Origin of the sequence: Delftia tsuruhatensis NBRC 16741 (assembly GCF_001571325.1) — a bacterium.
Lineage (GTDB): Bacteria > Pseudomonadota > Gammaproteobacteria > Burkholderiales > Burkholderiaceae_C > Comamonas > Comamonas tsuruhatensis.
In genome coordinates, this window is sequence record NZ_BCTO01000004.1 from 1 (window position 1) to 56,667 (window position 56,667).

Sequence of the window (56,667 nt, forward strand, 5' to 3'; positions counted from 1 at the left end):
CCCCCTCCCTCGCGCAGCGAGTAGAGAGGGGGAAGCGGCAAAGCCGCTCAGGGGGTGCTACATCCTCTCGAAGATGCCGGCGGCGCCCTGGCCCATTCCGACGCACATCGTCACCATGCCGTAGCGCAATTGCTTGCGGCGCAACGCATGCACCACGGTAGCCGAGCGGATGGCGCCTGTGGCACCCAGCGGGTGGCCCAGGGCAATCGCGCCGCCCATGGGATTGACCTTGGCGGGGTCCAGGCCCAGCGTGTTGACCACGGCCAGCGACTGGGCGGCAAAGGCTTCGTTGAGTTCGAACCAGTCGATGTCGTCCTGCTTGAGGCCCGCATAGCGCAGCGCGGCCGGGATGGCCTCGATAGGACCGATGCCCATGATGGCTGGCGGCACGCCCTTGCTGGCATAGCTCACGAAGCGCGCCAGCGGCGTGAGGCCGAAGCGCTGCACGGCGGCGCCGCTGGCCAGGATCAGCGCGCCTGCGCCATCGCTGGTCTGCGAGCTGTTGCCGGCCGTCACCGAGCCGCGCGCCGCGAACACGGTGCGCAGCTTGCCCAGGCCTTCCAGGCTGGTGTCGGGGCGTGCGCCCTCGTCCAGCTCCACGGTGCGCGTGCGTACCACGGGCTCGCCCTTGGCCAGGTCCAGGCTCCGGTCAGTGACCTCGATGGGCGTGATCTCGTCCTTGAACTCGCCGGCCTGCTGCGCGGCCAGGGCACGGCGGTGCGACTCCAGCGCAAAGGCGTCCTGCGCATCGCGCGAGACCTTCCACTGCTGGGCCACCTTCTCGGCCGTCAGGCCCATGCCATAGGCAATGCCCACGTCACCATCGCGCTCGAAGATGGACGGCGACAGCGAGGGCGCGTTGCCCATCATGGGCACCATGCTCATGCTCTCGACGCCGGCCGCGATCATCACGTCGGCCTCGCCCACACGGATGCGGTCCGCCGCCATGGCCACGGCCGACAGGCCCGAGGCGCAGAAGCGGTTCACGGTGATGCCACCCACGCTGGTGGGCAGGCCCGCCAGCACGGCGCTGATGCGCGCCACGTTCAGGCCCTGCTGGGCCTCGGGGATGGCGCAGCCGCAGATGATGTCCTCGATGGCAGCCGGGTCCAGCCCCGGCACCTGGGCCAGCGCGGCCTTCAGCGTGGTCGCCAGCAGGTCGTCGGGACGGTAGTTGCGGAAAAAGCCCTTGTGCGACTTGCCGATGGGCGTGCGCGTGGCGGCGACGATGTAGGCGTCTTGGATTTGTTTCATGGAGATTGCTCCTCGATCTCAGTTATTCATCACCCCCGCAGCCCCCGAAAAGGGCGCGCCCCAGACAACTGGCGTGCTCCAGACCAGGGACAGCGAGCAAGGGCCGCCCCGCCGCGAGGCTGTCGTCCCCCTGGGGGGGAAGGCGCGAAGCGACTCAGGGGGGACATATCAATTCCGGACGGGCTTGCCGGTGTTCAGCATTCCGAGAATGCGTTCATGCGTCTTGGGATGGCCGATCAGGTGGCAGAACGCCTTGCGTTCGAGCTTCATCAGATAGGCCTCGTCCACCAGGGTGCCCGCATCCACGTCGCCGCCGCAGACCACGTTGGCGATCAGGCTGGCCACATGCTGGTCGAACTCGCTGATGAAGCCGCCGTCACGCATGTTGACCAGCGAGCCCTTGATGGTGGCCACGCCGCTGCGTCCCGCCACGGGGAAGCTGCGCGGCAGCGGCGCGCGCCAGCCGCCTGCGGCCATGGACTTGGCCTCGTTGATGGCGACGAAGAGCAGCTCGTCCTTGTGCGGCACGATGAGGTCGCTGTCCAGCAGGTAGCCCAGCTTGCGCGACTCGATGGCACTGGTGCCCATCTTGGCCATGGCCGCGGCCGTGAAGCCTTCGGTCAGGAAGGGCAGCAGGTCCTTGCCCGTGCTGGTGGCGGCGTTCTCTGCCGCGCGGCGCGCGATGTAGGTCAGGCCGCCCGCGCCGGGCACCAGGCCCACGCCGACTTCCACCAGGCCGATGTAGCTTTCCATGTGCGCCACGCGGCGTGCGCTGTAGACGGCCAGCTCGCAGCCGCCGCCCAGCGCCATGCCATGGATGGCCGCAACCACGGGCACCTGGGCGTAGCGGATGCGCAGCATCAGGTTTTGCAGCTCCTGCTCCACGCTTTCGATGGCGTCGGCGCCACCGATCACGAAGGCCGGCATGGTGGCTTCCAGGTCGGCGCCCACGCTGAACGGCGCATCGCCCGACCAGATGACCATGCCCTGGAAGTCGGTCTCGGCCACGTCCACGGCCTCCATCAGCGCTTCCATGACTTCGGGGCTGATGGCGTGCATCTTGTTCTTGATGCTGGCGATCAGGATCTGGCCGTCCAGCGTCCAGGTGCGCAGCGCCTTGGATTCGGCGATCGTGGTGCCGGCCGTCTTCCAGTCGGGCAGGCTGTCTTCGCCCAGCAGCTTCTCGGGGAAGATCTGGCGCTCGTAGACGGGCAGCACGCGGCGGGGCACGAACTGGCCCTTGGCAGGGCTCCACGAGCCCTGCGCCGTGTGCACGCCGCCGGCCTCGGCCACGGGGCCTTCGAAGACCCACTTGGGCAGAGGCGCCTTGCTCAATGCCTTGCCGGCATCGATGTCCTCCTGGACCATCTTCGCCACTTCCAGCCAGCCGGCTTCCTGCCACAGCTCGAACGGGCCCTGCTTCATGCCGAAGCCCCAGCGCATGGCCTGGTCCACGTCGCGGGCGGACTCCGCAATGCTCTCCAGGTGGATGGCCGCGTAGTGGAAGCTGTTGCGCAGGATGGCCCACAGGAAGCGGCCCTGCGCGCCCTCGGCATTGCGCAGCAGCTTCAGGCGCTCGGCAGCAGGCTTCTTGAGCATGCGGCCATAGACCTCGTCGGCCTTGCCGCCTGCGGGCACGTAGTCCTCGCTGTCCAGCTCGAACTGCAGGATGTCGCGGCCGACCTTCTTGTAGAAGCCCTTCTTCGCCTTCTGGCCCAGGTTGCCCAGCTCGATCAGCTTGGCCAGCACGGGCGGCGTGCCGAAGCTGGCGTAGAAGGGATCGGTCTCGGCGCTGAGGTTGTCCTGCAGCGTCTTGATCACATGGGCCATGGTGTCCAGGCCCACCACGTCGGCCGTGCGGAAGGTACCGCTGGATGCGCGGCCCAGCTTCTTGCCGGTGAGGTCATCGACCACGTCGAAGGTCAGTCCGAAGTTCTCGACCTCCTTCATGGTGGCCAGCATGCCGGCGATGCCGATGCGGTTGGCGATGAAGTTGGGCGTGTCCTTGGCGCGCACCACGCCCTTGCCCAGGCCGCTGGTGACGAAGGCTTCGAGCTGGTCCAGCACCACGGGCTGCGTGGTCGGCGTGGCGATCAGCTCCACCAGCGGCATGTAGCGCGGCGGGTTGAAGAAGTGGATGCCGCAAAAGCGCGGCTTGATCGCGTCGGGCAGCGCCTCGGACAGCTTGGTGATGGACAGGCCCGAGGTGTTGGACGCCACGATGGCGTGCTTGGCCACATGGGGCGCGATCTTGGTGTACAGATCGAGCTTCCAGTCCATGCGCTCGGCAATGGCCTCGATGATCAGGTCGCAGCCCTTGAGCAGCTTGAGGTGCTCCTCGTAGTTGGCGGGCTGGATCAGGTCCGCGTCCTCGGCCACGCCGATGGGCGAAGGCTTGAGCTTCTTGAGGTTGGCGATGGCGCGCTCGGCGATGCCGCTTTTCGGGCCTTCCTTGGCAGGCAGGTCGAACAGCACCACGGGCACCTTGACATTGACCAGATGGGCCGCGATCTGCGCACCCATCACGCCAGCGCCGAGCACGGCGACTTTCTTCACATTGAATCGGGACATGGATGTTCCACAAGTGGGAGGGAGGTGGCCGCTGCGGCCGCCTTCCGGAATGGTTTACTGCACGCGCACCCAGGTCTGGGTGCGGCCAAAGGGGCCGATGGAGCCGCGCACCTCGAGCTTGGCGCCGCCCTCGATGGGCGTCAGGCGCAGGGTGTAGGTCTTGCCGTTTTCGGGGTCGAGGATCTTGCCGCCTTCCCAGACGTCCTTGCCCTCGGCCTTCTTGGCGCCGCGGATGATCTCCAGCCCCTTGAGCGGCTGGCCCTTGCGGTCGTCAGAACACTCGGTGCAGGTGGCGGCCGGATCGGCGCCCTTGCGCAGGATCTGCTCGATGCGGCCCGTGACCACGCCGTCGTTCTCGGCCACGCGGATCTCGGACTTGGCTTCGCCGCTCTTGTCGTCCACGCTCTTCCACAGGCCCACGGGCGTCATCTGCGCCTGCGCCGCGACGGCCGTGAGGCCCAGCACCATTGCTGCCAGTGCTTGATATGCCTTCATTTCAAACCCCTTTCGCCTAGAAAGGCGCACAGACCACGCTGATGCGCACAGCCCGTGCTCCCATGTTGGAGTGAAGCCGTTCAGGCCAGCGCCGCGTCCGTGTCCATCAGGGACTTGCTGCCCGCGCGGGCCGTGCGCATCAGCGTCGCGGTCTCGGGGAACAGCTTGGCGAAGTAGAAACGCGCGGTCTGCAGCTTGGCCTGGTAGAACGGGTCGGTGTTGCCCTTGGCGATTTCACGCAGCGCCACCTGGGCCATGCGGGCGAAGAAGTAGCCGAACACCAGGTGGCCCGCCACACGCAGGTAGTCCACAGAGGCGGCGCCCACCTCGTCGGGGTTTTGCATGCCCTTGAAGCCGATCTCGGTGGTGAACTTGGTCATCTGGTCGCCCAGGTAGGCGATGGGATTGATGAACTCGGCCATCTTCTCGTTGACGCCCTCTTCCTCCACCAGTTGCGCCACCAGCTTGCCGAACTTCTTGAGCGATGCGCCCTGGTTGCCCAGCACCTTGCGGCCCAGCAGGTCCAGCGCCTGGATGCCGTTCGTGCCTTCATAGATCATGTTGATGCGCGCATCGCGCACGAACTGCTCCATGCCCCATTCGGTGATGAAGCCATGGCCGCCATAGACCTGCTGGCTCATGGTGGTGGCCGTCCAGCCGTTGTCGGTGATGAAGGCCTTGACGATGGGGGTCAGCAGCGCCACCAGCTCGGCGCTGTCCTTGCGCACCTTTTCGTCTGGGTGGTTGAACTCCTTGTCGATCAGGAAGGCGCAGTAGGTCACCAGCGCGCGGCCGCCTTCGGCATAGGCCTTGGCCGTCAGCAGCATGCGGCGCACGTCGGGGTGGACGATGATGGGGTCGGCCGGCTTGTCCTTGGCCTTGGTGCCCGACAGGCTGCGCATCTGCAGGCGGTCCTTGGCATAGGCCAGGGCGTTCTGGTAGGCCACCTCGGTCAGGCCCAGCGACTGGTTGCCCACGCCCAGGCGGGCGGCATTCATCATCACGAACATGGCCTGCAGACCCTTGTTCGGCTGGCCCACCAGGGTGCCGATGGCGCCGTCGATATTGATCTGAGCCGTGGCATTGCCATGGATGCCCATCTTGTGCTCCAGTGCGCCGCAGAAGATGGGGTTGCGCTCGCCCAGCGAGCCATCGGCCTTGACCACGAACTTGGGCACCACGAACAGGCTGATGCCCTTGGAGCCCGGGGGCGCATCGGGCAGGCGGGCCAGCACCAGATGGACGATGTTCTCTGTGAAATCGTGCTCGCCAGCGCTGATGAAGATCTTGTTGCCGGTGATTTTGTAGGTGCCCTCGGGCGCGCCGGCCACGGGCTCGGCCTTGGTGCGCAGCAGTCCCAGGTCGGTGCCGCAATGGGGCTCGGTCAGGCACATGGTGCCGGTCCACTCGCCGCTGGTCAGCTTGGGCAGGTACAGCTTCTTTTGCTCTTCCGTGCCATGCACATGCAGGGCCTCGTAGGCGCCGTGCGACAGCCCGGGGTACATGGTCCAGGCCTGGTTGGCGCTGTTGAGCATCTCGTACAGCGCCGAGTTCACCGCAAAGGGCAGGCCCTGGCCGCCATAGGCCGTGTCGCAGGACAGCGAAGGCCAGCCGCCTTCCACATACTTCTGGTAGGCCTCCTTGAAGCCCTTGGGCGTGGTGACCTCGTGGGTTTCCTTGTTCAGCACGCAGCCCTCGGCATCGCCGCTGATGTTCAGCGGAAACGTCACATTGGCCGCGAACTTGCCCGCCTCTTCCAGCACGGCGTTGATGGTGTCGGCATCGACCTCGGCATGCGCCGTCATCTGCCGGTAGTCATCCGTGACCTTGAACACCTCGTGCATGAGGAATTGCATGTCGCGCAGGGGCGGGTTGTAGCTGGGCATTTGTCTTCTCCTGTGTTGGCGGGGTTTGCAGTGGATGCGGTGAAAACGGTGAAACTGAAAAATCAGGTCGGGCTGGCGTAGCGCGCCAGGATGCTCTCGAAGCCGTCGATGGCGCGCTGCATGGAGCCTTCGTTGCGCAGGAAGCGCGCCTCGTAATGCAGGGCCAGGATCAGGCCGTGGATCTCGAACAGCAGCTGGTTCTCGTCCAGGTCGGCACGCAGGTCGCCGCATTCGCGGCACTGCACGATGGTGCGGCGCATGGCTGCGTGCCAGGTCTGGACCGAGGCCGTCAGCGCATCGCGCACCGGCCCCGTGCGGTCGTCGAACTCCACGGCGCCGCTGATATAGATGCAGCCCGAGTCCAGCTCGATCGACGTGCGCTTCATCCAGTTGTCGAACAGCGCGCGCAGACGCGCCACGCCGCGCGGCGCCTGAAGCGCCGGGAAGAACACTTCCTGCTCGAAACGGTCGTGGTATTCATGCACCACGGAAATCTGCAGCTCCTCGCGCGAGCCAAAATGCGCGAACACGCCCGACTTGCTCATGCCCGTCAGCTCGGCCAGAGCGCCGATAGACAGGCCCTCAAGGCCGATGTGCGTGGCCAGGTTGAGGGCAGCCTCCACAATGGTGGCCTTGGTCTGCTGCCCCTTGTGCAGCGCGCGGCGCGGCGCGGGCGCAGCGGCTTCGTGCACGGAAGAGCCGGCCTTGGGATCGGCATTGGAGTTGGCCTGAGAGCGGGCGGCGCGGCGTGGGGCGGAAACGCTGGACATGCGAAATTCTTGTTAAAACGAACGTTCGTGCTATTTTGCATGGAAAGCTTGTCGCGGCGAAGACATGCGGGGGAAAACACCTAGCTTGTGGGCTGGCGCAAAAAAGCCGGCAGGTGCCGGCTTGGTTTCATTGCTTGGGGCGGGTCAAGCCTCCACGACAAACATCTTGATACCCTTGAACCGCATGCGGCGTTCGGGTGGGAGGTCGGCGTTAATCATTGCTTCGGTCAGCTCCCATATGCGGCTGTCTTCAAACCGAATGGAGAACGTCATAGCCCCTTGAGCCAGCGTCATTCTCAAAACCCGCTCGCGGCCATCACGACTGCGGATAAGCGATCTAAAAGATTCATCACGCTTGAGCAACGAATCTTGACGATATAGCTCAGTATGGAACGTCACGGTTGCGCCGACGGGCACAGTGATATCTGTAAGATCCGACGATGCCACAAATCCATTTTGCACATCTGATGCAATGCCTGTGACAACAAGTCGAGGCCACTCCATTGCACCAGCCAATGCAGAAAAATCATTTCCGTCCCAGTATTTTCCAAGTTCATGCTCGTCGTATGTTGGTCGGGCAATCATGTATGGCAAATCAACAATTTCTGAAGATTGCAACAGTGATTTACCGATATTATCTGCATCAATCTGCATGTAATAAAACATCTTTGCATGCCCTTTCAATTGAATTCCACGACTTCCCAGGCGATAGCTGGCGCAAAGGTTGTTGTATTGGTAATAACATACGATTCGACCACAAGTGTTGTGGAGTTTAATATCCTCACACTGACCCTGGATTCATATTGAGGAAAGAAATGTGAAGTCAATATATTTACAAATGCCTTTGCAGGATTAACAGCAGAAATGGTGACATTAACTTGTGTGGAACCAGGAGATGTAGCACCACGCTGAACATTTTTAATCCCGCCACCACCCCCAAAAAGCTGAGAAAAATTCGGCATTTCTTACACCCATCCTTTCGCTGAGCCGGAATACACAAGCGAGCCGGCTGCCCGCAGAACATCGAGAGTCATCACGCCGCTCGCTCCGCGAATGAGAGCGCCGTTGGGATGGATGGCCACGGCCATCGAATCGGACAGATCCGTGATCTGGACCACATCGCTCAGTGCGGGCGCTGCCGGCAAAGTGAGCGTGAGTGCCGCTTCGATCACGTAATGCATGCGTGTCTGCGCCAGCGTATCGGAGCTGATGCGCTGGATGGGGGCCGACATGGGCGCCCCCATCACCCACCAGTTGAAGGTATCGGAGCTGGGGTCATTGCCGCCGCTGCCGGCAAGCTTGCGGCGGTAGTTGAGGCCATTGGCCGGACTCCAGACCACGGCGCCCTCCGCATAGGCTGTACCCGCAGTCCATTTCACGGCACCAGCGGCTGCCGCAGCAGCTATGGCGCTTTGCGCGGCGGCGGCCTCGGACTGCGAGGCACCGCGCGCGGCGCCCTCCGCAGATCCGGCGCGTTCCTCCACATGCAAGGCGTTGGTATAGGTCGCATCGTTCGTGGCGTTGATCTGCTGGCGATGCGATTCGAGCTGCCCCAGCAGGGCATCGGCATGCGCGTCGAAATCGGGATCTCCGACATAGGGAGCGACGGGAAGTTGTGCAATCAGAGGTGGTTTGACAATAGGCATTACATGGACTCCAAATCAATATGGCTGTACGAGTCTTTCGCGTTGTTGAGGTCGATGGGAAAGCGCCGGTAAGGGCCGAAGATCGACGCGGCTTCGGCATATCCATCGGTGGTGTCGTCATCCAGTGCAGCCCACAATGCCGGGGCCGCATCCAGTTCCCTGCGCAGGCGCAGTGCGGTATCGACGTTGTCCTTGGGGATGCGGACCTTGACCGAGAGCGTGGGAACGCTACGCACAGGCTGCAACTTGATGCCGCCGTACTTGTCGCGATCGACCACCGAGAAATTCAGCGCGTCATTGCGCGGCGCCCATTCCGCATCGCCAATCCAGCTCTTCATGCCTAGTGCCGCATGCTCCACACGCACCGGGCGGCCACCTGCACGCACCAGCGTGACCACGATTTCCGCTCCGGTGAATGGAGGCAGGTCCGATATCAGAACCGTGGGAATCAGCGGAAATTCGCCAAAGAAATAGCCTGACCAGGTGCGCGTGGCGCGCGCGTTCAGCTTGCGTTCGCGTTGGGCAACGACGGCGCCCGCGGACTTGACCTGCATCACCACCTTGTCGGCCTGTACCCCCCGCATGAACAGGGTGTCGAAGCGCTTGCCTGGGCGCAGGGTGAAGCTCAACGTCGCAGGGGCTTCGGTGGCATCGTTCGTGAGATGGCGGAACATGGCCCAGCGATTGCTGGGACGCAGGGGCATCCAGCGCCTGGCGTCCTGTTCGGGAGGCGTCGCATCGACTCCCGCAATGCTGTTCTCATAGCGCATCTGCGTCTCCAGCCGCAGAACCTGCGCGCCACGTTCATAGTGGGTTGTTGGCGACCACAGTTTCTCGCCTGCAGAGGCGTCCACTTCCGGAACACTGCAGTCGATCAGGCCAGCCGCCGTGATAGGCATGGGGGGGACAACTATCATGGTTTCCTCAAACGATGTTCCACCAGATGTTGGTGCCGTCCTTCCAGACGCACACCAGCCGAAAGCCACCCACGGCCACGTCGCAGACGAGATGGCTGTCGTGGCCATGGATGTAGGTGCCCGACTCCTGCCGGGCAACGGTGAACTGCGCGGACGCAGGCCAGGTGAGGTGAAGATTCGTGAACTCGACGAAATCGCCGAGCGCAACCTCGCTCTTCTTGGGCAGATGCATGGTGATCGCGCCGCCACCCGTCCAGATGGCATAGCGCCCCCCGAGCTGAAGCACGCCACCATTGGCCTCGCGCAGATAGCCGGCTCTCGCCAGTTCGCGACCCCACGCCAGGGTTGGAATGGCCACCGGGCCCTGGGGTCCGGGAACGCCGGCATCCCCCTTGGCACCAGGCGTGCCCGGTAGACCCTGGGGTCCTGTTGCTCCCTGCGGCCCCTGCAGTCCCTGAGCACCCACATCCCCCTTGGGCCCGGCAGGTCCCTGAAGTCCTTGCTGCCCCTGCAGGCCTTGCACGCCGGCCTCGCCTTGAGGACCTGTCGCCCCACGCGGACCTGTTGCTCCCGCAGCGCCCGGATCACCCTTCGGTCCCTGCGGGCCGGCGATGGCCGCCGCAGCGATGGCATACGTGCGGCCCGTCCGGCGCAGCAGTGTCAGGTCGCCCGGCATCAACGATGCCGCTTGCTCGAGTTGATCGATCGTTGGCATCAGAGCTCCAATACGGCGCTGCCGCCAGCCGATTGCATGGCCACGCCGCCACGCGTTACACGCAACAGCACCTCGGCCGTATCGCGCACATGCTGTTTGATGTCCTGCAAGGCAGGATCCTGCTGTTCGATAGCGCGAATCAGGCGCTCGATGGCCAAAAGCAAGGGAGTGCCAGCAGCATCCGCGCCACCGATCAGCGCCTGTCCCAGTTGGCTCTGGTTCCAAAGGCGCGCGGGTCCGGTGGCTTCGATCTCCCAACCACTTTCACCCACCATGCGCAAGCCACCACCGTGCAGGCCACCTTTCGCGAAGGCCGGAATGCCAGCGCCTTCGAACCACCTGCGCCAATCGGATTCATAAAGACCGGAAAGCTCCGCCAGATCTGCGGCGGTCAGCTTGTTGTCCTTGATCCATTGGTTCAGTCCGCTGGCGTCCCCGGTTCCGTCGAAGGCGTGATAGCCATCGTTGTACTTGTCCAGATGCGCTAAACGATCCTTGTCGGTGACTGGCTCATACCAGGTGCCACCCGAACCATCCGTGCGTGCCCGGCGGTAACGCGCATCCTGGCCCGCTCCAGGCGAAGGCGCCCCCCCAGGCCCCAGTACGGCCACATCGCCTCCCCCAGGGCCGGACTTTCCGCCGCTCTTCTCCGCCAGCAGCTTTGCCTGGAAATCACGCACCGCTTCATCGACGCTGCGCACGCTGGTGTCTATGCCACGAGCCGCGTCCAGTTGCTGCTTGGCGGAAAGGATCAATTCATCCAACCGAGCCAAGGAAGTCTCTTCGGCCGCCAATTGCTGTTCGGCCACTGACAACTGCTCCTGCCCCTTTTCACCGAGCTGTTCCAGATCTGCGGCCAGCGCTCGCCTTGCCCGCTCCTCATCGATACGACTGGTGTAGGCCGTGCGTGAAAGGCCATCGCGCGCCGCAGTGATGGCTTCGTCGAGTGCTTTTTGCTCTGGCAGGTAGCCGGTATTGCGGACAGCCGAGACTGCATCCTGGATGAACCGTCCGGCCAACGATGCATCCATTGCGGCAACCGTATCGACCTCACCCCAGAGATCACGTGCGGCACCGCGCGCCAGGTCCACCACACCACGTGCAAGCTCGACCTGCTCGCGGGCGGCATCCAGACGCGCCTGCGCCAGGGTGCGCTCCGCATCGACAGAACGCTGCAGCAGGCTCCACGCCGCATCCGTATCGGCCTCGTTCTTCTTCCTCGCCTCCTGCGCCTGCTCCTCCTGCTTGCGCTTGGCTTCCTCCGCCTGTTTGGCCGAAGCCGCCGCAGCATCCTCGGATGTCTTGGTAACGGCCTTGAACGTGTCGTTGAGCTTGAGCAGCTCGGCAGCAGTCTCGGCCGAAGATTTGCCGGTGCCGCCGATATTGCCGATCAGCTTGTCCATACCGGCAGTGAAGTCGGCCAGCGACGTGCTGGTGTTCGCCAGGTTCTCGAGATCGGCCGCGAGTTTTCCGATATCGCCAGAACCTTCTTCCAGGGTGGTGCTGGCCCAGTCCTTGAAGGCGCCAGTCTTGGCCATGTCCTTGAGGCCTTGCGTGCCCTGGACCTTGGAGATGGCGTCCTTCAATACCTTGGCATTCGCCTCCTCGGAGTTGGCTGCCTTGAGCTTGTCCTCCACCAGCGTGCGGAACCGGGCCGGGGCGTCATCGGCGTCCAGGTCGATGTCCACGCCCAGGTCCTTGAGCTTGCTGCCCATCTCGCGCTTGGCGATGGTCTTGCGCTCATCCTCGCTGTAGAAGTTCTGGTAGAAGCTGCCCGCGTTGGCATTCAGCGCCTCGATGCCGCCCGAGGCCTTGATCAGGGACTCGAAGGCCAGGTCGGTAAGGTCGGCAAAGCCCGTGATCTTCTTGCCCAGTTCCTCGAAGGAGCGGCCGATCAGGTCGATGGTCTGGAAGGCTGCCTGCAGAGCCTCGACATTGGGTGCTTCGCCCAGCGAGTCCAGCGTGGTGCGCATCCAGCTGGGCAGGTCCGCCTTCTTGAGTTCGGACACCAGCAGGGAACCGGTCTGGCCCAGGAAGGCCTTGTAGGCCTCTTCCGGGTTGTTGCCCAGCGAGCGGTTCTCGAAGCCGGCCAGGATCATGCCGGTCGTCTTGTCGATGATCTTGGCGTAGCCGTAGGCGTCCTCGTCGGTGTACTTTCCGTTGGCGGCAAAGCCGCCCACCAAGTCGATGTCGCGCACTCCGCCCGTGGCGTACTTGCCCAGGGATCCGTAGACCAGGGCCAGTCCGTCCAGACTGGTCTTGAGCTGCTTTTCGATGCCATCGCTGTGGCGGCGTGTCAGATCGTCGTACCAGTCGCCTGCCGCGCGGCCGAACAGCTGCTCGGCGGCCTTGTCGTTGCCGACGCCAGCGGTGCTGTAGGCGGCACCGGCGTGGTTGGGGCCGCGGGAGCCGAAGGACCCCGCAATGGAAAACAGTGCCATGGCCCCCGCCACCCATGGCAGGGCCGCGCCCAACATCGTCCCCAAACCCGCAGCGGTGGATCCTGCGGCGCCGGACCCGAGCAGCGTCATCCCTTGGCCCATGGCTCCACCGAAGAGGCCCAGATGCCCGCCAGCGGCGATACCTGAGCCGAATGCGGTGGCCGCCGAACTCCCGAACATTGCCCCCATGGTGGCAAAGCCGTTGCCCACTGCACCCGTGAGTCCACCGGAGAATGCGGACCAGAGGGATTGGCCCGAAGACAACAGGGCCGCTTCGCCGCCACCTGCTGCACCAGCACCACCCGGCATCTTGAATAAGTTGCCGATCATGCCTTGTATGGAGGCGATCACCGGCACGACGAACGGCTGTGCAAATGCCTTGTACATCTCGTCGGCCACCGTGGCCTTGAACGTCGCGCTCAGGTTCTTGGTGAACGTGCGCCAGCCTTCCGTACCGTTGGCCAGCATGTCTGCGAAGCCCTTGCGGAACATCTCGTCCATCTGGTCAACGGACTTCTGGGTTTCCTGCATGCGGGTGCGCTCGGCGACATTGGCCTTGGCCTGGTTCGCAGCGGCCGTGGCGTCTTCCTTGAGCTTCTGGGCGGCAGCGGCATCCGAGGGATTCTTGGCCGCGATGTCCTGCAGCTTTTTCTGGAGATCTATCTCGATCCTGTACTGCGCCAGGGCGATCTCCCGATCGCGCTGCGACATGGCGGCCAGGGACTGCTCGAACTGGGTCGCCTCGTTGGCCTCCTTCACGCTTTGCGCGTACTCGGCCACCATGCGTGCCGAGTCGTTATAGCCTTTGACCCTGGCGAGTTCGCGCGTGGCATCGGCCTCTTTGCCCACGGCCTCGGCGACGTCCTTCGAGCATCGGACGCTCTCTTGCTTGGCTGCGTTGTCTTGCAGTTCCGCGATGGTCTTTTCGACCTGCTCCTGCCGCAGCTGTCCCAACGCATCGCCAGTCAGACCGATCGCGAGGGTCTCCTGCCGGGCGAGTTCCAGGTTCTTTTCGGCCAGTCCGGCCTTGGTCTGGTGCTCCTTGACGAGCTGCGCCACCTCCTGCTGCCTTTTCTGCAGTTCCTGATCGCGCTTGATCTCCTCATCGTCCTGCTGCGTTCTGGCTGGCGCGGCCGGTGGTGCGTAGCTGACGATGCGGGGCACTGCAGGCTTCTCTTTCCTCTGCGCAGGCGCATCGGTTTTCTTGCTTTGCTCCTGCGGCTGTGGCTGTCCCACCAGCGGCGGATTGATGAACCCGCGGCCGCCGCCTGCATTGCGCTGACCCTGTGCCGCCATCAATTCGCGCTGCACCTGCTGCAATTTTTCGACCAGGCGCTGGGCATCGTCATGGGCCGTGCGCACCCATACATTGCGCGATGTCGCTGCCCCCTTGGCCTGCAGCATCTCCAGTTCAGCCCTGGCGCGCGGAAGCTCCTTGGCCAGATAGGCTGCCTTTTCCGCATTCGACTGGAAGGCCGTGCTGATGTATTGCAAGCCCACCGCGCGCCCGGCGATGTTGCCCAGGCCGCTGCTGATCTGGCCCAGGAAGCCCGACCCGTTGTCACGCGCCCGCGACATGGACTCCGAAAAGGCGTTCATATCGTTGGCCGCTGCATTCATGCCAAAGGAGATCATCTGGCTGATGCCGGAATCTCCCACGGCGGACTTGAGCTTGTCCCAGGCGTTGGCCATGCGTTGGGTGCCGGCATCCAGCCTGTCCGCCGCCTTGTCCGTCCCCTCTCCCAGGGAGCTTTGCAGCGCCTGCGAGAAACGGGGCAGAAAGTCCTGCGTCACGACCTCGCCGGTCTGCAGCATCTGGGAGAACCGCTCCTGTGTCACACCCAGGGCCTGAGCGCCGACCAGCGCCGCCTCCGGGATATGTCCCAGTTTCTCGCTGAAGTCCGACGCGCCTATCGTCCCCTTGCCCATCAGGTCGAGTACGGCTGCCAACGAGGCATTGCCCTGCTCCACGGAAAGGCCCATGGCCGCGTTGGCCGAGGCAATCCCCGTGAAGATGGTCTGCACCTGCGCGCCCTCCAGCGCCGTACCTCGCGCCTTGGTGGCGAAGTCGGCGTAGGCCTGGCCGGTGGCATTGAGCTGCAGGCCCAGCCGATCGGCCAGGGCCGTGACATAGGCCAGTTCCTGCGCGCCCTTGCCGCCGGTGGCAAGGTCCAGCCGTGTACGCAGATTCTCTGTCTGGGCACTGGCCGTGTAGAGCGCCTCTCCCACCTTGGCCGCCGAACCCGCAACTTCCAGCATGGCATTGGCGCGGCCTGCAATCTTGCCCATGGAAGTAGACAGGCTCTCGATATCGACGCTGGCACGCGCCGACACAAGCGCCGTGTCCGTTGAGGCACCTGCGAACTGCGACATGCCGGCATACGCCTGCTGCAGCTTGCCGTGGAGTTTGTCGAGCTCCTGGGAGAACTGGGCATTCTGCGCACGCAGCTCGCTCAGGCTGGGCGTCTCGGCGATGCCTATGCTTTTGACCGCTGTACTCATGCTGATCTCTGTTCGGTATGCTTGACCGCTTGTGTTTGTCTTGAAAGGCCGGAGCCGAGGCCCCTATGCCTCAGCCCCGGTTGAGCTGGCGCAGCGCCTGCGCCTCCAGTACCTGCAATTGCGCGAAGACCTCGCCGCGCTGCGCGGCGGGCACCGCGTAGCGGCGCATCACGATCTCGACCCCGGCGTAATCCAGCCCGTCCCAGTGCCACTGGCCCCAGGGCGTGGCCGTCCTGCGCCACTGGGTGGAGCAGCCGAGGTACACGCTCCAGGCCATCGCATGCTCCGGCCACAGTTCGTAGTCCTCGGGGTGCTGCCGTTGCAGATCGCCGGGCACCATCCGGTCGGGGTCGATCCCCATCTGCGCGCACTGGGCGCGCAGCTCGTCGTCTACGAGATAGCGGTCTGCGCCGTCGAGGCCGAGGTGATGCCGGACAGCGCCACGGAGTTTTTTGTGGCGGCATCCCGCTGGTGCACGTTGAGTCCGTCGAACCAGGCCACGGCCATGGCCTGCTCCAGTCCCGGGTAGGCCTCCTCGGCCGCCAGGCGTTCGTCGCGGCTGTAGGGCACGGGTGTTCCTTCGTCGCCCAGCATCCCCTCCCAGCCCACAACCACTTCGTCGAGCAGTTCAGGGATGGTCATGCGCCGTACCTCCTGCGAGCCATCGGGCTGCGTGGCGGGCTTGCCGACGACGATGAGTTCATTGATCTCGTCGCGCCGCGCCTTGCCCAGGCGCTTGAACACGACGGCAAAGTGATGGGCTCCGAACCTGCCCTCATCGACGGGCAGGTACAGCGTTGCGGGAACGGAGATGGTGGGCTTGAGCCCGGAAATCTTGACGGCCATGGTGATCCTTGGATGTGTAGTTGTCAGGCAGGGAGGTGAGGCGTCAGATCTCGATGGACCATTCGTCGTTGCCCGCGTCGGAGGGAATGAACGACAGGGGGATCGTGATCATCTGCACGCCATCGCTGTCGCTGTAGGTCGGCTTGCCGATCTGGGCGCGCGCGCTCTTGAAACTGACGGTGTTGGTGGCGCCGGGGCCATGCTTGAGCGTGACGGGCACGATGGCGCTGGCGCGCGCCAGGCCGATCCAGTCCTTGGTGGCCACGCTGGTGTTCTCGAAGGTGACGCTGCCCGTGGACTTTCGGTCCGTGATTTCCACGGTGTCCACGTTCATCAGGTCGCGCTTGACCACCTGGTTGCCGCACTTGAAGCTGAAGGCGCTGCAGGCCACCGCCAGGCCGTCGAGGGTCAGTTGGGTGTTGGTCTTGTTGACGCCCAGGGGAGCGACGAAGTCGCTGTAGTCCACTGCCGGCAGGGCCTCATCCACGGCGGGGACGAAGGAGCCCGTGAACTCGAACTTCCACTTGGGAATGGCCTTGGCATCGGTGCTGAACTCCACCTCGCCGCGTGCGCCATGCATCTTGTAGAGGGTGCCGTCCACGTTGCCGTAGATGGTCACGCTCTGGATGCCGTCGGTCACGGGAGAGAAGACTGTCTTCACGCCAGTCTCGGTGCTGGCGCTGGCGGCACACGCACGCAACAGGTCGGTCACACCGGGACGCTCGCCCGCTGCGGCCACACCCGCGAATTCCACGGAGAACGCCACCTTCTGGTATTCGGTGACCAGGGTGCTGCCGCTGGAGCCGAAGAAGGGACGGATGTTGTTGCGCTCGACCACGTCGCCCTCGATGGGGGTGAGGGTCACGTCGCTGACCAGCATGGCATTGGCCGCCAGCGGTACGACGGCCGTGCCGACAACGGTTTCAACCAGGGCCAGGAGGGCCATCTTGCGCATGATCTTTGCTGCCATTTGGAAAATCCTTTGAAGAGATGAGGAAAGGTTTCGCGGCCTTGGGCGCCGTTCTCCAGCGCCGCGGACCACAGGGGTTGCGGGAAAGTTGCGAGGTGTCCGGTCTAGGCCCGGTTCGGTGGTGTGCAGGTCACAGGTAGCTCCAGGTTCTGAGTTGCAGGACAACGGAGTGGCAACGCACTCCCGCGAAATCCACCGGCTCGGCACGCATGACCTGCACGCCATCGGTGCTGTCGTCGCTGCCTGCCAGGGGACCGGGCTGGCACACGCCACCCAGGGTCGGATCGGCTCGCACCAGGGCGCGGAACTGCTCGACCAGGTCGTCCAGCAGCAACTCGCTGGCCTGGGCGTCGGCGATGGCCAGGTAGCCATGCAGCGTCCATTGGTGCACGCTTACCGTGCGGGCCGTGCTGCTGCCGTGCTCGACCGTGCTGCTTCTGCGCAGCCACCAGCCGCGGACATGGGCCGTGCCTGCTGCAGGCGGCGTATACGTGAACAGGGCGGCCAGCTCGGCATCGCTGGCGGCATGGCGTTCGCGGTCCTGCACAACGCCGATCTGCGGCACCGAGGCCAGGACGGACACGATGGCGTTGCGATGCTGGGCCAGTGCATTCATGGGCGCAGCACCGGAAAGGCCGCTGCCACGCTCGCCGCAGCCTCGGCCACGATGGGCCGCAGATGAGCGGCAAAGAGCAGGAACAGTTGTGCGATGGCGTACATGGGTCACTCCGTTGGGGGACGCAGAAAAAGATGCGTCGTTGCGATGGAGTGACTGTGCCGAGGCAGGCAAAAATGAATAAGGCCTGCATATGCAGGCCCGGTTTCAGCGTCCACAGGCGCGCGCCTTCTCAGGCGCAGCGGACCTGGATGCCAGGCACATGTGCCTTGGCCCGGCACATCCCAACGGCCAGGCAAGCGCAAACGTCCTGCCGCTCCGGCAGGCACGGATGCACGAAAGAGGAGGACGAGAAAGGCTGGGAGAAGACGGAAGCGCGCAGGCTGGCCTCAGGCCTGCGGCAAAGTCTCTGGAGCGATGCCGGGCGGCGCGGCCCGGGGGCTAGAGTTCTCCGCCGTGCCAGAGGACCCGGCCGCAGATGCGCAGCCGGTTGGCCGCTTCGCCTTCCAGAACCTGGGGCGGATAGGCGGGGTTGTAGCTGACGATGCGCACACCGCCCGTGCTGAAGTCGCGCTCCAGCAGCTTGACGTAGTTCTCACCCTCCAGCTCGATCACATAGACACCATCCTGGGTCAGCGTATCGACCGAGGTGTTGACCAGCAGGATGTCGCCGTCGTTGATGCGGTCCGCCATGGATCTTCCACGGGCACGCACGATCTTGGCGTTGTGCCTGCCCAGTCCCTTGGACTGCAGCCAGGACGAACGGAAGGCGAAGCGGCCTATCACCTCGTCGGGGCCATTGACGGCCCCATGCCCTGCGCTGACGTGCGCATCGAGCATCTCGATCTGTGTGAACTCGTCTTCGGCCGCCCCACCATGCCGAGCGACAGGCTTCGCCGCGCCCGTGCCGTTGAAATACTCCAGCGGCCGGCCCGCTCGCTGCGAGGCCCGCAGCAGTTGCCGTGCTGGCACTTCCCCGCGCTTGCGCCATGTCCGCACCGTTTCAGGCTGAACCTCCATGCCGGCCATCCAGTCGGGTCCCAAGGCTTCAGCCATGCGCGCCAGTACCTCATCAACGTTGGATGTAAGCGCATCAGTCACAGGTTTTGCAGGCATGGCGAATCTTGACAGTGGTTCGTTATGGACCAAGAATATGGTTCAAATTGAACCGTTTCCTTTTGAACCAAGAGCGTACAGCCAAAATGCATTCCGAACACCATCCGGCATCTGTCTTCCAGGGCTTTCGGCCTGCTGCCCTGCCCCCCACCATCGGCATACCCACGCCCGGAGCAGCTGCCATTGACCCGCGCCATGGCACTTGCAGTGATCTGCTCCCGCCCCTGCTGCAGGACTTCGAGCGCCTGATCGGACTGCAGCCCACGATGGCCTTGGTGCAGCGCTGGGGTGGGCTGCGCATCTACGTTCCCACGCCGGACAAGGTCACACCCGAGCATCCCTATGCGGCCACCATAGGCGTGAAAGCCTTGCTCCAGCTCGCCCGTGAGTATGGAGGCCTGCCCCACTTCCAGCTGCCCAGGGCAGCGCGCGCACTGCAGGCACTACGCAACCAGCGTATCGCCGCAGACTACGCCACGGACAAGACGGCCCGGCAACTGGCTGCCGAGCATGGGATTACGGAAGGCCAGGTGGGGCGCATCGTTGCGGCGCTGGGCGTGACAGCACCGGCCAGGCGACGGCGCAATCTTGCCGGCTGAGCACTGCCACCGCGAAGAAGCAAGGCCCTGGTCGCAAAAAAGCCACCGGCGCAAGCGGGTGGCTTTGCTGCAAAGCGGACCCTGGGGTCCGCTGGGCCATGTTCAGACCATCAAGGCCAGGCTGGCTTCCAGATGCTCGGTCGGCAGGCGGCGGAAACCCGAGCGTGCGTAGCGCTGCAGGCGGCCCAGCGCGAACGACGTCAGCACGCTGGCGGCGACCTGGGCATCGACCGTCGGGGCGGAGGAGCCCAGCGCACCGGCGGCGGGGCGCAGGCACTGGCGCAGCGTGGATTCGATGCGGTCGAAGAACTGGTTCATGCGGGCCTGCAGACGCTCGTGCTCGAAGACGATGGCATCGCCCACCATGACGCGCACCATGCCGGGGTTGCGCTCGCCGAACTGCAGCACCAGCGAGATCACGCGGCTGGCCTGGCGCATGCCATCCACTGCGGGACGCTCTTCCTCAGGCACATCCCGCCCGACGATCTGCTGCACCAGCGTGAAGACGGATTGCTCGATGAACTCGATCAGTCCTTCGAACATCTGGGCCTTGCTGGCGAAGTGGCGGTACAGGGCCGCCTCGCTGACGCCCAGGTGAGCGGCCAGCGCTGCCGTGGTGATGCGTTCTGCGCCGGGCTTTTCCAGCATGGCCGCAAGCGCCTGCAGGATCTGCTCGCGCCGCTCCCCGGGTTTGGGGCGTTTGCGCGCAGGCGTGGGGGCGGAAGCGGAGGCGGCTTCGTCGGAAACGACATCAGCGCCAGGAGCGGATAAAGGCGACAGGACTTCAGACTCGGACATAAGCAGATCAACTATTTGTAAGTAATTCTCTCACAGCCCTCGGCGGCAACTCCGCACAAAGCTGTCCCCATGAGCGCAACCGTCAGGATCGCGTCCCTGTTGGCTGCGCTGCTACTGTTTCCGAGAGCACGGCCGGCATTTGCAATGGAAGCTCCAAGCGTACCAGCAGGCCCTTGCCCTGCGCGCCGGCGCCAAAGGCCAGAGTGCCCTGGTGCAACAGGGCGATTTCATCGGCAATCGCCAATCCCAGCCCCGTTCCATCGCCGGACGCACCCTGGGCGCGGTAAAAGCGCTGCGTGATCTGCGAGCGCTCGGCCTCGGGCACGCCGGGGCCATCGTCCTCGATCTCCAGGAAGGCCCACCCTGGCGGCTCATCCGCAGACTGCCCCGCGCCATGGTACATGCCGCAGCGCAGCGTGACGCTACCGCCGGGCGGCGTGTACTTGATGGCGTTGTCCACGAGATTGGACACCAGTTCGCGCAGCAGCCAGCTGTGACCCCAGACACTGGCCGGAGCAACGTCAAGGCCGAAGTCCAGCCCCTTGGCGCTGGCCTGGTCGAAGAACATTTCCAGCATGCTTTCGCACAGGTCCTTGAGGTCCACCTGCTGCAGCGGCTGGACTTCGGCATTGCGGGCGTCGGCACGTGACAGCGCCAGCAGCTGGCGTGCCAGCTGCGAGGTACGCCGCGTGGCGTCGCGCAATTGCTCGATCTGCGTCACGCTGAGCACCACCTGGGCCTCGGTGCCCTTGCGCCTCGCCTCGGCCTGGGCAGCCTGCGCGCTCAGCGCCCAGGCCTCGACCTGGGCCTGCAAGGCCGCCAGCGGCGTGCGCAATTGATGGGCGGCATCGGCCACAAAGCGCCGCTGGCCTTCGGCCTGGGCGTTGACCAGTGCAAACAATCGGTTGAGCGAGCGCACCAGCGGGCGGACCTCGGCCGGAGAGCTGTGCTCAGAGATGGGACTGAGGTCGCGCGGCGAGCGCCGCTCCACAGCCTGGGTCAGGGTCAACAGCGGCCGGAAGGCCCGGCTGACCGACCAGTAGATGGCGATGCCAGCGCCCGCGATCAGCAACACGCTGGGCAGCAGCACATGCAGCAGCAACTGGCGCACCCATTGCTGGCGTACGTCGCCACCGTCGGCCAGCACGAGCACCATTTCACCGGCGCCATAGGTTTCGGCGCGCATGACGGCCACGCGGTAGGTCAGGCCGTCATGCTCCTGGCTGTGGAACTCGGCCAGCGGCGTGGAAGGCACATCGAAGCGGATCCAGGTGTCTCCGGCAACGACATGGCCCTGCAGGTCGCCCACGGCATATCCGACGTCGTTGCCGCGCTGGCGCAAGACTTCCTCGATGGCGGGCGTCAGCGCGACCAGCGGCGGCGTTCCCTCGGCAATCGACGGTGCCAGCACGGAGTCGGCCAGCGCGGGAAGCAGGCGCAAAAGGCGCTGGTCATGCTGGGTGGAGGCCTCGTCTGCCGAGCGGTAGCCGAACCAGCCGCCCATCAGCGCCAGCAGCGTCAGCGGCACCACCAGCAGCACCAGCAGGCGAAGTCGCAGATTGGCTGTCATGGGCGGTCAGCGCCTGGGGCCATGCGCCATGTCCGCATCAGGCAACGGTATGCGAGAGTTCCAGCCGATAGCCGAAGCCCCGGATGGAGCGCAGGGCCACGCCGTGCGGCTCCAGCTTGCTGCGCAGGCGAGAGACATAGACCTCGACCGCATTGGGCGTGATCTCTCGGTCCCAGCCCGTGAGCGCCTGCAGCAGCTTGTCCTTGCTGGCCGGCTTGGGCGCGTGGATCAGCAGGTATTCCAGCACGGTCCATTCGCGCGGGCCCAGGTCGATGGGCAGCAGCTTTCCCTCGCTCTCATCGTCTTGTGCAGGCTGGCGCGCGCCGGCGCGGCGGCCTGCCGTGTCCAGCTCGATGGGACCGAAGCTGAGGACGGCCGATGTGGCTGCCTGTGACCGGCGCAGCAGCGCGCGCAGCCGGGCCAGCAGTTCAGGAAGCTCGAAGGGCTTGACCATGTAGTCGTCGGCGCCCTGGTCCAGGCCCTGCACGCGGTCCTGCAGCGCATCGCGCGCCGTCAGAATCAGCACGGGCATGGCCGAGCTCTCCACCGCGCTGCTGCGCAGGCGGCGTGTGAGCTCCAGCCCGTCGATACCGGGCAGGCCGATGTCGATCACGGCCAGGTCGAAGGCTTCCTGGGCCAGCACCTCCAGGGCGCGCTCGGCACTGCCGACCCAGTCCACGGCATACCCCGCATCGGACAGCCCCAGCTTGATGCCGCTGGCCACCATCACATCGTCTTCCACAAGAAGCAAACGCATATCAAACCTAAAAAACAAAAGCCGCCCAAAGGCGGCTTGCAGCAGACCGGCCCAGGCCGTCAGACCACGCCCGGGCCATGCGCGATGGTAACGCGAACCGCAAAGTCCGCGCCATCGGGCCTCAATGGCTGCGGATCATGGTGCCGTAGGCCTGGTCGGTCAGGATTTCCAGCAGCATGGCATGCGGCACGCGGCCATCGATGATGTGCACGGCGTTGACGCCGGCCTTGGCGGCATCCAGGGCGCCGCTGATCTTGGGCAGCATGCCGCCCGAGATGGTGCCGTCTGCGAACAGGGCGTCGATCTCGCGCGCCGTGAGGTCGGTCAGCAGGCTGCCGGCCTTGTCCAGCACGCCGGGGGTGTTGGTCAGCAGCACCAGCTTTTCGGCCTGCAGCACGGTGGCCAGCTTGCTGGCGACCACGTCGGCGTTGATGTTGTAGCTCTCGTTTTCCTCGCCAAAGCCGATGGGGCTGATCACGGGGATGAAGGCGTCATCCTGCAGCGCACGCACCACGCTGGGGTCGATGGAGACGATGTCGCCCACCTGGCCCACGTCGTACTCGATGTTCGGATCCTTGTTGTCGACCATCTTGAGCTTGCGTGCGCGGATCAGGCCACCATCGCGCCCTGTCAGGCCCACGGCCTTGCCACCGGCCTGGTGGATCAGGCCCACGATGTCCTGCTGCACCTCGCCGGCCAGCACCCATTCCACGACTTCCATGGTCTCCGCATCGGTCACGCGCATGCCCTGGATGAACTCGCCCTTCTTGCCCAGGCGGTTCAGGGCCGTCTCGATCTGCGGCCCGCCGCCATGCACCACCACCGGATTCATGCCCACCAACTTCAGCAGCACCACGTCTTCCGCGAAGTCGGCCTGCAGGGCCGGATCGGTCATGGCGTTGCCGCCGTACTTGATGACCATGGTCTTGCCGTGGAACTTGCGGATGTAGGGCAGGGCCTGGGCGAGGATTTCGGCCTTGTCGCGGGGGGCAATCGAGAGGATATCGTTCATGGTGCTAGCCCTGGGGCGTGGAAGTAGTCAACAACAAGGCGGGCATTGTGCCGCAACTGCGCGGCAGTGTTGCATGCCCGGATGACGGAACGCCCATGGCGCCCGGCCATCATCCATTGTTCTGCATCCAGCCCGGCAGCTTGAAGCGCACGATGGCCAGATAGGCGATCACATAGCTGACCACGAACAGCAGGCAAAAACCCACCAGAACGGGCGTGTTGCTCCAGAACAGCAATGCCGGCACCACGGTCAGCAGCGTGAAGGCCCACAGATAGGGGGAGGTCCGGTTATTGCGGCGAAGCATGCGCCGGGCCAGATCATCGTCGAACACGCCGCGCACGATGCGCCGATAGATGAGCTGGTGGAAATGCAGGGCATCCGCCATGCCCGGCGACATGCCGCGCATCAGCTTGCGGTAGATGGAAAACACCGTCTCCCAGACCGGATAGATCAGCAGCAGCATGGGAAACCATGGAGAGACTGCGGAATTGCGCTGCACCAGGGCGATGCTGGCCAGGGCAATCGCCAGGCCCCAGACATAGGCTCCGCCATCGCCGGCAAACATCATGCCGCGCGGGTAGTTCCAGACCAGGAAGCCGCAGGTGGCGGCGGCCAGCGTCACCAGCATGGCGGCCAGCGTGCGGTCGCCCACCTGCAAGGCCACATGGGCCAGCGCCAGGCAGATGATGGTGGCCACCATGCCAGCCAGCCCGTTGTAGCCGTCGATGATGTTGAAGGCATGGGGCAGGCCCGTCAGAGCCAGCACCGCCAGGCCCATGCCCAGCCAGGGCATGGCAGGACCCAGCGCCTGTTCCAGCCAGGGCCAGCCGAGCCGGGGCACGGTGAGGCCGCACAGCAAAACCGCCAGCACGGCGCTCAGCAGGGTCAGCACCAGCCGGTAGCGCACGCTCAGGCGCTGCGAGACATCCTCGATGATCCCCCCGACCACGGCCGGCAGCATGGCGGCCAGGCATACGACGACCCACAGCTGCATGCGCAGCGACGAAGGATCTCCGCGCATGCTCAGCCAGGTGCCGACTCCCCAGGAGACAGCCAGCCCGAGGTACATGGGCACGCCCCCCAGCCGGGGCACCTCGCCCATGTGGAAACGCTGAGGCTTGTCGTATCCGTAGGAGGACGTTGCGGACCGCCGGGCCCAGCGCAGCAGCAGCGCACAGCCGATGAAGGAGACCATGAAGGCCAGTACCGACATCCAGATCACGATGGTTCTCCACGCAGGCTGCGCAGCGATGGCGCTGCCTGCGGCAGGGCCCTGGCCTTGCGGTAAGCCGGCCGGCTCCACAGCCGCAGCAGGCTGGCCACGTGCCATGCGCCATGGCGCAAGCTGCGCCGGCTCGCCCTCTGGCCCGCATGGACCACAGGCAAACCGCCGCGCCTGAGTTCTCCGCCCAGCACCCGCAGGCGAAGGCACAGATCCACATCCTCACAATACATATAGAAACCTTCGTCAAACCCACGCAGCCGCAGCCAGCTGTCCCGGCCCAGCACCAGGCAGGCCGCATTCACCCATTCCACACGCCGCTCCACGCGCCCGCGCAGCTTGCGCCGCAGCAAATTCCACAGCGATGGCAACTCCCGTTCGAAATCCTGCAGCGCGCCGTCTTCACCGATCTGCGGGGGATAGGCCAGGGCCAGTCCCGGACGGGCCACCAGCGCCAGAAGGTCTTGCAACGGCTCCTCCTGCTCGCTCCAGAACACATCGGGATTGATCACGCAGACAAACGGCTCCCGTGCGCTCGCCAGCGCCCGGTTGTGGTTGCAGCCGAACCCCAGAGGCTGCGCATTGCGCCGGATCTCCAGAGCAAAGGGCCAGCCGGCCACGGGCGCCTGGGGCTCCGCCTCGGGAATGTTGAGCGTCAACACCACACGGGACACCGGCGCAACGCGCGCCAAAGCCAGGCACTCAAGCAGCCTCTGGATATGAGCGCCATGTCCGTGGCTCACCACCGACACGACCAACGATGAACCCATCAATGCCGCCCTTCAAATCTTCAAATTCCCGCACGGGAATCACGCGCCGCAGAAACGGCGGCACAGAGTATTCCGCCGACGGCCTTCGTCAAGCGTCAGCGGCCATGCCGTAATGCAAAAAAATGCAACAGCCGCGCAATATGTCATTACCCGGCCATGCCATGCAGTCACTGCAGTGGCCGGGATTATGATGCGCGACAATCTGCCGCCCGGACTTCCGGGATTTTTTGCGCCCTGACGTGGGCGCAGCTTGCTGCCCGCTGCGGACTGGCCAAGGCCGTCTGGCATGAATGAATACGGCCGCGGCACCTGCTCCCAGCGGAGAGATTGCCCGGCACCCTTTTTCCTATGACCACACCCATTCCCGATCCCCACGTCTACCTGCGCACTGTCGATCTGAACGAGCGCACGTCGCTGTCCGTGCTGGCCGGCCATGTCCGGGCCCAGGCGCACATACTGGATCTGGGTTGCGGCAGCGGTGCACTTGGAGCCTTTCTCGCCGAGCACAAGCAATGCGTCTGCGATGGCGTCACCCTGAGCCAGGAAGAAGCCCGCCATGCAGCGCCCTTCTACCGCCATGTCCATGTGGCCGACCTGGAGGATTGCGATCTGGACCAGCTCTTCGGCGATGCGCGCTATGACTACATCGTCTGCGCCGACGTGCTGGAGCACCTTCGCCAGCCCGAGCGCATCCTGGCTGCATGCCGCAAGCGGCTGACGCCCGAAGGCCGTCTGCTGATCTCCGTGCCCAATGCAGGCTACAGCGGCCTGGTGGCAGAACTGCTGCATGGCGAATTCCGCTACCGCGAAGAAGGCCTGCTGGACCGCACCCACCTGCGTTTTTTTACGCGGCGCTCGCTGTCGCGCTTTCTGGCCGAGCAAGGCTGGCAGGTGGACGACATCGACACCATCGAACGGGCGCTCCCCGAATCCGAATTCCGCGTCGCCTACGACAGCCTGCCCCCTGCCGTTGCCCGCCACCTGCTGGCCACGCCCGATGCACTGGCCTATCAGTTCATCGCCAGTGCCGCCCCGGTAGCCCAGGCACAGGCCATCGAGCCGCCGGTGAACTATCCACAGGCACATGCCCTATTCACGGCACAGCTCTACATGGCACGCGCTGGCCGCTATGACGAAGAAAGCAAGCTCTCCACCACCGGCATCATTGGCCAGGCACGCCAGACACTGCGCTTTGCGCTGCCCGACCACAACACTTCACTGAGCCATCTGCGTCTGGACCTGGCCGACCGGCCGGGCTTCATACACCTGCACCGGCTGGCCTTGCTCGATGCGCAAGGCGCCGTCGTCTGGCAATGGCTGCCCGAGGATTCGGACGCCGCCCTGCTGGGGCAACGCCCGCATCATCAGCTCGTCTGGAATGGACTTCATCCGGCAGGCGCCTTCTCGCTGATGCTGCTTCTGACCGGCGATGACCCCTGGTTCGAACTGCCCATTCCCGCAGAAACCCTGGCTGCACTGCGTGGCGCCTCGCTGGAGATCGAGATGGGATGGCCCATGTCGGCCGACTATCTGGCGCTGGCGGGCGCCGTGCAGCCGCTTGAACGGCAGATCGCGCAGGAGCGCAGCCGGGCCAATGATCTGCAGGATCAGTGGCACACACAGCGCATGCGGCTTGAGCAGCAGCACGCGCAGGATGTCCAGCAACTGGAAGAGCGAAGCGCTGCGATCCATAGGCTGCAGCACCGCAACGCCCTCCTGGAAGACAGCCACCAGTCGCAGAGCAAGGAGCGCGCCATCTGGCAGCAAGAGGCCACCCGCGTGCAGCGGGACTTCGCGCGCCTGGAGCAGCACCTGCGCGATATCGAGAACTCCACCGTCTTCCGGGCCACGCGCCCTCTCGTCCACGCCAAGATGCGCATTGACCGCCTGCTGGGCCGCACGCCCGTGCCTGCCCCTGTCCTCCACACACCCGTGCCCCAGCCGATGCCCCAGCAACCCGTCGATGTGATCGTGCCCGTGTACCGCGGCCTGAACGACACGCGCAACTGCATCGAATCCGTTCTGGCCAGCCCCTGCCGCACGCACTGGCAACTCGTGGTCATCAACGATGCCAGCCCGGAGCCCGAAGTCACGGCCTGGCTGCGCGAGAAGGCTGCGCAGGAGCCCCGCATCACTTTGCTGGAGAACGAGGAGAACCTCGGCTTCGTCGGCACCGTCAACCGCGGCATGGCGCTGAACACCGCCCATGACGTGCTGCTGCTCAACAGCGACACCGTGGTTGCCAATGACTGGCTGGACCGCATCCGCCAGGCTGCCTACGGCGATGCACGCATCGCCTCCGTCACGCCGTTTTCCAACAACGCCACCATCTGCAGCTACCCGCGCTTTTGCGAGGGCAACGACCTGCCGCCCGGCATGGACACGGCCGCCATCGACGCACTGTGCGCGCGCACCAACCCCGGCCAGGTGGTGGACGTGCCGACCGGCGTGGGCTTTTGCATGTACATCCGCCGCGACAGCCTGAACGCCGTCGGCCTGTTCGACACCGAGCACTTCGGCAAGGGCTATGGCGAGGAAAACGATTTCTGCCAGCGTGCCGCAGCCGCTGGCTGGCGCAACCTGCATCTGCTGGACACCTTCGTGCTGCACACAGGCGGCGTGAGCTTCGGAGAAAGCAAGAGCCCGCGTGAACGTGCCGCCATGGAAACCCTGCGCAGGCTGCATCCGCGCTACGAAGCCGATGTCATGGCCTTCGTCCAGGCCGACCCTGCGCGCACGGCACGCCTGGCGCTGGATGTGGCACGCCTGCAGGCCGAGGCAGCGCAGCAGCCCGTGGTGCTGGCCGTGCTCCACGATCGGGCGGGCGGCACCGTGCGCCATGTCCGCGAACTGGCGCAGTTCCTGCAAGGCAAGGCACTGTTCCTCATGCTGTCCCCAGCCGCAGGTGGAGTCGTGGTCCTGCGCCGTGCCGAAGAGAAGGAAGCCTTCGAGCTCGCCTTCCGCATCAACGACCAGATGGAGGAGCTGGTGCAGGCCCTGCGCCAGCTGGGCGTGGTGCACGTGCACTACCAGCATCTCCTGGGCCACAGCGAAGCCATCCTGGACCTGCCCGCACGCCTGGGAACGGCCCATGACTTCACGGCCCATGATTTCTACACCTACTGCAAGAATATCTCGCTGACCGGCATCGACAACCGCTACATCGTGCCGCCCCGCGCGGGCGAATGCGGCTGCTGCGAACCAACGGACACAGCCCCCTATGCCGGCACCGTGGCCCAGTGGCGCCACCGCAATGCGCTGCTGCTGAACAACGCGCGCCATGTGCTGGCCCCCAGCCAGGACACAGCCAGCCGGATCGCCGGCTTCGTGCCCGGGGCACGCGTCCAGGCCGTTGCCCACACCGACATGCCGGCACAGTTGCCGACCCCAACGGCACGCACATTGGCCGCCACGGCCCCACTCAAGATCGTCGTGCTGGGAGCCATGAGTGCCATCAAGGGGGCCGACGTGCTTGAAGCCGTGGCTATCGAAGCCGCCAAACGCGGAGCTCCTGTGGAATTCCATCTGCTCGGCTATGGCTACCGCAGCCTGCAGACCCAGCCACGCGCACGCCTGACGGTGCATGGTGGCTACAAGGAAGAGGAATTGCCTGCGCTGCTGGAGTGGCTGCAGCCCGACCTGGCCTGGTTCCCCGCCCAATGGCCGGAGACCTACAGCTACACGCTCAGCGCCTGCCTGGCCGCCGGGCTGCCCATCGTCGCGCCCGACATAGGGGCCTTCCCCGAAAGGCTGGCAGGCCGCGACTGGTCCTGGGTCATGCCCTGGGACGCCAGCACCGCCCAATGGCTGGACTTCTTCGCGCAAATACGCGAACGCCACTTCATTGAAGGACAGCTGCCGCAGCAACCGGCCGCAACAGGGAGTGCCGCCGCCCAGCCGGGAGCGGCTTTCTATGGCGACGGTTATCTCCAGGGGCTGCAGCCGCGCGATCAGGCCCTGCTCCAGCCACTGGATGCGGCCTTCCTGGCCACACATCGCCTGCAACGCCAGGACCATGCTGCAAGATCGGGGGCCTTGATCCTGCTGGCCCACCTGCGCTCGCTACCCATCCTGCGCGGCGTGGCCAGGCGCATTCCCGCGCACTGGCAGCGCCGGGTCAAGAATTGGCTGCAGGCCTAGGCGTGGCCCCGGCAACGCGCGCCATCGCTGCGCCATCCGGATACAGGGCCGCTCCACGCCAAACCATGACATCAAGGCCAGACCCAGTGTCAGGACAAGCGACAACAGCATGCAAATGCCCAGTGACCAGCCCTCGCGCAGACAAATGACTGTCATGGCCTGCTGCACAGGGAAAGCATAGATGTAGACGCCGTAAGACAGATCGGCGCGCCAACGTTGGCTTGCAGCCACGTGGCCTGCATGTGCAAGATAAAAACTTGCACAGGCCACCAATCCCCAGACTGCAACCTGGCGCATCCATGTGCTGGCTGTAAGCAATGCACATGCAGCCAGCATCAGCGCGGCAACGGCCATCCATGCACGATGGCGTATTCCATACGCAGCCATCGTGCTTCCCAGAAAGAAAGGGACACCAAATCCGCAGAAATCCCGCCAGCGAAACATATCGACCAGCGGAGTGTGAATGGCGTCCAGGCCTTGATCCCACCCCCTGAGCCTGGCCACCTGCCACAGGATTGCCAGCACGCCAGCCATCAGGGGATGGATCCAGCGCTTGCCTCTTGCCAACCATGCCAACGTCGCCAGCACAAGGTACATCGCCAGCTCGTACCGCAAAGTCCACAGGGACCCGTTGACCGTATAGGCAAAGGGATTGGATTCGAATACGCCCGGCAGTATCTGAACCGTGGCCTGCCCTGTCATGTTGTTGAGCAGATGACTCCAGGTTTGCGGTGACTGCCAGTACTGCAGCGAATCAAGCGAGGTCATCGCCCAGCCGATGACGAAAACAGAGAAAACCACGGCCATGATGAGGCCGGGAAAAATCCGCATCAGCCGCCTAATCCAGAAAGCCTGCCAGACAGGCTCGCGCATCCAACTCTGGCACACCAGATAGCCGCTCATGAAAAAGAATACATAGACTGCGAGCGACCCCAGGCTGTGGCCAGCAAAGGGCTCGGCAAGACGCAGGCGGTAAAGAAACTCTCCGTGGGCCACAAACACTGCGAGCGCAGCCGTCAAGCGCAGCATGTCAAAGCGGTTTGCCCTCTCTTCAACACTGCGCATGGCACTCCCTTCTAGGTGCGGTACACCAAGCGTTTGAGCCTTAGCATCGGCGACTCGACCAAGTGCCAGGACGCATAGCCAGCAACCAGCGCAAGCAGCCATGCAAGCGCCAGACTGGAGTGGAATGGCAGTTGAGGCCACAGTGCCTGAACCGCCTGCTGGATGGGACAACCCAGCACGTAGACACCATAAGAAGGATCTCCGAGTCGATGCAACCCGGAAAACACCCTAGAACGCATGGAGCCCAAGTGGATAAGCAGAGGCGGCAGCAGCAGCAGGCCGGCTGAGTGCTCCAGCTTCAGGCCAAAGAACAGCAACGCAGCCACAGGTGCCAGGATCAACAGCAAGCTCCGACCATGGGCAGCAAAGGCTGGCTGGAACAGCGCGATCAGCGCGCCATAGGCGAAATAGGCCGGGTACTCGAACCAATGGAACATGGCTCCGGCCACATCGGCGTTTCGCTGCGTCAGGAAAAAAAACAAATATCCAGCCACAGCCAAGCTGGCAAGAAACCTTGACCGCAGCATGCCCGATAGGCCTAGTGCAGCGAGCACAACGTAACACGTCAGCTCGATGGGTATGGTCCACAACGGGCCATTCATCAACCCTGGCAGCGGGTTGGAGGAAAACACGCCCGGCATGAAGGCGTAGTCCTTGACCAGCAGCAGATTGCGCCAGTGATCCAGTGTCTGCGGATGACGCCAAAACTCCTTTAACGGCAATGAAGTAAAAGCCGGGCCAAACAGCAGCACGCCAGCCACGACAGCCACCAGCATGCCCGGCCACAAACGCAGCAGACGCTTGACCATGAAGGCCGTGGCACGGGGATCGCGCAGCCAACTCAGCGTGACAAGAAAGCCGCTGATCGTGAAGAAAGTCATCACTGCCACGCCGCCCACCATGTCCGCATGCAGCCACGATGGCGGTATGGTGCCCGTGATATGGAAATGATGGCTGTAAATGACTGCAGATGCAGCGACTATGCGCAGTGCATCAAAGCCATTGGAATATGCAGACCGCACGGGTGAAGAGATCGTGGGGCCCGGCTCCTGCATGGCTGTGTCAGCTCTTGCCCAGCAACAGCAAAATCTCGTTGTTGCGCAGCCACTCCTCAGGGTAGCGCCCCGCCAGCGCCTCGGGAATGGCCATGTCCACCTGGCGCCGCTCCTCGCGCAACACTTCAAAGCCGGCCTGACGAGCAATATCTACGAGCTCGTCTGCCGTCAACCGGTTCAGCGCCTGGTACTCCTTGAAGACAAAGCGCTTGTAGCCATCGACACCGAAATCGGCAAAGCCGAAGTCCACCTCGGCGGCGTCCAGCGGACCCTCATGCTTTTCGATGATGCTCCACAGCTCCTCCTCCGACGCCAGCAAGTGGTGCCAGGGCACATCGTCGTAGCGGCGCAGGTGCGAGCCCCAGGGAGAATGAAACAAGGGCTCGATCTGCAGGAAGAACACGCCTCCCGGGCGCAGGCAGGCATGCAAATCGGACAGGATCGGCAGCACCTTGTCGCGCTGCACATGCTCGAAGGTGGACCAGCTGAGCAACCCGTCATAGTTCGTATGCAGGCCGGCTAATGGCGAATTCGGCACGATGGTCTCGAAGCTCAGCGCAGCGGGAATGCGCGACATGCCCAACTGCTCGCGTGCGATGCGGGGCAGCTTGGCGTATTCCTGACGGATATCGATGCCATGGATGGAGGTTGCGCCATGGCGCAGCACCAAAGCCAGATCGGTGATGCCATCGCCGCAACCGAAATTCAGCAACCTGGCCTTGGACAAATCCAATGACTGTCCGAGCCAGTCATGGGCCAGATCCGCTGCATAGTTGAAATGCGCACGAAACCACTCATCGGTGATCTTGCCGGCGTCCCATGGCGCCAGGCCCAACAGTCGTTCCTGCAAACGCAGCATCCAACTCATGCAATCGTCCTCTCTATTCTGTCTACAACCCTGTCAACACGCTCACAGCCGCTGAAGCACATAGGCATCCTGGTGGTTCCAGAAATGCACAAGTGATCGATGGCGCAGCGCATCGGTGCCCCAGGTCTCGGCAATACGGTCCAGGACGAATTGCTCGGAAGTGAACGCCGTTCCATACTCATTGGCATCGATGGCATTCGACTCGCTGGACGGTGCAAAGAAAAATCCCTCGTCATCCAGCTTCACGCTGTCGAAATCTGCGGCCTTCATGCCGTGCGTGCTGAAAACCAGCAACCCGCCCGGAACCACCGCATCACGCAACACCTGCAGCCAGCGCGCCCAGGTCGAGCGCGGCAGATGACTGAACAGCGATAGCACGAACACCAGTTCGTACTGCTGAGGCCAGCGTACCTGCTCCGGCACGCTGGCCGACGTAAAGCCCTTCACGCCGAAGGTCTGCTGCGAGAAATCCACGGCATCGACCACGATGTCCGAGACCGTGACCCGTTCCGCCCCCAGCGCCTTGACCAGGTGTCGCGTAAAGCGGCCGTGACCACTCGCGAACTCCAGGACGCTGGCTGTGCGCAGCAAAGGCTTGTCCACGGCTTCCAGCAGCAGCATCAGTTCCGACAGCGTGCGCCAACCGTCGGCGAAGTAGTCGCGCAGGGGATTGACGCTGGAAGGGTGGCCACGGAAGAAGCCGAAGATATCGTCCTGCGCAGAAATCCGGCAATCGAGTCCCGTCATGTTGGAAAACGAGCCCACCAGACCATTTGCCTCGATCAGGGAATGCGCCTCCAACAGGCTGTCGTCCATTTCGCGGGCACGAGCCAGGACCTGTGCCGCACCAGCCCGGTCGCCGCTTGCCAGCAATTGCAGGGCTTCATTCAGCAAACGCTGCCCATCGCTGATGGGAGTAGAAGAATTGTCAGATGTCATGGGGTATGGAATAGGGAGACAGCCGAGCCGCTTGCGCGGGCGTGGCGGAGCCGCTCAGCTCCAGTGGTGAGGCAGGCGCACCAGCCCAGGCAGGGGCTTGGGGAAAATAAAGCGCAGGTGCAGGAACTGGAACCATTCGTCATAGACGGCCAGCCCGGTTTCATCGAACAGAAAGGCGCTGATCACATAGTCTCCGCTGTGCAGAGGCAACTCGGGAAAGGTCAGCACAGTCTGCCAGCTTCCGTCTGGCAATTGCCGCGGTGCTGCACCATCCTCATGTGTTGCCAGCGAAGTGATGCCCACGCCCTTGGACTGCTCGATCATGAAGCCGATGTGCGGCCGCTCGTTGCCACGTCCTCTCGCAGTAATGGTCACAACCAGGTCCTGGCTCTGCAGCAACCCTGGCTGGTCACCCACAGGTTCAGCCAGATCCTTGACATCGACGGACAGGATGCAGGCTGTGCCGCTGTCCACGGCAGCGACCGGCGCGGGAGGCGCTTCATCCGCAGCTGGCGCTGGCACAGCGGGCTCTCCTTCAGCAGGCAGCATCTCGTCGCACAAAGCCCTTTGCTCGCGCTCCTGGCGCTCGCGGGTATGTGCATCGTAGGCGGCCAGCACTGGCTCGGTCGCACCGAACTGCGCCACATGGCCGCCGCGCAGCCACAGGGCTGCATCGCAAAGATGGCGGATGTGATAAGGGCTATGGGAACAAAACAGGATGGTGCAGCCGCTGTTGCGGAAGGCCATGATGCGTTCAATGCACTTCTTCTGGAAATGCTGGTCGCCTACGGCGAGCGCCTCGTCAATGATCAGCACATCGGGCTGCACGGCCGTCACCAGTGCAAACGCCAGGCGCACCGCCATCCCCGAAGAGTAGGTCTTGACCGGCCGCTCCAGTGCTTCGCCCAACTCCGCAAAAGCGGCGATTTCGGGCTCCAGCTCACGCATGCGCTCAGGGGAGATACCAATCAGGCTGCCACCGAAATACAGATTGTCGCGTCCGCTGAAATCAGGGTGAAATCCCGCTCCCAACTCCAGAATGGCCGTGACCCGACCCACACGCTCTATTTGCCCGCAACTGGGCTGCAACGTGCCAGCCAGCAGCTTGAGCAGCGAGCTCTTGCCTGCGCCGTTGTCGCCAATCACACCAATGCACTGGCCGCGGCGCAATTCGAATGACACATCCCGCAATGCCCAATGGCTTCGGTGCGTGGCAACCCCGGTCAGCAAGGCCTTGAAGCGCGCTCGCGGCGAGGGATAAAGTTTGTATTCCTTGCCCAGATTGCGCACACGCAATACCAGGTCATCAGGCAATTCGACATGCTTGGCGTTCATAGCCAGTCCACCAATTGATCACGGCTGCGTCGCACCAAGCCATTGAGCAGCACAGCCAAAACCAGAATCCAGAGGCCCAAAGCCGCCCAGACCGCCATTTGAGGCCACAGCCCCTGCAGCAGCACATTCTGGTAGCCAAGAACCAACGCCGTCATGGGATTGGCCCATAGCACCCAGCGCCAGCGCTCAGGGAACAAGGCCAGCGGAAAAAGAATGGGCGAGAGATAGATACCGACGGACAGAAAGAAGGTCACAAGCTGCCCCACATCGCGCAGTGCCGCCGTCAGAATAGCCAGCGCATAAGCCAGCAGGGCGCACAGCAGCAGCTGGCCCAGCAACAGGGGGATGAGTGCCACGAGCGACCAGGTCAAGCCGTGCTGGGGCAGATAAGCCAAGGCCACCAGCAGCAACAAGGGTCCGAAGATCACACTGCTGGCCAGTACCGCCCGCATGGGAAACAGCACTGGCGGCAAAGGGTTCTTTTGCAGAATGCCACCCGCCTCGACCAGACTGTTCATGCCACGTGCCGTAGCATCGCAAAACGCCATCCACGGCAAGGCGCCCACAACAAGAAACGCTCCCACGGCATGCGTGGGAGCGTTGTCGCCAAGGCGCATCGAAAACACCACGTCGAACACGAGGTAGTAGGCCGCCACGGTGAGAAGGGGCTGCAGATAGGGCCAGAGCACGCCCGCGGCCGTGCCTGCGTGGCGGGCAGCCACTTCGCGCCGGGTCATCACCCACAGCAGGCTGCGGGCCTGCCACAGCGCGCGGCATTCGCCAAGTAAAGAGTACATGCGTTGTTATGCGACAAGTGCCGCGCGCCAGAGACGGCGGCGGCACTTCAATTCATGCCAAACCTCGCATTTTCGCGCATCAAGATCCAGCGCGCCAGCCAATCTTCTCAAAGCTTGCAAACGCTTGCACAACCAGCGGACCGACCTTACGCGCAGGAAGAGTTGTCACCCCTTCCTCTTCAACGCAGATTCAACGCTTGGAAGAATTCTCGGAAACGAAGGCGTCGACCGCCGAATCGTTGAACTGAGCATCCTTGCGGATCTGTTCTGCCACCTGGGCACGCACATCCTGCGCAGCAGATGCACGGATGCCCTGAACAAGCTCATCACGTGCCTCATCAAATGTCTTGGTTCTGGCGGGTTTGCGCTCTTCAAGACGGATGATGTGGTAGCCGAACTGGGTCTGCACGACGCCACTGAGCTCACCCGGTTTTTGCAGAGCGAATGCAGCAGCCTCAAACTCAGGTGCCATGCGATCCTTACCGAAAAAGCCCAGATCACCGCCACGCGCGCCACTGCCCTTGTCAGCAGAGCGTTCCTGGGCCAATGCTGCGAAATCCGCACCATTCTTCAAGTCAGCGAGCAGGCGCTCGGCCTGGGCCTTGGCGTCCGCATCCTTGCCAGCCACCAGAATATGGCTGGCGCGCACTTCCTCGCCCACCTTGAAGCGCTCCGGATGCGCCAAATAGATGGTGCGAGCCTGCTTCTCGGCAGCTTCCACCGTGGGAGTGTTCTTCTCATCCAATGCTGCAAGCCATGCATCAGCCAGCGCCTTGTCGCGTGCTACCTGCACGATGGCAGCCACCTTGGGATCTCGATCCAGGCCTTGCTCCTGAGCCATCTTGGCCATGGTCCGTAACACATACAGGTTGGAGGCGATCTGCTTGACGTTCTGCTGGCGAGAAAGCACCAGCGGCCGCATTTCCGGCGGCATGCGCAGCGAATCAGCCAGCATGTCCTGGCGCGTTATGGAGATTCCCTTGCCCTCCACCATCACAGGCGATGGCGACGCGGCAGTTGCAGCCTGTGACGCAGCAGGCGACGCCAAGGCCTTGGCCTTTTCCTGGGCCTGCACGCCCTGGGTAGCCATGGCCGCAGCCAGCACAAGAGAGACAGCACTCAAACGTTGGATGGAAACAGTCATAAGTCCTTGGTATAGATAAACGCAAAAAAGGCGGGAGTTTCCTCCCGCCTTTGCTAGATCACACTTGCGTGTGAAAGTGCCCTATTACTGCGCGCTGGCGCGGTAAGCGTGGGGCCAAGTGATGCCGTACGTGCCAGAGGTGCCAGGAGCAGCTTCGGGGTTGGTCAGCTTCAGGAATGCAGCGCCCAGCAGAGGGGTAGGAGCATTGAAGTTCACGACGCCCCAACCGTTGGTGTACGGAGCAGCGACGTTCTGACGAGCAACCGATGCAGCCAGAGCCGAGTTGTCAGCCGAGAAAGCCAGGACGCTGACTTCACCGCACAGCTGGGTACGGCTGATCGTGCCAGGCGAGAAGATAGCGCCGTCTTCTTGGAAACGCTCTTCACGATCGAAGAAGGTCTGGCTTTGTGCTTCCACGCAGATTTGACCTGCGCTGTTCACGGTGGTGTTGCCAGCCGTGCGGAAGATGTTGTTAGCAACAGCAACGTTGTTGTTGATGAAACGGTAGGCAGGGGTAGAACCCGGCAGAGTAACCGTACCACCAGCCAGCGAAGTGCCAGTCACATTACCAACAACCTGATTCACTGCACCGGCAGCGTAGTTAGCTGCGATGGTGTAGCGACGAGTAGGCATGGAGAACACCCAGTCGGTCTTGGCCGAGATGGAAGCGTCCGTAGCGTACTGGTTGATCACGCTGGTGCGTGCGATAGCCGAGGTCAGCTCTTCAGCTTGAGCAGCAGCGGTCGTTGCAGCAACTTCGTAAGGCGTCGACAGGTCAGGCACGTCATAGTGCTGAGCCGGGATAGCGCCGCCCACCATCAGCGGATCAGCGGTTTCCAGCAGAGCCGTACCAGTCTTCTGGTGCGAGAACACGTTGCGCGTAGCACCGGAGGCCACGATCGCAGGCGTAGCGCCCGAGAAGGTAGTGGTCTGTGCAACGTTCATCACGTACCAAGAACCGGTCAGGCCACCCGTGGGCACCGTCAGGTCAGCAGCAGTGTTGTTAGGCAGGTTCAGGTTCGTAGCGCCGGGACCAACACCAGTCAGCGACAGGGTCGCGTTCAGGATGCCGGAAGTGCAAGGAGCCACGCCGTTGACGTGCTTGATTGCCTTGAACAGGCCCTTGTCGCCGTTGTTGTCAGGGATGTCGGCCATGTTGAGGATTTCAACGTAGCCTTCACGGGTCTGAGCAGCCTTGTCGGAAGCAGTCCAGTCGGTCTTGGCCAGACGGTCCGTCACGAACTTGACAGGCGTGCCAGCGGAGATGCGGGGCAGCGTGCAAGTGTTGTCTGCAGTCACCAGCTGGGACAGGCCGTTGGCGTCAGCCGTCACGGCAGCAGTCCAGACGTCGCCGGGCGACATGAAGACTTGGAAGTCCAGCACGTCGTCGGAGTTGGAAGCGCCGCGGAAGCGCACCTTGACAGCCTTACCGTGCACGGTGTCGGTGTTGGTCAGGTGGAACACGGTCATGTTGCCATTCTGAGCGGTGTAGTAAGGCACCATCAGGATGTGGCCCGTGCCGCTTTCGTTCACCGACAGAGCTGCCGATGCAGCACCGGCGAAGCCCAGGCCACCAACCATGGCAGCAATGCTCAGGGCCAGAACATTTTTCTTCATAAGAACTATCTCCAGTAAAAAGATAAGGTAGTTGCAACCACCACGATTGATCGCCAGGGAATCGTAGCACAGCCGGTTAAGCTCCCATACCGCTTTTCGGAGGCGCTCAAGTCTTGTTTTGAAAAAAAACAACACTTCCCTAGCGAGCACCGGGATCAGGGACGCCGCATTATCACAAACATTGGGCCATCCGCCTATCCCGCTCGGCCTGTTCCGCACATGTATCGTGCGCTGGACCAGACCACTGGCCGGCTGCCACAAGGCAACCGACCCGTGCCTGACTTCACATCACTCCACAAACAGCCACCACTGGCCCTCTTCCTTGATCCAGATTTCGCTGATGGAGATGGGGACAGTAGTACGTGGCATCACGGGACTCGACGTGGTGAAGTTCTTGCGCACTTCGCAGCGTGCCTCATCGCACTTGACCCATGCAATGTCCCCGCCTTTCAGCACCGGGATGACGCCATGGGCCAGCCGGTACTTTTCCTGATCATTGACAGCCCGGTAGCCAGGCGAGGTAAGCGCGTAGGTCTTGGCGACCTCCCCTGCCATACGCGCCTTCCAGAAGGCGTTGGACCGCTGGGTCACTGCTTCTTCAGGCGTCGTGCTGCCCATGGAGGCGCAGCCTGCCAAGACGGCAGCACAGGCCAGGCCGAGGCCCCACTTCAGCCAGTGCAGGCGCGAGGGCACAGCATGCTTTGTCGACTTGCTCATATGTGTTTGAACTCCAAAAAAAACGTTGGAACAACTTGAAGGCCGAATGTTCCGGCCTATGCGCGCCTCTAACGACGCTCGGGCGTGAGAGGACCGATTTCCACGGAGGCCTTGCCGCCGCTTTGTTCATCAAAAGGAGCCGGTGCCGAGGCCGGCGTCTTGAGCAGGGGCGTCAAGGCTCGCATTTTCTCCCTCAGGTCATCGCTGACTTCACGCACATCAATGTCGGTACGCACCACGCGAGGCGTAATGATTACTATCAACTCGGTGCGAGCACCCGAGTTGTCGGTGGAGCCGAACAGGTTGCCGACGACAGGCAGGTCATACAAATAAGGAATCCCTGAGCGTCCAGAGCTTGAGTTTTCCTGGATCAGACCACCCATGACGATGGACTCGCCAGAACGCACAGCCACTCGGCTTGATATCTGCCGCTGCAGGAACGCACGCTGCTTGGTGACTTGGTCCTGGGCCCCGACATCGGTTACTGACTGATTGACAGTCATGGTGACGATGTTACCGGCGTTTACCGAGGGCACGACCTGCAGGTTCACACCTGTATCCTTGTACGCGAAGTTATCTACAGCGGTTCCTGAGGTACCTGTGATTGTCGTTCCCGACTTGTAGGGCTGTTGCGTGCCCACGGCGATTGCAGCGGGGTGATTGTCGAGCACCATCAGCGTAGGGCTGGCGACGACCTTGACCTGGGTTTTACCGGCTAGAGCCGTAAGTACCGCCTTGATATTGCCCAGAGAGTTCTTGAGCGTGTAGTTGAAGCCTGCTCCGAGCGCAACACTCCCCAATCCTCCACTGTCAGCTAGTCCAGAGGCTCCGGGCGGAGCGCTGTCACCCCCGGCCCCTAGCAGCCCGCCATTGCCGCTGTAGCCCTTGTTGCCTACATCGCCGCTAAAGGCCCATTGCAAGCCATATCGCAGCGTGTCATTGAGCGTGACCTCCACGATGCTGGCCTCGATCAGCACCTGGGTCGGTGGCAGATCAAGCTTCTTCAACGCAGCCTCGATACGCTCGAACTCCGCAGACGTCCCCCAGACCAGCACGGAGTTGTTGAGCTCATCGGCCATCACACGGATGCTGCCGATGCTGGCGGCTGTAGGCGCGGCACCAGCCTGGCCCATCGTCCCTGACTGCCCGAAGGAAGTGCTGCCAAAGCGCGTTCCGGAAGCGCTGTTACCGAAGCCGCTGTTACCGAAGCCGCTGTTACCGAAGCCGCTGTTGCCAAAACTACCGCTATTGCCAAAGCCGCTGGTATTGCCAAAGCCACTGGTACTGCCGAAACCGTTGCTGCTCCCGAACCCGCTGGTTCCCGTGGTGGAGGTGCCCAATCCCGGAGCTACACCACTATTGGCCGTGGACCCACCACCTGTTCCACCAAAGATTCCGGACAGTACGCTTGCCAAATGCCTGGCGTTACCGTTTTGCACGCGATAGATGTTCAGTTGCGGTAGCGCACCGCCCGAACCAGGCTGATCAAGCTTGGCAATCCAGCGGCGCGCCTCGTCCAGATACGCGGCGCGCGGCGTGATTACCAGGATGCTGTTGAGCCGTTCGATCGGCATGATGCGCAATGCTCCGAACAAGGGGTTCCCCTCCCCCAGAGCCGCTGCCGCAGGCGCAGCGCCCGCGGCAGCAGGCCTGCCCGCGGATGCGCCCCCTGGCACGGAAGCTCCCGGCTGAGCTGCCGCCCCACCGCCGCCACTCATCAACTGCAGCGCTGTGCTGACCTCCTGAATGGATACATACTTGAGCGGGAATACCCCGACCGACATGCCTTCCAGCAAGTTCACGTCAAAGGTACGCACCATTTCCAGCCAGCCTTCGGCCTGTGCTCGCGAACCGGACATCACCAGAACGTTGCGCACCGCATCCACGCGCAATATGGCATCGGCCGGCACCATGGGCCGCAGGATGGCGGCCATTTCGTTGGCACCGATATAGTTCAAGGAAATGACGATGGCTCCAAAGCCAGGAGCCAGCGCAGTGGTCTGGGAAGCCTGCCGCACCGATGCTCCCAAGCTCTTGAGTACGTCGGCCCGTCCCACGTGATAGGTACCCCTGGCATCACGAACCATGGCCAGGCCATTGGCCTGCAGTGCCGTCTCCAGGAGATAGAGGGCCTGATCGCCCGGAATGTTCTTCTGCGTGCTTAGAGTCACTGTGCCATTGATGGGCGGATGCAGTACGTAGTCCAACCCAAGGATGTCGCCCAGCACCGTGCGCACGACCTGCGAAAGGGGAGCATCCTCGAAGCTCAGCTTGACAGAGGCCTCTTTCACTGCTGGCACCGGCTTGGCCTCTCCCAGCAGCTTTCCAGTGCCTGTCAGGATACGTGGCTCCGCCTTGTCCTCTTTGACAGAGCTGTCCTTGGGAGGAGCTTCCTCGTTGAAAACATAGCTCTGCGAGGCGTCCGCTCCGAAGTGGCTGACGAAATTATTCTTGGCGGGCTGGGCGCATGCCAGCAGCATTTGACAGACTGCCAACGCCATTGCGGTACGGATGGGACGGTTATGCAATTTCATGGTTTCTTGACCAGTCTTTCTCATTTCTTGGCGGGCACACTGGTTCCACCAAAGACGGCTTGCGGCTCCTCGGGCTTGGCTGAGGTATCGGAGGCGCCCTCAGGCTCCTGCGCCTGAACGGGGACCCGCAGCACGGGTGGCATCCTCATGCCGGCAGGGATGTTAGGTCCTTTGTCCACAGCAGCCTTCACCAGTTGCAACGTGCGCGTCTGTCCGTTGCTTTCCAGAACGACATTGCGGCCCTGCAGGCTTTGCAACTTCCAGCCAGCAAAATTCTGGTTGAGCAGCAAACGCCGTTCCTTGCCGTCCAGCGAGAAAATGATTCCGCTGACCTGCCCTTCAAAAATTCCAGTGACGCGGGCCTGTTGCCAGATATCAGGCGCTTCTTGTTGCGCTTTTTTCTCTGGAGCTGGCGGTGGCGGAGGTGGTGGTGGTTTGCGGCTGATGGCGAAGAGCGGCCGCTCCTGCATTTCCAGCAATTGCTGCTCGTCGCGCTTGCTCTGGTCTTCAGGTACGTTTGCAGGAGGAACGAGCGCCTTGATGTCCGCCTTAAGGGGCTGCGGCGGTATCCACGCAATGTTTTTCAGTTGCAACTCAGGCGTCAGCCATGCCCAGGCCAGCGCTCCCCCCAGCAACGCCGCAGGCAGAGCCAGTCCCGTGGTCCAAAGAATGCGCTGGTTCACGGCTTGCTCCGCAGAATGCTGAAAGTGAATTGCGCGCTGAGCTTTGGCGCCACCTTGGGATTGTTGCTTTCAAGATTGCCCAGCAGATTGAGCTGCAAGTCATCCAGCCACACGGTGGGGGAGACGTCCCGCAGGGACAGCAAGGCCAGCTGGATTGCAGGCCATCCACCTTCCGCCGTCATGGAAACTGCTATGCGCTCATACGGACCCAGACTCTGGCCCTGGTCTTCCGACTCCGAGGAGGGCCGTACCTGGCTGCTCACCACAGAAAGGCCCGCCTTGTCGAGAAGCGCCCGCAGTCGCTGCTGCACCGCATTGCCCGTTTGCGTGCTGTCTTGCTCAGCTGGATAGATGTGCAGCGCCTTCACGGTCTCTATCTGCTCCAGCGCCTCCTGGATTTCCTGCGCCTGCTCCTGAATACCGGCAAGTCTTGCGTAGCGGGGCTCCAGGGTCTCCACTTGCTCCTGGGCCCATACATGCTTGGAGTAAACCCAGGAGCCCAAGGCGGCAAGCGGCAAAATCAGAATCAAGCCGATTCCTCCCAGCAGCAACCACTGGCGAGGCGTGAGTTTCTGCGAACCGGCGGTCATTGCGCCTCCTTGGGATCCGCATCGCCCTCAACAGACGGTTTTTCCTCTGCAGCCTTGGCCAGCAGGCCCAGCACATTGGGATCAATATTGGCTTCAAGCACAAAATTCTCCTTGCCCGATCCTGGTGCACGCGTCACCGCCGTGGGCAGACGCACATCCAGGAACCCGGGAGTCTTGGCCAGCAAGGCCACGACATTGGATGCGTTGCTGGTCAGGCCTTGGACCGTCAACTTGGTTCCTCGGAGCACTACGCGCTGGGCCGCTGAATCATCGGGCAGCACCTTGGTCAACACGGCCAGCACCTGCAGATGGTTCAGTTGCTGCTGCAGTCGCTCCTGCAGCTTGCCAAGATTCTCCCCACCTTCGACCAACGCCTGGCGCTGGGCCATGACCTCGGCCGATGTCTTCGTCAATGCGGCCAACTGCTGACTGGCATCGATGGCCCTCATCCTCAGTTGCAGTGATGGAGTAACAGCCAATGCCCCGCCCAATGCCAGCACGATGCCCAGGCCCATCAAGATCCAGTTGCGTCGCTTGGCTTCGTTGCGCAGGCGCGCAGGCTCGCCAAAGCCCGGCAAGACAACCAGCTCCGCGCCGGCAGGAGCCCAGACTTCGGGATGGCCATCTCCAGGCAACCTTGCCGACTGAAGGCGCAGCACCTGCTCCACCTGGTTTCGCGATGCGATCACCACCTCGACCCGCTGCCGACCCTGTGCTTTCGCCAGAGGACGCTGGACATACGACCAAAGCGTGTCCTGGGGCGCAAATGGCGTCATGGTCTGCACGTCGAGTTCAATGGCACTGCGCAGGGCTGCAGGTGCCATCGGAGGCAGCGTCAGGGAACGCTGCAACACCTGCTCGGAATCCAGCAGCACTGCGGTATGAGTGACGCGTTCGAGCATATCGCTGGACAAATCGGTCCATTCGATGTGCATACCCTGGGCTCTGGCGCCAGCGATGGTTGTTGCATCGCCAGCCACCTTCACAAGGGTAACGGGCATGGCTCTGCGCAGCCAGGGTAGGCGCACCAGCTTGTGGAACGCATCGTGCAGCTCCGCAGTCAGTTCGCGCAGATCCAGCCCAAACAGCTTGGCATCGGATGTCATCAGTCCCATAAAACGCCGCATCCGTTGAACAAAATTGCTTTCAATTCTTTCTTCCTTCTTGCTCCTGCAGCACCATTGAAACAGGCACCTGGCAGCGCCTACCCCAAGGAAATGCCCAAAGCCTCGCTATATACGACCCACCCAGGACTGCGTGGCCGAAAGCAACGTCCAGGGCAACGAGCCCCGACTGCCACCGCCGATGACATCCGCGTCCCGCACCACCATGACCGATCCACCATCGAACACCACCCGTGCGGTCAGACGATAGCGGGGACTGGAAAGACTCTCCTGAAAGGCTGCGCCGCCGGTGCCATCCAGCGCGGCCAAAAGAGCAGCGGGTGCCGCCTTGGGGTTGATGCCAGTGCGCCCATCGGTATCCGCCACGATGAAGGGTCGAATCTGTGCGTAGATGCCATAGGTCACCCCGGGAATCTGCAGCAGATCTTCGGGCGCCTCCCACGCCACGCTATTGACCACCCCTTTTCCTGCCTGACGGAACTCGACCAAGGCCTGCGCAAGCGCCGCGCCCTGCCCCAAGCCCATGCGTGTGAACAGTGATCCCAGCAATTCCGGCGAAGCCGCATTGATATTGACCAGACCGCTCCAGGGCAGAATTTCGACCTCTATTATCTGCCCCCCCCATGGAACCTGCTCCACCCTACGTTCGCTGAATTCCTGGGGCTTGAGTGCAATCTGTTGCAAAACCTGATAGATGGCTGCTTCTCCCCGGGCTCGTCCAGCAGCCATGTCGCGGGTAACACCAACCACCGAGGCCTCCTGGCGGACCACCTTGCCCAAACTGGTGGCAAAAATGGAAAGTGCTGCAACGATCCAAAGTACAAGCACCAACGCCATGCCCTGGTGTCTCTTCATCCCGCCTGCGTACTGCCGGCTCATCGGCGGCTCCCACCGAATACGGCGCCGCCGCTACCAGAGCTTCGGTTGGTGGCAGGAGGGGTGTAGAAGGCAATCGCCATCAACGGCCAGACACCACCGGCCGATTGCAGCTGAATCTGGACCGCAGAAGGCAGCTCCTTGTCATCAACCCACTGCGGCTGCCATTGCGCAACGCCCGATTTCGCGTTCTGGTAGCTCAGCACGAAGGCCGTGACGGCCCGCTCCAGGACATAGGATTGGCCCTGCCCCCAGTCAGGAGCGACGTCCACCCCCTTCCAGGGAGCGAAGCGCAGCACCAAAGCGTCACCGTCCAAGGCCAACTGGAAATGGGTTCGCCCACCCATGCCAAACCGGGCCGGCATGATTCCCAGCCACTGCATTCCCTTGGGTCCGCCTTCAAAGAAATACTCGCTCTCTCCCTGCTTTCGCATACCGGTCTGCCTCTGGGCAGCGGAAATCTGCCCCAGCACAGAGCGCAAGAACCCGATCGACACCCGCTGATGGTCCATGCGGTCAAGCCGGGCATCCACACGTTCCTGCGTCTGCGAGACTGTTGACATGACCGAGGCCAACCCCAGGGTGAGCATGGACAGCAGCACCATGGCCACGAGAAGCTCTACCAGCGTAAAACCTTGCGCGCGGGCGCGAGGTGCCCTAAACATCCTCATCACCTTGTCACCTCGCCAGGTTGCAGCGGCCGCTGGGGACGAAGTGTCTCGAACACCCAGCTGCGCCCCTCAGAGAGTATGGTGATGCGCAAGGCGTGCAAAGGAGCCGCCGTTTCCGGCAAATCACCTGCCGAAAATGGGGCTGAAATAATCTGCCAGGCATAGGCGCCATCCTGCCCGGAGGCTTGGTTTCCGCCAGGATCGACCATGGGGAAAGCGTCCATCAGCGATTCGGCCAACATGGCCACGCCCTGGGTCTGCTCCAGCTTGGCCACGCCACGCGCAGAACCGCCAACGGCGCGATAGATCAAAGCGACCGATATGGCCATGATGGTCAGGGCGACCAGCAGTTCCAGCAGGGTCATACCCCGCACCGCCGCGCGGGAGCCAGAGCGTTGCGACATCACAGGGTTTCTTTGGTGACCTGACCGGACAGCCAGTCCACCCGCAAGCGCACGCCACCACCGCTTTCACCTCGTATCAACGAGATGCTGCCGCCCGTCGCGCCTCCCTCGGGCAGGAAAACAATGGTCTGACTGCCGTCGGCAAGTGCGGCGCCGGCCGCCGTGACGAGCTGCACCTTCAGGCCCTCGGGTACTTTCGCAGATGCCTGCCCGGCAATACCGTATTGCTGGCTCACCGTGTTGAAGGCAAACGCCACGGGCATGCCCTGCAGCGTCGCCTGCTGCCGCGCCTTGCGCAGCAGGGCCGTGACGTCCTGCACCGTCTGGCGGTAGGCGACGGCATCCCGCAGCTTGCCCATGGCGGGCGGCACGATGCCGATGATCGCGGCAAGGATGCCGAAGACCACCAGCAACTCGATCAGCGTGAAACCATGGGAGCGCTTCAAGACATATTCCCGGCACGGAGGCAGCGTTGCACTACGGCGTCAGACCAGCAACTTACTTGGTGTTGCGGATATCGGAGGCCTCGCCCTCGCCACCGGGTGTGCCGTCGGAACCCAGCGAGAGGATTTCGAGGTCGCCATTGGCAGCCGGGTAGGTGTAGCGGTAAGGATTGTTCCAGGGATCATTCGGCACGCCACCCTTCAGGTAAGGGCCTGCCCAGCCGGCGACGCCAGCGGGCTGCTTGACCAGCGCGTCCAGGCCCTGCTGCGAGGTGGGATAGCGGCCCACGTCGAGCTTGTACAGCTCCAGCGCCTTTTCGATGTCGGCAATCTGCACGCCGGCCGTCTTGGTCTTGGCTCCGCCTAACTGGTTCAGCACCTTGGGGCCGACCAGGCCGGCCAGCAGGGTCAGGATGGCCAGCACGACCAGCAGTTCGATCAGCGTGAAGCCACGCTTGCGGGCGCGGGAGGACAGTTGCTTTTGCATGCGCATCATCTTCTACATACCTTTCAGACAATTCAGATTCATCAGACGGCCAGATCGTTGACGGACAGGATTCCGAGCAGGATCGACACGATGATGGAGGCGATAAGGATACCGAGGACCAGGATCAGCGCCGGCTCCAGCATGGTCAGGAGGCGTTTGATCGCGTTTTCGACCTCGCGGTTCAATATGTTGGACAGCTCCAGCATCATGTCGCCCAGGCGGCCGGTTTCCTCGCCCACCCGCACCAGATTCAGGGCCAGGGGCTCGAATTCTCCGGTTTTCTGGGCAGCATGGGCCATGCGATGGCCTTCCTTGACCATGGGACCCATTTTTTCCAGGCGCTCGCGGATGGCGACGTTGGAGACCGTGTCGCTGGCAATGCGCAGTGCTGTCAGCAACGTGACGCCGTTGCCCAGCAGCGTGCCCAGCGATCGGCTGAACAAGGTGAGCTGGTACTTGCGCACCACGCCCCCCAGGCCCGGCAGGCCCAGCAGCCACGATTGCCAAGTCTGGCGGCCCTTGGGGCTCTTGGCCCAGCGGGAAAAGGCCCAGCCCAGCGCGCCCAGCACGATGAACACCGCCCAGCCGTAGCTGCGAAACGCATGGCCCAGCCCCATCACGAACTGCGTGGGAAAGGGCAGCGCGTCGCCCATGTCGTTGAAGAGCTGCTCGAACTGCGGGACCACGAAGCCCAGCATGGCCACCAGGGACAGCACGGCCACGCCCAGCAGGATGGCCGGATAGATGGTGGCCGAGACCACGCTGTCGCGCAGGGCACGCTGGCGCGCCATGTGTTCCACCAGCCGGTTGAGCACGCCCGACATCTGGCCGCTGGCCTCGCCCGAGCGCACCATGTTGATATAGAAGTCGCCGAACAGGTCATGGTGCTTGCCCAGCGCCTGGCTCAGCGGCATGCCGGCCTTGACGCTGTCGAGCACGGACTGGAGCATGGCCTGCATCTGCACCTTGTGGCTCATCTCCACCAGGACCTTGAGCGCATTGTCCAGCGACAGGCCGGCACGCATCATGATGGCCAGTTCGGTGGTCATGCCCTGGATGTCGTCGGCCTTGATGCGGCCTTTCTTGAGCGCACGCGCCGCCAGCGGCACATTGCCCAGGCTTGCGGCTTCCTCGACCTTGATGGGCGACAGGCGGCTCTTGCGCAGGTGCACCACCACCTCGGCCACGGCCGCAGCGGAAAAAGTGCCCTTGACCATCTGACCGCGGCTGTCCACGGCCTCCCAGCTGTAATCAGGCATCGCTCTGGTCCTGGGTCACGCGCAGCACTTCGTCCAGCGTGGTGACGCCCGAAGCCACCTTGCGCAGGCCGTCGTCATAGAGGCTCAGCATGCCGCTCTTGGCGGCCATGGCATGCAGGGCGTTGGCATCCTGGCCTTCGATGATGGCGCGGCGCAGCGGCTCGTCGATGACCATGAGTTCGTGGATGCCGGTACGTCCCTTGTAGCCCGTGCCGCGGCAGTGCTCGCAGCCGACGGCGCGGTAGATGGGCGAGCCCTCGCGCAGAAAGCGCTTGAGGCCGCTGCCCTCGATGGCGGCCGTCGGCAGTGTGTCGGGCTGCTTGCAGCGCGAGCACAGCGTGCGCACCAGCCGCTGGGCCAGCACGCCGTTGACCGAGGAGGTGATCAGGTAGCTCTCCACCCCCATGTCGCGCATGCGGGTGACTGCGCCTGCGGCGGTGTTGGTGTGCAGCGTGGACAGCACCAGGTGACCTGTCAGGGCGGACTGCACGGCGATCTGCGCGGTTTCTCCGTCACGCATTTCGCCGATCATGATGATGTCCGGGTCCTGGCGCAGGATGGAGCGCAGGGCGTTGGCGAAGGTCAGGTCGATCTGGGGATGGACCTGGATCTGGTTGATGCCGTCGAGCTGGTATTCGACCGGGTCCTCGACGGTGATGATCTTGTTGGAAACCGCGTCGATCTTGGACAGGGCTGCATACAGCGTGGTGGTCTTGCCAGAGCCCGTGGGGCCCGTGACCAGCACAATGCCGTGCGGCTTGGCCAGCAGCGTGTTGAATTTCTCGAGCGTGTCCGCCTCGAAGCCCATGCTTTCCAGGCGCAGCCTCACGCTGGCGCGGTCCAGCACCCGCATGACGATGCTCTCGCCATGCACCGTGGGCGCGGTGGAGACGCGCAGGTCCAGTTCGCGGCCCTTGGCGCGGGTCTTGATGCGGCCGTCCTGCGGCAGGCGGCGCTCGGCAATGTCCAGATGGGCCAGCAGCTTGACGCGCGAGCCGACGGCGGCGCTCAGGCGCGGCGGCACGAGTTCGGCCGCGTGGATCACGCCGTCCATGCGGTAGCGCACCTGCAGGCCGGCTTCAAAGGGCTCGAGGTGGATGTCGGAGGCGTGCAGCTCGATGGCGCGGGAAATGATGCCTGTGACCAGGCGGATGACAGGCGCCTCGCTGGCCAGGTCCTTCAGATGTTCGACGAAGTCGCCACCCGTGGCGTCCGATTCCCAGTCCTGGCCTTCTTCCCCTTCGGGTTCCTGGCCTGCTTCGGACAGTGCCTTGCGGATGTCGGCCTCCAGCGCCAGCACGGGCTTGATCTGCAGCCCCGTGGCCAGGCGCAGCGCCTTGGTGATGAAGGGGTCCTGCGGCACGGACATGGCCACTTCGAGCACGCCGTCCTGCAGCGAAATGGGGCAGACGCACTGCGCATCCAGAAAACTGGCCAGCAGGCCAGGCACGTCGGGCAGCAGGTCGGGAAACTCTTCCGCACGCAGCCAGCGCATCTGCAGCTGCTCGGCCAGCGCCTGGGCCACGTCGGTTTCCGCCACCACACCCAGCTGTACCAGCACCTGGCCCAGGTAGCCGCCCAACTCCTGCTGCGCCTGCAGGGCGTTTTGCAGATCGCGCTCGTTCAGCTTGCCGGCGGAAAGGAGGCGTTCGCCCAGCCGCCCCTTGATCGGGGCTTCGACAGCGGCAATCGGTTCCATGAGGTGATTGGTGGAAGACATTGCCGCGGATTATCCACTGTCGCCGCATCCCCCGCCAAAGGCATAGCATGCGACACCCAGGGGCGCCGCCTTCCCGTCATCAACTGTTACGCGCGCAATCGTGCGGCGCGATGCTGCGCTGCACGATGAAAAGTGGCCTCAGGCGGTTTCAGGCGTTGTCAGGTGGTTCAAGGCGGCTTCAAGCCGCCTTCACCGCCTCCGCGGGCAGGCCGCTGGCATCGCCCCAACGGCGCTGGGCCATGACCAGCAGCCCCTCGAAGATGAGGTTGTCCACCAGTTCGAAAGGCCGCGTCATGCTGGGCACCATCTTCCAGCCGGCGCCGCCGGCCATGACGCAGGCAGGCTCCATGCTGCAGTGCATGTAGAGATGCTGGTACATGCGCTCCACGGCACCGGCGATGGCGTAGGTGCCGCCGCTGGTCAGGGCGTCGCTGGTGTTGGTGGGAAATGGCGTGACCGCGCCCGTGGGCACATGCAGGCCGGCCGTGCCGCTTTCCAGGGCGCGCAGCATGATGCCGTGGCCCGGAAGAATCAGCCCGCCCATGAAGTGGCCATGCTGGTCCAGCGCGTCCACGGTGACGGCCGTGCCGACCATGACCACGATCAGGGGCCGCTCGGGGCCGCGCTGCAGGATGTGCTGGCGCGCACCGATCATGGCCACCCAGCGGTCCGCACCCAGGCGCGACGGAAAATCGTAGCCATTGGTGACGCCGGCCTCGGCTGCGCTGGGCACGGCCCACTGCGGCTCGAAATCCCAGCCCAGCATCATGTCGATCTGGTCGTGCACGCGCCGTCGCGCCGTGTCGCCAGCCACCACGCAGCCCAGCATGCGCGTGGGCGTGGGCAGGTCGCTCCACGGCCCTTCGGCCAGGTGCTCGATGTGCTCAAGGAACTCGGCGCCGTGCGCCAGCAGGGCAGCGCCAGGCCGATGCGCGTCGTACATCGCCCATTTCAAGCGGGTGTTGCCGATGTCTATGGCCAAAAAAGTCATGGGCGGGATTATCGGAGTTTTCCGGAGGATAGCGTCAGCCATGGACGACAACTGAGTGAGGACGTGAACGCAAGAATGGCGCAAATGTCAAAAATCCGGGAGCGCTCCTGCCCGGCAGCGCGCGCTGCCACTGTTAGGCGTTACATTGGCCTTTCCGTTTTTCCACCCACCAACAGGAGTCACCCATGGGACTTTTCAGTTTCATCAAGGAAGCCGGCGAAAAGCTGTTCGGCGGCAGCGCCGCACAGGCAGCCGAGCCTGCGCAAGACCTGAATGCCAAGGCGGCCAAGGCCATCGAGACCTATATCGGCACGCAGAACCTGGGCGTCAGTGACGTGAAGGTGCAGTTCGACGGCTCGCAGGGCAAGGTCACGGTGCTGGGCACGGCACCTACCCAGGCGGCCAAGGAAAAGGTGACGCTGTGCTGCGGCAACGTCTCCAGCGTGCAGTCCGTGGACAACCAGATGACGGTGACCAACCCCGAGCCCGAAGCCCAGTACCACGACGTGGTGCGCGGCGACACGCTGTCGGCCATTGCAAAGAAGTTCTATGGCGATGCCAACAAGTACCCGGTGATCTTCGAGGCCAACAAGCCCATGCTGAGCCACCCCGACAAGATCTACCCCGGCCAGAAGCTGCGCATTCCGGCAATCTAAGCCCCCCTGAGCGGCGTCGCCGCTTCCCCCTGAGGGGGACGACACCCTCGCGGCGGGGCGGCCCTTGCTCGGTGTCTCTGACCTGGCTCATGCCAGTTCTGGATGCCGCGAATTAGACCTACCCCGCTCCGAGAAAGGCCGCAATAGCGGCCTTTCTCAATGAAAGATTCAGTATTTACCGCTCAACAGCGCACCGAACCCCGGAACGGCTGTCGGCAAGCCCAGGCGCTTGAGCATCATGAACGTCGTGGCCACCGAGGAAGACAGTACCGGCAGGCCCACGCGGTCCTCGATGGGCTGCACCGAGGCCAGCGAGGGCATCTGCACGCAGGCCGAGGCGATGACCGCGTCGGCATTGGCCGTGTTCAGGCGCCGCGTGATCTCGATGGGTGCGCGCGCATCCTGGGCGCCCACCTGCAGGTTGTCGGCAATCTCCAGCGAGATGCTGTCCACCACTTCGATGCCTTCGTTCTCTATGTAGTCGATGACCAGCTGCGTCAGCGGCTTCATGTAGGGCGCCAGCAGCGCCACCTTCTTCGCGCCGATGGCGTGCAGGCCATCGACCAGGGCGCCGGCGCTGGTGACCACAGGCGCGGGGCCGCCGTTGTCCACGGTGCGCTGGTGCAGGCGCGTCTCGGAGACACGGTGGTAGCCGCGCCCCATGCTCATGATGGCCACCAGGCAGGCATAGCCGAGCACATCGACACGCGCATCCGACAGTTCCAGCGCGCAGCGGTCGCTGTCGCCGTCCATGGCAGCCAGCTCCTCCTTGGTCACATGCTTCATGCGCATGCGGCTGGAGTGAAAGGTGAAACGCTCGGGCGCCAGGGCCTCGCGGGCCCGCAGGATGGCGGGGATCTCGGTCTCCATCGTGGTGTTGGAGCTGGGCACGATCTGCCCGATACGGAAATGGTTTTTGGCTGTCATGTCAATCCATCGTGATGTGGTTGGCCTTGATGACCTTGCCCCAGTGGTCCGTCTCGCGCTGGACCAGGGCGGCCAGCGCCTGCGGGCCGAGGAATCGCGGCTCCACGCCCTGCAGGGCCGCGCGCTTTTGCACGTCAGGCGACTCCAGGGAGGTCTTGAGCGCGTCCGACAGCCTGGCGATGGCGTCGGGCGGCGTGCCCGCAGGCGCGAACAGGCCGACCCAGGCCTCCAGCTCGAAGCCCGGCAGGCCCGCTTCTGCGGTGGTGGGCACATCGGGCAGCATGGGATGGCGCGTCTTGCTGGTCACGGCCAGGGCCCTGAGCTTGCCCGTCTGCACATGGCCCAGCACCGAAGGCGGCGTGGTGATGAACATCTGCACCTGGCCGCCCAGCACGTCCTGGATGGCCGGGCCGGACCCCTTGTAGGGCACATGCGTGATCTGGGTCTGGGTCACCTGGGCGAACACGGCCGTGCCCACGTGCGACAGCGAGCCATTGCCCTGCGACGCATAGTTGACCTTGCCCGGGTTCTTGCGCAGGTAGGCAATGAATTCCTGCAGACTGTTCGCCGGCACCGAAGGATGGACGGCGATCACATTGGTGGCGGCCACGATCAGTCCCACGGGCACCAGCTCGGACTGGGCCCAGGGCAGCTTGGGAAACAGCGCCGGATTGCCCACGTGGTAGGCCGAATACGAAGCCAGCAGCGTGTAGCCGTCCTTGGGTGCCCTGGCCACCATCTGGTAGGCAATGTTGCCGCTGGCCCCGCCCCGGTTGTCCACCACGACCGACTGCCCCAGCAGGCGCGACATCGGATCGGACGCCAGGCGTGCCGCCGTGTCCACCACGCCGCCGGGCGGATTGGGGACCACGAGGGTGATGGACTTGGCTGGAAAGGCCTGGGCCTGGACGGTTCCTGCGCCCAGCAGGGCGGCCGCTGCCAGGCCGGCGGCCTGCAGCACAATGCGTCGATTCATGCTTGTCTCCATGTTCTCTTTGTACCGGCGCATTCTTGCGGGCCTGCTCGCGGTCGAACAGCCGTATCTCGTTGATCCATCCTTCGTCTCTGGTGGAGGATGCGAATGATCAACCTGCACCGATTCGATCTGCTGACGCTGCGCCTGTATGTGGCCGTGGTCGATGCCGGCAGCCTGACGGCGGGCTCGCGCACGCTGGGGCTGTCACTGGCAGCCGCCAGCAAGCGCGTGGCCGAGCTGGAGCAGCACTGCGGCGTGACCCTGCTGGTGCGCAGCAAGCGCGGCGTCACGCCCACGCCCGCCGGCCAGAGCATGTACCACCATGCCGTGGACGTGGTGGCCCGGCTTGAACATCTGGCCCTGGCCATGGACGACTTTCGCAGCGGCGCCACGGGCCAGTTGCGCCTGTGGGCCAACAACTCGGCGTTCGCAGGCTTTCTGCCCCGGCTGCTGGCCGACTTCATGGCGGCCCACCCGGGTGTCTCGGTGGACCTGGAAGACGCGCTGAGCGAGGAGTCCGTGCGCGCCGTGCTCAGCGGCGTGGCCGAGCTGGCCATCATCGGGGAGAACACGCCCCTGGAAGGGCTGAGCACCCAGGTCTGCGATGTGGACGAGCTGGTGCTGGTCATGCCGCGCGGCCATGCGCTGGACACGGACGACGACTCCCCCGTGCCCCTGGCCACCGTGCTGGACCACGACTTCGTGAGCCTGGCCCGCTCCACCTCGCTGATGCAGCGCATTGCGGCCGAGGCCGAATCCATCAACCGGCCCGTGCGGATCCGCATCCAGGTGCGCAGCTTCGATGCCATGTGCCACATGGTCTCGGTGGGCCTGGGCCTGGCCATCCTGCCGCGCGCGGCCACCGCGCCGCACCTGGCCGCGCGGGCACTGCGGCTGCGCCCGCTGGGGGCGCTCAACACCCGGCGCCGGCTGCTGCTGGCCATGCGCTCGCAGGCCACGCTGTCAGGACCGGCCCAGGCCCTGGTGGACATGGTGGCCGCCCGGGCGGCGGCGCTGGGGTTCGCGCAGCCGCAGCGCTGAGCGACGCCAGGTCGGCGCCGGCTTACTGGCGCCAGGGCAGGCCGCGCAGGCGCCAGCCGCCGACATGGCCGCGCTGGCCGTTGGCGTCCACATCGCCCTCGAAGCCTTCGAGGATGTTGTAGGCCTCGATGCCCAGTTGCGCTGCGCGCTGGGCAGCGGCCACCGAGCGCACGCCGCTGCGGCACAGCAGGACCACCTTGCCGCCCTCAGGCACGGCGGCGCGCAGCTGGCTGTCGAAATCGGGGTTCATGGCCATGGACGGCCACTGCTTCCAGGCCACGGCCACGGCGCCGGGTACGCGGCCCACCCACTCGCGCTCGGCATCGGTGCGCACGTCCACCAGCGCGGCTTCGCCGGATTGCAGCCATTGCCAAGCAAGTTCGGGAGGAATGTCGCCGGCATAGCCCTGTGCGGGCTGGACGGTCAGGGGAATGGCTGCGGGAACGGGAGCGTTTGCGGACATGGATGGGCTTTCTTGATAGGACGCGGTTGTGTGCCCGGCAAGAATAACCGTCCAGCCCGACAAGAATAACCGTCCAGCCCGACCGGCGCCGCCTCGCCGGTGCCCGAGTCGCCTATTCCCAGGGCGGCAGCAGCCTGTCGCGCAGCACCTGGCGCTGCGCCTCCCAGCCCGGCATCACGCTGGCCACCGTGGCCCAGAAGCGCGGGCTGTGGTCCATGTGGCGCAGGTGGGACAGCTCGTGCACGACTACGTAGTCGATGACCTCGGGCGTGTGCTGCATGAGCCGCCAGTTCAGGCGGATGGCCCCTGCGGTGTTGGCGCTGCCCCAGCGCGTGCGCGCGCTGGTCAGGCGCAGGCTGGTCCATTGCACGCCCAGCAGCGGCGCATGGCGCTGCAGGCTGGCCGTGAACCAGGAGCGGGCCTCGCGCAGCATCCAGGCCTGCACGCAGGCACGCACCTCGGCAACTGATGCGTCTGGCGCCAGGGGCAGGTGCAGGGACTGGCTGCCGTCGGCCGCCTGTTCGCGGTGGACCTGGCGGGTGCGCAGCGGCTGGGCTTCGCCACCGGTGAGAAGCAGTGCCAGGGGACGCCCCAGATAGTCGATCTCGCCGCCGTGCTCCCACCGGATGCGTGCCGACTGCTGGGCCCGCTGGCGCTGCCCGGCCTCCTGGAGCTTGCGCAGTATCCAGCCCGACTTCGCATCCAGTGCCTGCCCGATGGCCGTCATGCTCACCCATGCGGGCGCGCTGACCACCAGCCCCTGCGCGCCGATGGTGAAGCCTATGGTGCGCCGGCGCGACCGCTGCAACCGAAAGTGCAGCACCTGCCCCTGGAGAACCGCCTGCTGGTTGGCTTGCGGATGAACGAAGGAACTGTGCACGGAGCCGGCGGGCGGGGTGGGTGCAGGTGCAGGTGCAGGCAAAGCCTGCGGCGCTTCGGGTTGAGCGGATCGCTCACGGCGCGGCCTCAGCCCGCCGTCCTTTCTTTCCACGGCGGGCGGCACCAACCAGTCCCAGGAACGCTGTGCCGTGTCCGCCATGCCGACTCCTGCCTCAGGCGCGGTAGGCCTCGGGGTCGAGGCGCTGCATCTCGGATTCGATCCAGTTTTCGACTTCCACCATCAGCTCCTCGTGCTTGCGGCCCACGGAAGGGATGGGCTTGCCGATGGAGACATCGACCACGCCCGGGGTCTTGATGAAGGCCTTGCGCGGCCAGCACTTGGCCGAGGTGACGGCAATGGGCACCACGGGCACGCCGGTCATGATGGCCAGGCGCGTGGCGCCGGTCTTGTACTCGCCGCGTTCGCCGCGCGGGATGCGCGTGCCTTCGGGGAACATGATGACCCAGGTGCCCTGGGCCAGCAGGCGCCGGCCCTGCTCCACGACCTTGTGGAATGCGCGCGAGCCGTGCTTGCGGTCGATATGGATCATGTCCATGCTGCCGATGGACCAGCCGAAGAAGGGCACCATGAGCAGTTCCTTCTTGAACACATAGGCCAGCGGGCGCGGCATGATCGCCGGCATGAGGAAGGTCTCGTAGGTGGATTGGTGCTTGACCAGCAGCACCACGCCCTGCTTGGGATCGGTGGGCAGGTTCTCCATGCCCTGCACGCGGTGGCGCACGCCCATGATCACGCGGGCGCTGTCCACCGACAGCTTGAGCCAGGCGCGCG

Annotated in this window: 52 protein-coding genes (1 of these 52 only partly in view); 4 read left to right on the forward strand and 48 right to left on the reverse strand. The window is 63.9% G+C overall.

Translation table 11 applies throughout. The annotated features are described in order from the left end of the window. Positions 1 to 57: 57 nt before the first annotated feature. From DTS01S_RS00300 to DTS01S_RS00365, 16 genes are all read right to left on the reverse strand, one after another. A complete protein-coding gene (locus DTS01S_RS00300) occupies positions 58 to 1,254 on the reverse strand; it encodes an acetyl-CoA C-acyltransferase (RefSeq protein ID WP_061287125.1) in 1,197 nt (398 codons plus the stop codon). 168 nt (positions 1,255 to 1,422) lie between these two features. Beyond that, complete coding sequence (locus tag DTS01S_RS00305; RefSeq protein WP_061287126.1) at positions 1,423 to 3,825, reverse strand: 3-hydroxyacyl-CoA dehydrogenase/enoyl-CoA hydratase family protein; 2,403 nt, start codon at positions 3,823 to 3,825, stop codon at positions 1,423 to 1,425. A 54-nt stretch (positions 3,826 to 3,879) separates the two neighbouring features. After that, positions 3,880 to 4,320 (reverse strand): DUF2147 domain-containing protein, encoded by a 441-nt coding sequence (locus DTS01S_RS00310; RefSeq protein WP_016446431.1) that lies wholly within the window; start codon positions 4,318 to 4,320, stop codon positions 3,880 to 3,882. A gap of 80 nt (positions 4,321 to 4,400) precedes the next feature. Continuing rightward, positions 4,401 to 6,206, reverse strand: a complete 1,806-nt coding sequence (locus DTS01S_RS00315) for an acyl-CoA dehydrogenase C-terminal domain-containing protein (RefSeq protein WP_017405915.1) — start codon at positions 6,204 to 6,206, stop codon at positions 4,401 to 4,403. Between the two features lie 62 nt (positions 6,207 to 6,268). Beyond that, positions 6,269 to 6,976 (reverse strand): TetR/AcrR family transcriptional regulator, encoded by a 708-nt coding sequence (locus tag DTS01S_RS00320; protein WP_017405916.1) that lies wholly within the window; start codon positions 6,974 to 6,976, stop codon positions 6,269 to 6,271. Between the two features lie 144 nt (positions 6,977 to 7,120). Then, positions 7,121 to 7,630 (reverse strand): hypothetical protein, encoded by a 510-nt coding sequence (locus DTS01S_RS30250; RefSeq protein WP_139223823.1) that lies wholly within the window; start codon positions 7,628 to 7,630, stop codon positions 7,121 to 7,123. Positions 7,631 to 7,656: 26 nt separating this feature from the next. Next, the gene (locus DTS01S_RS30255) at positions 7,657 to 7,938 is read right to left on the reverse strand and encodes a hypothetical protein (protein WP_139223824.1); all 282 of its coding nucleotides are present in this window, start codon (positions 7,936 to 7,938) and stop codon (positions 7,657 to 7,659) included. 3 nt (positions 7,939 to 7,941) lie between these two features. Further along, positions 7,942 to 8,622: a hypothetical protein gene (locus DTS01S_RS00325; protein ID WP_017405918.1), complete on the reverse strand. Its 681-nt coding sequence runs from the start codon at positions 8,620 to 8,622 to the stop codon at positions 7,942 to 7,944. After that, entirely contained in the window at positions 8,622 to 9,521 is a 900-nt protein-coding gene (locus tag DTS01S_RS00330) for a hypothetical protein (RefSeq protein WP_017405919.1), read from the reverse strand. The genes DTS01S_RS00325 and DTS01S_RS00330 overlap by 1 nt, the downstream gene beginning before the upstream one ends. 25 nt (positions 9,522 to 9,546) lie before the next feature. Next, positions 9,547 to 10,254, reverse strand: a complete 708-nt coding sequence (locus DTS01S_RS31405; RefSeq protein ID WP_047217718.1) for a collagen-like protein — start codon at positions 10,252 to 10,254, stop codon at positions 9,547 to 9,549. Continuing rightward, positions 10,254 to 15,197 (reverse strand): tape measure protein, encoded by a 4,944-nt coding sequence (locus DTS01S_RS00340; RefSeq protein WP_061287127.1) that lies wholly within the window; start codon positions 15,195 to 15,197, stop codon positions 10,254 to 10,256. The genes DTS01S_RS31405 and DTS01S_RS00340 overlap by 1 nt, the downstream gene beginning before the upstream one ends. Before the next feature lie 70 nt (positions 15,198 to 15,267). Continuing rightward, on the reverse strand, positions 15,268 to 15,558 hold the full coding sequence (locus DTS01S_RS00345; RefSeq protein WP_016446439.1) for a DUF1799 domain-containing protein: 291 nt from the start codon (positions 15,556 to 15,558) through the stop codon (positions 15,268 to 15,270). A gap of 29 nt (positions 15,559 to 15,587) precedes the next feature. Then, positions 15,588 to 16,043, reverse strand: a complete 456-nt coding sequence (locus DTS01S_RS00350) for a hypothetical protein (protein ID WP_012203259.1) — start codon at positions 16,041 to 16,043, stop codon at positions 15,588 to 15,590. A gap of 43 nt (positions 16,044 to 16,086) precedes the next feature. Beyond that, complete coding sequence (locus DTS01S_RS00355; RefSeq protein ID WP_012203258.1) at positions 16,087 to 17,013, reverse strand: phage tail tube protein; 927 nt, start codon at positions 17,011 to 17,013, stop codon at positions 16,087 to 16,089. A gap of 130 nt (positions 17,014 to 17,143) precedes the next feature. Further along, positions 17,144 to 17,629, reverse strand: coding sequence for a hypothetical protein (locus DTS01S_RS00360; protein WP_017405922.1), 486 nt, complete (start codon positions 17,627 to 17,629; stop codon positions 17,144 to 17,146). A gap of 441 nt (positions 17,630 to 18,070) precedes the next feature. Next, on the reverse strand, positions 18,071 to 18,685 hold the full coding sequence (locus DTS01S_RS00365) for a S24 family peptidase (protein ID WP_026062523.1): 615 nt from the start codon (positions 18,683 to 18,685) through the stop codon (positions 18,071 to 18,073). Positions 18,686 to 18,831: 146 nt separating this feature from the next. Between DTS01S_RS00365 and DTS01S_RS00370 the strand changes: the two genes are divergently transcribed. Beyond that, positions 18,832 to 19,344 carry a Mor transcription activator family protein gene (locus DTS01S_RS00370; RefSeq protein WP_017405925.1) on the forward strand — a complete coding sequence of 171 codons (513 nt, stop codon included), beginning with the start codon at positions 18,832 to 18,834 and terminating at the stop codon, positions 19,342 to 19,344. A 102-nt stretch (positions 19,345 to 19,446) separates the two neighbouring features. Here DTS01S_RS00370 and slmA read toward each other — a convergent pair whose 3' ends face one another. The 6 genes from slmA to DTS01S_RS00400 all read right to left on the reverse strand — a co-directional run bounded on the left by slmA (position 19,447) and on the right by DTS01S_RS00400 (position 25,473). After that, entirely contained in the window at positions 19,447 to 20,142 is a 696-nt protein-coding gene (gene slmA / locus DTS01S_RS00375; RefSeq protein ID WP_012203254.1) for a nucleoid occlusion factor SlmA, read from the reverse strand. An 82-nt stretch (positions 20,143 to 20,224) separates the two neighbouring features. Beyond that, positions 20,225 to 21,712 carry an ATP-binding protein gene (locus DTS01S_RS00380; protein ID WP_016451814.1) on the reverse strand — a complete coding sequence of 496 codons (1,488 nt, stop codon included), beginning with the start codon at positions 21,710 to 21,712 and terminating at the stop codon, positions 20,225 to 20,227. Between the two features lie 37 nt (positions 21,713 to 21,749). Further along, positions 21,750 to 22,469, reverse strand: a complete 720-nt coding sequence (locus tag DTS01S_RS00385) for a response regulator transcription factor (RefSeq protein WP_016446445.1) — start codon at positions 22,467 to 22,469, stop codon at positions 21,750 to 21,752. Positions 22,470 to 22,590: 121 nt separating this feature from the next. Then, positions 22,591 to 23,481 carry an acetylglutamate kinase gene (gene argB, locus DTS01S_RS00390; RefSeq protein WP_012203251.1) on the reverse strand — a complete coding sequence of 297 codons (891 nt, stop codon included), beginning with the start codon at positions 23,479 to 23,481 and terminating at the stop codon, positions 22,591 to 22,593. A gap of 109 nt (positions 23,482 to 23,590) precedes the next feature. After that, complete coding sequence (locus DTS01S_RS00395) at positions 23,591 to 24,694, reverse strand: glycosyltransferase family 4 protein (RefSeq protein ID WP_082774873.1); 1,104 nt, start codon at positions 24,692 to 24,694, stop codon at positions 23,591 to 23,593. 5 nt (positions 24,695 to 24,699) lie between these two features. Next, positions 24,700 to 25,473, reverse strand: a complete 774-nt coding sequence (locus tag DTS01S_RS00400; protein ID WP_061287128.1) for a glycosyltransferase family 2 protein — start codon at positions 25,471 to 25,473, stop codon at positions 24,700 to 24,702. Between the two features lie 348 nt (positions 25,474 to 25,821). On the opposite strand from DTS01S_RS00400, the gene DTS01S_RS00405 reads away from it, so the two are divergent. Continuing rightward, positions 25,822 to 29,613, forward strand: coding sequence for a methyltransferase domain-containing protein (locus DTS01S_RS00405; RefSeq protein WP_061287129.1), 3,792 nt, complete (start codon positions 25,822 to 25,824; stop codon positions 29,611 to 29,613). Here the strand turns inward: DTS01S_RS00405 and DTS01S_RS00410 are convergent. The 21 genes from DTS01S_RS00410 to DTS01S_RS00510 all read right to left on the reverse strand — a co-directional run bounded on the left by DTS01S_RS00410 (position 29,536) and on the right by DTS01S_RS00510 (position 50,932). Next, positions 29,536 to 30,678: an acyltransferase family protein gene (locus DTS01S_RS00410; protein ID WP_061287130.1), complete on the reverse strand. Its 1,143-nt coding sequence runs from the start codon at positions 30,676 to 30,678 to the stop codon at positions 29,536 to 29,538. The genes DTS01S_RS00405 and DTS01S_RS00410 overlap by 78 nt on opposite strands. Before the next feature lie 11 nt (positions 30,679 to 30,689). After that, the gene (locus DTS01S_RS00415; RefSeq protein ID WP_174538834.1) at positions 30,690 to 31,733 is read right to left on the reverse strand and encodes an acyltransferase family protein; all 1,044 of its coding nucleotides are present in this window, start codon (positions 31,731 to 31,733) and stop codon (positions 30,690 to 30,692) included. A gap of 7 nt (positions 31,734 to 31,740) precedes the next feature. After that, positions 31,741 to 32,601 carry an SAM-dependent methyltransferase gene (locus DTS01S_RS00420; RefSeq protein ID WP_061287131.1) on the reverse strand — a complete coding sequence of 287 codons (861 nt, stop codon included), beginning with the start codon at positions 32,599 to 32,601 and terminating at the stop codon, positions 31,741 to 31,743. Between the two features lie 42 nt (positions 32,602 to 32,643). Next, positions 32,644 to 33,540, reverse strand: a complete 897-nt coding sequence (locus tag DTS01S_RS00425) for a class I SAM-dependent methyltransferase (RefSeq protein ID WP_061287132.1) — start codon at positions 33,538 to 33,540, stop codon at positions 32,644 to 32,646. Between the two features lie 54 nt (positions 33,541 to 33,594). Further along, positions 33,595 to 34,875: an ABC transporter ATP-binding protein gene (locus tag DTS01S_RS00430; RefSeq protein WP_017405936.1), complete on the reverse strand. Its 1,281-nt coding sequence runs from the start codon at positions 34,873 to 34,875 to the stop codon at positions 33,595 to 33,597. Continuing rightward, a complete protein-coding gene (locus DTS01S_RS00435; RefSeq protein WP_017405937.1) occupies positions 34,872 to 35,672 on the reverse strand; it encodes an ABC transporter permease in 801 nt (266 codons plus the stop codon). The genes DTS01S_RS00430 and DTS01S_RS00435 overlap by 4 nt, the downstream gene beginning before the upstream one ends. A 190-nt stretch (positions 35,673 to 35,862) precedes the next feature. Further along, positions 35,863 to 36,816, reverse strand: a complete 954-nt coding sequence (locus DTS01S_RS00440) for a peptidylprolyl isomerase (RefSeq protein WP_254787940.1) — start codon at positions 36,814 to 36,816, stop codon at positions 35,863 to 35,865. 84 nt (positions 36,817 to 36,900) lie between these two features. Then, positions 36,901 to 38,565, reverse strand: a complete 1,665-nt coding sequence (locus DTS01S_RS00445; protein ID WP_306307622.1) for a cell surface protein — start codon at positions 38,563 to 38,565, stop codon at positions 36,901 to 36,903. A gap of 156 nt (positions 38,566 to 38,721) precedes the next feature. Then, the gene (locus DTS01S_RS00450) at positions 38,722 to 39,150 is read right to left on the reverse strand and encodes a hypothetical protein (RefSeq protein ID WP_017405940.1); all 429 of its coding nucleotides are present in this window, start codon (positions 39,148 to 39,150) and stop codon (positions 38,722 to 38,724) included. 68 nt (positions 39,151 to 39,218) lie between these two features. Next, positions 39,219 to 41,684, reverse strand: a complete 2,466-nt coding sequence (gene gspD, locus DTS01S_RS00455; RefSeq protein ID WP_061287133.1) for a type II secretion system secretin GspD — start codon at positions 41,682 to 41,684, stop codon at positions 39,219 to 39,221. Positions 41,685 to 41,704: 20 nt separating this feature from the next. Next, positions 41,705 to 42,367: a hypothetical protein gene (locus DTS01S_RS30260; RefSeq protein ID WP_139223825.1), complete on the reverse strand. Its 663-nt coding sequence runs from the start codon at positions 42,365 to 42,367 to the stop codon at positions 41,705 to 41,707. Further along, the gene (gene gspM / locus DTS01S_RS00465; RefSeq protein ID WP_061287135.1) at positions 42,364 to 42,957 is read right to left on the reverse strand and encodes a type II secretion system protein GspM; all 594 of its coding nucleotides are present in this window, start codon (positions 42,955 to 42,957) and stop codon (positions 42,364 to 42,366) included. Before gspM ends, DTS01S_RS30260 begins: the two co-directional genes overlap by 4 nt. Then, complete coding sequence (locus DTS01S_RS00470) at positions 42,954 to 44,063, reverse strand: PilN domain-containing protein (protein WP_139223826.1); 1,110 nt, start codon at positions 44,061 to 44,063, stop codon at positions 42,954 to 42,956. Before DTS01S_RS00470 ends, gspM begins: the two co-directional genes overlap by 4 nt. Positions 44,064 to 44,189: 126 nt before the next feature. Beyond that, a complete protein-coding gene (locus tag DTS01S_RS00475) occupies positions 44,190 to 44,918 on the reverse strand; it encodes a helix-hairpin-helix domain-containing protein (RefSeq protein WP_225614091.1) in 729 nt (242 codons plus the stop codon). Between the two features lie 38 nt (positions 44,919 to 44,956). Beyond that, positions 44,957 to 45,628, reverse strand: coding sequence for a prepilin-type N-terminal cleavage/methylation domain-containing protein (locus DTS01S_RS00480; RefSeq protein ID WP_061287138.1), 672 nt, complete (start codon positions 45,626 to 45,628; stop codon positions 44,957 to 44,959). After that, positions 45,628 to 46,032, reverse strand: coding sequence for a type II secretion system protein (locus DTS01S_RS00485; protein ID WP_061287139.1), 405 nt, complete (start codon positions 46,030 to 46,032; stop codon positions 45,628 to 45,630). The genes DTS01S_RS00480 and DTS01S_RS00485 overlap by 1 nt, the downstream gene beginning before the upstream one ends. Further along, complete coding sequence (locus DTS01S_RS00490; protein WP_061287140.1) at positions 46,032 to 46,478, reverse strand: GspH/FimT family pseudopilin; 447 nt, start codon at positions 46,476 to 46,478, stop codon at positions 46,032 to 46,034. The genes DTS01S_RS00485 and DTS01S_RS00490 overlap by 1 nt, the downstream gene beginning before the upstream one ends. A 52-nt stretch (positions 46,479 to 46,530) precedes the next feature. Further along, positions 46,531 to 46,971, reverse strand: coding sequence for a type II secretion system major pseudopilin GspG (gspG, locus tag DTS01S_RS00495; RefSeq protein ID WP_017405949.1), 441 nt, complete (start codon positions 46,969 to 46,971; stop codon positions 46,531 to 46,533). A 32-nt stretch (positions 46,972 to 47,003) separates the two neighbouring features. Then, the gene (locus DTS01S_RS00500) at positions 47,004 to 48,221 is read right to left on the reverse strand and encodes a type II secretion system F family protein (protein WP_061287141.1); all 1,218 of its coding nucleotides are present in this window, start codon (positions 48,219 to 48,221) and stop codon (positions 47,004 to 47,006) included. Beyond that, positions 48,214 to 49,920, reverse strand: coding sequence for a type II secretion system ATPase GspE (gene gspE / locus DTS01S_RS00505; protein WP_016446467.1), 1,707 nt, complete (start codon positions 49,918 to 49,920; stop codon positions 48,214 to 48,216). Before gspE ends, DTS01S_RS00500 begins: the two co-directional genes overlap by 8 nt. Before the next feature lie 199 nt (positions 49,921 to 50,119). After that, on the reverse strand, positions 50,120 to 50,932 hold the full coding sequence (locus tag DTS01S_RS00510; protein ID WP_016446468.1) for a type III pantothenate kinase: 813 nt from the start codon (positions 50,930 to 50,932) through the stop codon (positions 50,120 to 50,122). A 185-nt stretch (positions 50,933 to 51,117) separates the two neighbouring features. Between DTS01S_RS00510 and lysM the strand changes: the two genes are divergently transcribed. Next, positions 51,118 to 51,588 carry a peptidoglycan-binding protein LysM gene (lysM, locus tag DTS01S_RS00515; protein ID WP_016446469.1) on the forward strand — a complete coding sequence of 157 codons (471 nt, stop codon included), beginning with the start codon at positions 51,118 to 51,120 and terminating at the stop codon, positions 51,586 to 51,588. Positions 51,589 to 51,756: 168 nt separating this feature from the next. On the opposite strand, the gene DTS01S_RS00520 is transcribed toward lysM, so the two are convergent. Both DTS01S_RS00520 and DTS01S_RS00525 read right to left on the reverse strand, forming a co-directional pair. Further along, positions 51,757 to 52,515, reverse strand: a complete 759-nt coding sequence (locus tag DTS01S_RS00520) for a maleate cis-trans isomerase family protein (protein WP_016451831.1) — start codon at positions 52,513 to 52,515, stop codon at positions 51,757 to 51,759. Position 52,516: 1 nt separating this feature from the next. Then, positions 52,517 to 53,491, reverse strand: a complete 975-nt coding sequence (locus DTS01S_RS00525; RefSeq protein ID WP_016446471.1) for a Bug family tripartite tricarboxylate transporter substrate binding protein — start codon at positions 53,489 to 53,491, stop codon at positions 52,517 to 52,519. Between the two features lie 105 nt (positions 53,492 to 53,596). Here DTS01S_RS00525 and DTS01S_RS00530 point away from each other — a divergent pair, with 105 nt between their 5' ends. Then, positions 53,597 to 54,532, forward strand: coding sequence for a LysR family transcriptional regulator (locus DTS01S_RS00530; RefSeq protein WP_061287142.1), 936 nt, complete (start codon positions 53,597 to 53,599; stop codon positions 54,530 to 54,532). A 22-nt stretch (positions 54,533 to 54,554) separates the two neighbouring features. Here the strand turns inward: DTS01S_RS00530 and DTS01S_RS00535 are convergent, their stop codons facing one another. The 3 genes from DTS01S_RS00535 to DTS01S_RS00545 all read right to left on the reverse strand — a co-directional run. Continuing rightward, positions 54,555 to 54,995 carry a rhodanese-like domain-containing protein gene (locus DTS01S_RS00535; protein WP_017405953.1) on the reverse strand — a complete coding sequence of 147 codons (441 nt, stop codon included), beginning with the start codon at positions 54,993 to 54,995 and terminating at the stop codon, positions 54,555 to 54,557. A gap of 112 nt (positions 54,996 to 55,107) precedes the next feature. Further along, entirely contained in the window at positions 55,108 to 56,034 is a 927-nt protein-coding gene (locus DTS01S_RS00540) for a M48 family metallopeptidase (protein ID WP_061287143.1), read from the reverse strand. 13 nt (positions 56,035 to 56,047) lie between these two features. After that, positions 56,048 to 56,667, reverse strand: partial view of a lysophospholipid acyltransferase family protein gene (locus DTS01S_RS00545; RefSeq protein ID WP_016446474.1) — the 3' portion only. Its footprint extends 121 nt past the window's final position; 620 of the gene's 741 nt are visible here — the last part of the coding sequence; its start codon lies beyond the right edge, outside the window — the gene reads right to left on this strand; it ends in the stop codon at positions 56,048 to 56,050.

Coding starts and splice junctions, on each gene's coding strand:
- DTS01S_RS00300 (WP_061287125.1), bottom strand. CDS start 1,254: ATGAAACAAATCCAAGACGCCTACATCGTCGCCGCCACGCGCACGCCC.
- DTS01S_RS00305 (WP_061287126.1), bottom strand. CDS start 3,825: ATGTCCCGATTCAATGTGAAGAAAGTCGCCGTGCTCGGCGCTGGCGTG.
- DTS01S_RS00310 (WP_016446431.1), bottom strand. CDS start 4,320: ATGAAGGCATATCAAGCACTGGCAGCAATGGTGCTGGGCCTCACGGCC.
- DTS01S_RS00315 (WP_017405915.1), bottom strand. CDS start 6,206: ATGCCCAGCTACAACCCGCCCCTGCGCGACATGCAATTCCTCATGCAC.
- DTS01S_RS00320 (WP_017405916.1), bottom strand. CDS start 6,976: ATGTCCAGCGTTTCCGCCCCACGCCGCGCCGCCCGCTCTCAGGCCAAC.
- DTS01S_RS30250 (WP_139223823.1), bottom strand. CDS start 7,630: ATGCAGATTGATGCAGATAATATCGGTAAATCACTGTTGCAATCTTCA.
- DTS01S_RS30255 (WP_139223824.1), bottom strand. CDS start 7,938: ATGCCGAATTTTTCTCAGCTTTTTGGGGGTGGTGGCGGGATTAAAAAT.
- DTS01S_RS00325 (WP_017405918.1), bottom strand. CDS start 8,622: ATGCCTATTGTCAAACCACCTCTGATTGCACAACTTCCCGTCGCTCCC.
- DTS01S_RS00330 (WP_017405919.1), bottom strand. CDS start 9,521: ATGCCTATCACGGCGGCTGGCCTGATCGACTGCAGTGTTCCGGAAGTG.
- DTS01S_RS31405 (WP_047217718.1), bottom strand. CDS start 10,254: ATGCCAACGATCGATCAACTCGAGCAAGCGGCATCGTTGATGCCGGGC.
- DTS01S_RS00340 (WP_061287127.1), bottom strand. CDS start 15,197: ATGAGTACAGCGGTCAAAAGCATAGGCATCGCCGAGACGCCCAGCCTG.
- DTS01S_RS00345 (WP_016446439.1), bottom strand. CDS start 15,558: ATGGGGATCGACCCCGACCGGATGGTGCCCGGCGATCTGCAACGGCAG.
- DTS01S_RS00350 (WP_012203259.1), bottom strand. CDS start 16,043: ATGGCCGTCAAGATTTCCGGGCTCAAGCCCACCATCTCCGTTCCCGCA.
- DTS01S_RS00355 (WP_012203258.1), bottom strand. CDS start 17,013: ATGGCAGCAAAGATCATGCGCAAGATGGCCCTCCTGGCCCTGGTTGAA.
- DTS01S_RS00360 (WP_017405922.1), bottom strand. CDS start 17,629: ATGAATGCACTGGCCCAGCATCGCAACGCCATCGTGTCCGTCCTGGCC.
- DTS01S_RS00365 (WP_026062523.1), bottom strand. CDS start 18,685: ATGGCTGAAGCCTTGGGACCCGACTGGATGGCCGGCATGGAGGTTCAG.
- DTS01S_RS00370 (WP_017405925.1), top strand. CDS start 18,832: ATGCATTCCGAACACCATCCGGCATCTGTCTTCCAGGGCTTTCGGCCT.
- slmA (WP_012203254.1), bottom strand. CDS start 20,142: ATGTCCGAGTCTGAAGTCCTGTCGCCTTTATCCGCTCCTGGCGCTGAT.
- DTS01S_RS00380 (WP_016451814.1), bottom strand. CDS start 21,712: ATGACAGCCAATCTGCGACTTCGCCTGCTGGTGCTGCTGGTGGTGCCG.
- DTS01S_RS00385 (WP_016446445.1), bottom strand. CDS start 22,469: ATGCGTTTGCTTCTTGTGGAAGACGATGTGATGGTGGCCAGCGGCATC.
- argB (WP_012203251.1), bottom strand. CDS start 23,481: ATGAACGATATCCTCTCGATTGCCCCCCGCGACAAGGCCGAAATCCTC.
- DTS01S_RS00395 (WP_082774873.1), bottom strand. CDS start 24,694: ATGTCGGTACTGGCCTTCATGGTCTCCTTCATCGGCTGTGCGCTGCTG.
- DTS01S_RS00400 (WP_061287128.1), bottom strand. CDS start 25,473: ATGGGTTCATCGTTGGTCGTGTCGGTGGTGAGCCACGGACATGGCGCT.
- DTS01S_RS00405 (WP_061287129.1), top strand. CDS start 25,822: ATGACCACACCCATTCCCGATCCCCACGTCTACCTGCGCACTGTCGAT.
- DTS01S_RS00410 (WP_061287130.1), bottom strand. CDS start 30,678: ATGCGCAGTGTTGAAGAGAGGGCAAACCGCTTTGACATGCTGCGCTTG.
- DTS01S_RS00415 (WP_174538834.1), bottom strand. CDS start 31,733: ATGCAGGAGCCGGGCCCCACGATCTCTTCACCCGTGCGGTCTGCATAT.
- DTS01S_RS00420 (WP_061287131.1), bottom strand. CDS start 32,601: ATGAGTTGGATGCTGCGTTTGCAGGAACGACTGTTGGGCCTGGCGCCA.
- DTS01S_RS00425 (WP_061287132.1), bottom strand. CDS start 33,540: ATGACATCTGACAATTCTTCTACTCCCATCAGCGATGGGCAGCGTTTG.
- DTS01S_RS00430 (WP_017405936.1), bottom strand. CDS start 34,875: ATGAACGCCAAGCATGTCGAATTGCCTGATGACCTGGTATTGCGTGTG.
- DTS01S_RS00435 (WP_017405937.1), bottom strand. CDS start 35,672: ATGTACTCTTTACTTGGCGAATGCCGCGCGCTGTGGCAGGCCCGCAGC.
- DTS01S_RS00440 (WP_254787940.1), bottom strand. CDS start 36,816: ATGACTGTTTCCATCCAACGTTTGAGTGCTGTCTCTCTTGTGCTGGCT.
- DTS01S_RS00450 (WP_017405940.1), bottom strand. CDS start 39,150: ATGAGCAAGTCGACAAAGCATGCTGTGCCCTCGCGCCTGCACTGGCTG.
- gspD (WP_061287133.1), bottom strand. CDS start 41,684: ATGAAATTGCATAACCGTCCCATCCGTACCGCAATGGCGTTGGCAGTC.
- gspM (WP_061287135.1), bottom strand. CDS start 42,957: ATGACCGCCGGTTCGCAGAAACTCACGCCTCGCCAGTGGTTGCTGCTG.
- DTS01S_RS00470 (WP_139223826.1), bottom strand. CDS start 44,063: ATGACATCCGATGCCAAGCTGTTTGGGCTGGATCTGCGCGAACTGACT.
- DTS01S_RS00475 (WP_225614091.1), bottom strand. CDS start 44,918: ATGGCGTTGGTGCTTGTACTTTGGATCGTTGCAGCACTTTCCATTTTT.
- DTS01S_RS00480 (WP_061287138.1), bottom strand. CDS start 45,628: ATGAGGATGTTTAGGGCACCTCGCGCCCGCGCGCAAGGTTTTACGCTG.
- DTS01S_RS00485 (WP_061287139.1), bottom strand. CDS start 46,032: ATGTCGCAACGCTCTGGCTCCCGCGCGGCGGTGCGGGGTATGACCCTG.
- gspG (WP_017405949.1), bottom strand. CDS start 46,971: ATGATGCGCATGCAAAAGCAACTGTCCTCCCGCGCCCGCAAGCGTGGC.
- DTS01S_RS00500 (WP_061287141.1), bottom strand. CDS start 48,221: ATGCCTGATTACAGCTGGGAGGCCGTGGACAGCCGCGGTCAGATGGTC.
- gspE (WP_016446467.1), bottom strand. CDS start 49,920: ATGGAACCGATTGCCGCTGTCGAAGCCCCGATCAAGGGGCGGCTGGGC.
- DTS01S_RS00510 (WP_016446468.1), bottom strand. CDS start 50,932: ATGACTTTTTTGGCCATAGACATCGGCAACACCCGCTTGAAATGGGCG.
- lysM (WP_016446469.1), top strand. CDS start 51,118: ATGGGACTTTTCAGTTTCATCAAGGAAGCCGGCGAAAAGCTGTTCGGC.
- DTS01S_RS00520 (WP_016451831.1), bottom strand. CDS start 52,515: ATGACAGCCAAAAACCATTTCCGTATCGGGCAGATCGTGCCCAGCTCC.
- DTS01S_RS00525 (WP_016446471.1), bottom strand. CDS start 53,491: ATGAATCGACGCATTGTGCTGCAGGCCGCCGGCCTGGCAGCGGCCGCC.
- DTS01S_RS00530 (WP_061287142.1), top strand. CDS start 53,597: ATGATCAACCTGCACCGATTCGATCTGCTGACGCTGCGCCTGTATGTG.
- DTS01S_RS00535 (WP_017405953.1), bottom strand. CDS start 54,995: ATGTCCGCAAACGCTCCCGTTCCCGCAGCCATTCCCCTGACCGTCCAG.
- DTS01S_RS00540 (WP_061287143.1), bottom strand. CDS start 56,034: ATGGCGGACACGGCACAGCGTTCCTGGGACTGGTTGGTGCCGCCCGCC.